Genomic DNA, 57,671 nt, shown 5'->3' with positions numbered 1-57,671 from the left:
GCGACGAAACTATGGCCGGAAGAGCTTGTCCCGGTACGAATCGTTGGGAAAATGACTCTGAACCGGAATACCGATAATTTCTTCGCAGAAACAGAACAAGTCGCATTTCATGTAGGCCATCTTGTGCCGGGCATCGATTTCACGAATGATCCATTGCTACAAGGAAGGCTATTCTCTTATACCGACACGCAGTTGCTTCGTCTCGGAGGTCCGAATTTTGCGGAAATTCCGATTAATCGTCCAATCGCGCCAGTACATAACAATCAACGAGACGGCATGCATCGGATGACAATCAACCAGGGGCAGACGAGCTATCATAAGAACAGCCTGGCAAACAATGATCCTGCGCCAGTACCTCCGAGTGAAGGCGGTTATCGCCATTACGAGGAGAAGGTGGAAGGGAGGAAGATCAAGGCTAGAAGCAATAGCTTTGACGATCATTTCAGCCAAGCTTCGATGTTCTGGCATAGCATGTCTCCTATCGAGCAAAGTCAGATCGTGGACGCATTCCGGTTCGAGCTAACTAAAGTGACCTCTAAAGAAATTAGGCAGCGTGTGGTGGATGTATTCAGCCACGTGGCAGAGGATCTTGCGGAGCGGATAGCCGAAGGTATCGGAGTAACTCCAACCAGGGGCGTCGCTGCTACGCCGACAGCCATATCTCCTGCGCTCAGCATGATGACTAAGACGAAGACTGCTGCTACACGTAAGGTGGCGGTGATGCTCGGAACGGGCTATCACGCGGAAGAGGTACAAACATTGCTAAAAGAATTGACCGCATCGAAAGTCACTGCGGAGATTGTGAGTAAAACACTTGCTCCAGTAAAAGGAGCTGACGGTACGCTTATTGAGCCTCAGCAATCACTGCTATCGGCTGCATCCGTGTTGTATGATGCTGTCTATGTTACTGGCGGAGCGCAAGGTGTGGACGAGCTGCTCAGCGACGTTACATCAACTGGATTCGTTCGTGAAGCGTTCCAACATTATAAGACAATTGCGGCTGTAGGCGAGGGTGTGCGTCTCCTTACTGCTGCAGGCGCTATAAATCCTACGGGGGAGAAAGAGGCGCAGTCGATTGGCATTTTGATTGCCGAAGAAAACAGCACAAAAACTTCATTCTTTACGTCATTCATTGAATCGATCGCCCTGCATCGACATTGGGATCGGATACTACAGTAGCATTTGGAAAGTAGATAACATCTGAGCCAGCCCACATTGATATATAGGTGTGGGCTAATTTACGTTTCCAAATTGCTTTACACTTTCATATTGAGACAACATAAATATGCTTAAACAAGCTCCACGCAGACGCGGCAAGTGGTTGAAACTAAACTCGTAAAACAAGGTTTAACGGTTCCTAGTAAAAAATCGATGAAGATTTAAATGAGGGAGTCCTTTAAAAGAATCTTAATAATTATTTGATACTATTATCTTCGGACATAACAAATAGATATTAAAGGAGAGATACCATGAAAAAGAAACTGATATCTTTAGCTGTATCCCTGACAGCAGCCGTTGTCGTGCTAAGTGCATGTGGTTCTACCGCGAACCAAGGCAGTTCACCGAACCAAGTCAGTTCAGTGAACCAAAGCAGTTCAAAGAACCAGAGCACTGCTGAGAATCAGAGCACTGCAGTGAACCAGAGCAGTTCAGCCACGTCAACGTCTACGACTAAGCAGACATCAACAGCACCATCAAAGTCGGCATCTTTGACTTCTGCTGAACAAACCGTCGAGATCAAATTGATGGCAAAGGATTTCGAGTATGATCAAAAAGAAATTCATGTGAAAAAAGGCGACAAAGTAAAAATTACGCTGCAAAGTGATGACGGAGGTCATGGCTTTACCATTCCAGCTTATAAAGTGACCATTAACGGGAACGGAAGCGCTGTGTTTACTGCAGACAAAGCAGGCAAGTTCGAGTACCATTGTTCCGTATTTTGTGGGTCTGGTCATAAGAAGATGACAGGAACATTGATTGTTGTATAAAAGTAAAGACTGCCGCATGGAAGAATCAGGGACTGCGAGATGAGGATGGCGAACACGCCCTTTAAGTTGGTATGTGTAATTTTACAAATCCTGATTAATGGTGGATAATTTGAAAATAGTTAATTTGATACCAACAAAAATTAATACGGTTTTACCTGAGGAGCCTGCCAACAGCGGAGGCGCGAATAGTCAAATAGCTGATTGAAATCACAAAAGGCAGGTGGTCATAGAAAATGATCAGCTGCCTTTTGTGCGAATAAGTATTCATTAAGTGGAATGCTTATTCATAATGATCTCAAGTAAGTTCTTGTTGCAATGGGGAACTCGTGGGGAGGTTACATGATCTGTGCGAATTAAAATTAAGAAGTCCGCTAATTCTCATTTTTGGTATGCCGCTTATCTAGGGAGAGAGTATGAGGTAATCGGTTATGATTCCAGGAGGAAGTTCAGGAGCCATCTGCTAGCTGCTTAAAGCTTAATACTTGTATCAGCTTCATTTCATTAAATTAGCCTTCAACCTCTTAACAGTAGGCATATGGACTGGTTATTTCACCGGCCGATTCGCCCATTTGCGGAAATAAATTGTTCTTGCAACAAATAAACTTCCTTTCAACACATTCTCGTCGCTTTCTCTCCAGGTATGGCTCTGTTTATTTTTTCTTCTAATCCCTACGAAATTGTAAGGCGAAGTGGCGAACAGTTTATATCCAATAGCTCGGCATCGTCGCATAAAATTAACATCTTCTCCGAGCGTCAATCTAGCAAAACGAATACGTTTGTGTAATTGCCTCCTGAACAATAAGGTACCCCCTGCTACATATTTCACGAATTTATTTTTTTGAGAGGGTGTCGTAATGACAAGGAGGCGCCTTCCTTCGAAAAACTTCAAATGAGCTCCTTTCCCGACTATTCCGGCACCGGTACGGCGCAGAGCTCTTACCTGCTCGAGTAAATAATGAGGTGAATAGTAATCATCATCGTCAAACTTGGCTATGACTGGATATTTGGCTCTATTGATTCCGAAATTCAAACAACTGCCCAGCGTAAACTTTTCGGGCAATTTATAGACCTTGATATTTGGAAATCGAGAGACCCTCCGACGATATTCTGTCAGGTTCATGCTGCCTTTGTTTAAAACGATGATAAGCTCCTTTACATTGTAGCGTTGCCTTCTGAAATTATAGATTAGTTTATTGAAGAAAAGCGGACGATTCGTGCAAGTAATGACTGAGACCCCGCTTAGGCCGCTGGTTTGCATATTCATAATGAACTCCTTCCTAATATCGCACGACTTATTTCTTATCATCATAGAATGCGATGTGGAACTTAACCGTGCATACGGATGATTTCAAATGCTTCTGCAAATTCTACGTAAGTCTGATTACCACGAAATTTTGCTTTATGGAAGAGACTTTCAGGATGAACGGGGTGAATCATGGATCCGAGCTGAGTCTTGTAAGCTTCCAATGCTCTCATTTTGAGGTTCATTTCCTCTTTCGTAAGCGATATATAAAGACTCGGCTGAAATGTAAGTTCTCCGTCTGTCTCATAAACCAAGACGGCTCCGTTCCAGAAATAAGGTCGCACCGCCGCTATTGCCGCTTGATGAAGAGCTTCGTGGTCCTGATGTTTGGTGATGGATGGGATATACATTACAGTTGGACGAAATTCCTCTATATGGCGTTCGATATGCGCAACCAGCTCTGCTCGGGGGAGAAGGTCGAGTTTGCTGTCATATAACTGTTCGCCGGACTTGTCCGGGTAAAGAATATGATAGTCCGCCACCCCGAGCAGGCGCATCGCTTCTTTAAATTCCGATAATCTCTTCGTTCCACTATAGATGCCGTATCCACTTTGTTCCTTGCTGTAGCGATTGGAGTCATTTAATGTAATGGAGGCTATAACGGTTCGAACCGAACTGCCTTGACTTATATATTTCTGTATGACGCCGGCACAGCCTAGCGTTTCATCATCCGCGTGAGGGGCTAAAACAAGTGCACGTTGACCGGAGTAGAGAAAAATGCCCATTGATATGACACCTCCTTCAAATTTTATAGGGATACGACATACTCTATGAAAATAGAATTGAAAATTCCTATGCTGCGCCCTATTTCCTATCAAATTAGTCGCTTGTCCAGCGCCTGAATCGTCTGAAAGATCGTAGAGAAGGGAAGAAAGAGACCCGGAGATGCGGAGATTATGGACGCAGAAAAAAGCCTTCGAGCGTACTCGAAGGCTAATGATGGAGTTCATTGGCGCACCACGAATTTTTTGTAGGCCGTGCAGTTCTTTCGAACAATGCGAGTGTAAGGATGATTGATAAATTCCCGGTCGCTCACTTTCCAGGTATGTGAGTTATGCTGCTTCCGCCTCAATGCGCAGAAATTATATTTGTCCCCTGCGTAAAGTTTGAAGCCTCTGCGCCGGCAGTCCCGGCAAAACCTCACATCTTCTCCGAGCGAAAGGTTGGCGAATTTTACTTTGTTCCACACGCTTTTCTTATAGGAGATCGTTCCACCTGCCAGAATGGGGACAAACCGATTTTGCGCATAAAAGCGCTGCAGCAGCATTTTGCTGCCGCTTAAATGGATGAAATAAGCGCGTTTACCAACGAGAGCCGCCTTTGAATTGCGAAAAGAGCGCATAATGCCGGTCAGGTAATTAGGCGCATAATACTCATCGTCATCCATCCTGGTGATATAGGAATGCTTGGCTCGTGCGGAAGCAAAGTTTAAGCATTGTCCTAACGACCGGCGACTGGGCAGCTGAAACACGCGGATATTTTTGAATTTGGATGCCATGGCTTGAAATCGTTTAATATTGACGTTATCCATATTCAATACAATGATCCACTCTTTATTCGGCCAAACTTGTCTCCGGTAATTCCAAAACATATGCGTCAAAAATTGCGGTTTATTGGTGCTCGTGATTACGGTAATACCCGCAGCAGTCATTTGATTTTTCCTTAGTTTGGTCATGCCGGCACCTCGTTGATGGTTTATTGTCATTCGAAATACATTCTATGGCTAGGGGTTGACGGATTCCTATGCTGCAGCCTATTTTGCGGCATTTCTAGGTGCTTGTCCGAAACAACTTATCCCGATAGCGACTATATTGATGTTAAAAAGAATAAGGGGGTGTGAGATAGATGAAACCAATCGTCCGTATTCTCTTAACCGGTGCCGGGTCTCCCGCGGCCCCGGGTGTAATTCAATCGCTGAGGAATAGCGAGGAGTATAAGTTCCACATTGTCGGCGTTGATTGCAATCCGCTCTCGACCGGGTTCCACATGGCTGACTTGCATTATATAGGACCGAGGGCTTCGGACGAACAATTCATTCCCTTTATCGAACAAGTCTGCAGGAATGAAAGAATTGATGTGCTCTTCTCACTGGTCACGGACGAGCTAATCAAGCTTTCGGAGCATCGGGAAGTATTAAGTCAAATGGGTACGCACATGAACCTGTCTGCTGTCCCTGTATTACGAAACGTGATTAATAAAGGAATGCTATACAACGAACTGCAGAAGATGGGAATCGCCGTCCCCGCGTTTCAAGTAACCTCATCGGCCGAGCAGTTTGAAAAGGCTCTAACGGCGCTTGGGTATCCAGAACAACCGGTCTGTTTTAAGCCAACGATCTCTGACGGAAGCCGAGGATTCCACATCTTGGATGACCATATTGACCGCTTTGAGCTGCTGTTTCGACACAAGCCAACGTCTGTTTATGTCAGCCATTCCGAGCTCCTTCGCGTTATTCAAGGTAGAAAGGAATTTCCGGAAGTGCTCGTAATGGAATATTTGCCTCATGAGGAGTACAGCGTGGATGTGTTAGCGGAAAATGGGAAAGCCATGATTGCTGTCCCCCGTCTTCGAGAAGCGACCATAGGCGGGATTTCGACCAAAAGTCTTATTCGTAAAGATCAAGATATTATCGACTATGCAGTCGAGGTGGTAGAGCGTCTGGGGTTACAGGGTAATATTGGAATTCAAATTAGAAGAGACCGGTCTCGTCAGCCTAAAATCGTGGAGATCAACCCTAGAATGCAGGGCACGATTGTTCATTGTACGGCGGCGGGGATCAATCTGCCGGTTCTGGGGGTTAAGCAGGCCTTAGGAGTGCTGCCGATGCATTTGGAGTCGACAGTAATATGGGGAACCCGGATGGTTCGGCATTGGAAGGAGGTTTTCTATCATGCTGATGGATCTTCATACACACTCTAGCTATTCTGACGGGAAAAATACCCCTGAAGAAATGATTCAAACTGCTATCGAACTGGGGTACGAGGGAGTTGCGGTCACTGACCATGTTTGGAGGACAAGCGCTTGGGTCCCGGACTATGCAGAACATCTGGAACAGCTAAAGACCAACTTCCGCGGTTTAATCCGAGTCTATTCAGGCATCGAAGCCAAAGTGTTAACCTTGGACGGGGATATCGACGCCAACGTGTCATTCCTCCCGCTCGTGGATCTTGTCCTCGGTTCATTTCACCGCATACCGAGGCCCCAAGGATTTTACTCCAAAACCAACGATGCCCACATTTCCAGAAACGTGATTGTGGAGCATTGGTTCGAATCCTTCTGCCGAATGCTGGATAACCCGCAGGTAGACATCATAGCCCATCCCTTATCTGAACTCAAAGAATTCGGCATTGAGAGCCGTCAGCTCCCGATTAAAGAACTCGTTGATCTTATCGGAGTCTCTGGCAAAATCCTTGAGATAAACGTTCGGTACAATTCTCTCGACGAGCCGATCATTCGAGTAGCAGCGGAGCAGGGTATTCCAACGCTTGTCTCTTCCGACAGCCACTCAGTCGCAGACATGGTCAAAAATAGTGTGTTCGTTAAGGAACTTTCCAACCGGGGGTTTCAAACGATAGACATCGAGCGGTATATTCGTAATAAAAAAGCATCTCAAAAATGAGTAATCCAAAAAAAAGACCGCCATCGGCTTGGGACTGACCCCCTACCGAATACTGCGAAAAAGTTTGGCTTGACAGAAGGCGTTACTCCGGTTGGATGCAATCAAATCAAATCAGTTCAGTTCTTTGCATTCATCCCGGAAAATAAGAAAAGTGAGTCCCCATATTAAACCACCTGCAATAATTCGCAGAAGAAGGGAAGCTTATCGAAGTAAAATAAGAAAAAAAAGGACGCTCCCGGTGGCTAAGAGGACTTTGTTTTTTAGGTAGATTGATGTAATGTAGTTGAGTTGGAACAGGGAGTAGAGGCTCTCCAGATAAGGGGAAATCCACAAACATTTTCGCAATGTGGGGGTCGAATTGTTTTCCTGCGTTCTTTAATATTTCTTCCGCCGCCTCTTGCTTATCTTTCGCATTCCGATATACACGATGGGAGGTCATTGCATCGAAACAATCTGCCACCGCTACGATCCTGCCAGCTAAAGAGATATCTTCGCCTCTTAGACTGACTACTGTGATCCAGCAAATCCGCAAGCGTATATGCGTAATTTGCGACGTTTACCGAGTGTGTCCATGTATAGGGATCTGAATCCTCAATAACCCTTAACAGGGGATGGATTTTATTTAGCGTCTCATGACTAAAGAGACCCCCATAATGCGAAGAGTCTCCATATCGAATACCTGACGCTTTATTCTCCAAATCCATTGAACGATCAGGTAGCGTCAAGAAGTTTGTGTAAAGAGGAAGACCTTCATCAGGAGGAAGAGCTGGTTTAGTTAGTTTCAGAATGTTCAGACTTAGTGGAGCAGGGGCGGGACGCCCCTGCTCCACTAAGTCTGAACAAGGAAAGTTAATCCATCACTTTAATTTCGGGTCCTTGAGGATACTTTTCTTGTTAGGCTGTTCATCGGCTTTAGTCGTTTCCGAATCTCTTTGTTCATTCGCTCGATGGGATTGGACGTGTAAATAGCACCTTTTATTGCAGCAGGATACTTGTAGAACGTTAGCAATGTCGATAGCTGCTCTTCCCAAGACTTAATTTCTTTTGGGTACAGTTTCGTCCACTTGGCTTTCATTGCATCGAATGCAGCAAGCGCTAAGTCATGGTCGACTGCATTGTAGACGGTCTTCAAGCCATCCAGAAAAAAAAACGGCTGAAGCCATTTCAGCCGGTTTATTTTTGCCCTCGTGACGATGGGGCTTAAAGAACGTCGAGCGACCGATCCACGTAAGGCTTATAATCCACGGTCCGAATGATCAAGGCGCCTTTAGAAGCGAGCAGCCGCTGCTCGGTTACCTGCCATGTGTGTGATTTACGGTTCGCCCGGCGGTATGCAGCGAAGTTGTAGGAAGAGGTTGTCATTAGTTCTATCGTTCCGGGGATTGTTTGATATGCCCCTCGCAAAAGCACGAAGCATTCGGATTAGTCAATGTTGAAGCGATGGCGAGCGGAATCCCCGTCATTGCTTCCCGTATTGGAGGAATACCGGAAATTGTTCAGCATGGGCGTAACGGGCTATTGGTTCAAGAATACGGTAATCCTGCCGCATTCGCCGCACATATTGTCAATCTCGCGAGAGATCCCGAACTGTACAGACGGCTTTCAAGACAAGCCAGAGAGGATGTGAAAAATCAGTTCAGTTGGAAGATTACCGCTATGAATCTGATGGAGACCTATAAAAAAAATCTAAAGTATGAAAAGGATGACGATAAGGAAGAGATACAATGCTTGTAATGGGATGGGTGGGCAATTATTGTCGGACGACAAGAACATATATACAACGAAAGTCGCATAAAGTGCGGCTTTTTTATTTATTGTATAGAAGTTCTTGTCGCACGATTGTGAAGGAAAGTTAACAGTCCCCAGTTATTAATTGAAAACTGTCGGGTGACAAGAACATTATCTCATTAATGGCCGCGAAAATCCCGGCTTTTTGTATTTATGGGATCAAGTTTTTGTCAAAACCAAATGACAAGAACTTGATCCCATTACCGAAATTGACAAGAACTTGATCTCATTCCCGACAGAATGCAGGGAAGTGGGGAATCACTGGGGCATGTCAGCACGATCATCTGGCCTCAACACCAAATCGACGTAGGCTTGAAAATTTCACAGAGTGGCTGAGTGGAAGTAAGTTTTTTCCCCGGGACGCGGGTGAACTCCCTTACAACTGAGAAACTAGCTACTACAAAAGATTGCGGGGAGATTTAAGGCACATAAGTGAAGTATTCGGATAAGTGAACGCTTGATTAGGTACACTCAATATACAACCTTTAAAATGCCTATTCTTTACTAAGTTTCACAAAGGAGTACTCCTATGACCTCAATAAACATCGCAGGTACTGGCTTTAAAAGCGAACTGCGCAAAGTATTTTGGGCTGCCGGTTTCGGATGGATGTTCGATGCCATGGACGTCGGCCTCCTGTCCTTCATCTTAGTTGCGCTTCGAAAAGAATGGGGGCTGACTGCACAGGAGGCGGGCTTGCTTGGAACGGTAAATTTGGTAGGTATGGCCATCGGAGCGGTATTGGGCGGATATCTCGCCGACCGCTTCGGTCGACGTCCAGTTTTTTTGTTCACATTGGTTGCGTTCGGTGCTTTTAGCTTCATCAGCTCCTTCGCAACTGGATTCAGCCTCATGCTGCTGATCCGGTTTTTAATGGGGGGTGGACTTGGGGCAGAACTGCCAGTAGCCTCTACCCTCGTTAGCGAATATGCTGCACCCGAAACTAAAGGTCGGATGGTCGTCCTACTGGAAAGTTTCTGGGCCTTCGGCTGGCTTTTGGCCGCCTTCCTTGCCTATTTTGTAATTCCGTCGTACGGTTGGCGCATCGCTGTTGCCGTTGGCGTGCTGCCGATCCTGCTCGCTCTTTTGATTCGCCGTGAGGTGAAGGAGTCGCCCCAGTTCCGGATGAAGCAGCAGAGGCGCATCCGAATCCGCGAGCTGTTCACATCCTATAAACGGGAAACGATAGCTCTTTGGGCAGTCTGGTTCGCCATTGCATTCTCATATTATGGTATGTTCCTGTGGTTGCCTTCCGTATTGGTCGACAAGGGTTTTACGATGATTCAAAGCTTCCGCTACGTACTGCTAATGACGCTAGCCCAACTGCCCGGTTATTTCACCGCCTCCTATCTCGTGGAGAAATGGGGCCGTAAGGCAACGCTCTCCACGTTCTTATTTCTTTCCGGCGCGATGACGCTAGGATTCGGGTTTAGCCAAAGCACGGGGACTTTACTGCTCACGGGTGCGCTGCTCTCCTTTTCGAATTTAGGCGCATGGGGTGCGCTGTACGCGTACACCCCCGAAAATTATCCGACAGCAATCCGGGCTGCGGGATCCGGTTTTGCGGCTGGCTTCGGCCGGCTCGGCAGCGTAGCCGCTCCGTACCTCGTCGGTGTCCTGGTTCAGGCGAAGATCGGCTATGCTTCGATATTCGGTGTATTCGCTGCGGTATTTTTAATCGGTACAATCACGTTTCTTGCATATGGTATCGAGACCAAGACTCGGCGAGTAGGCTGAAGGCGTAATTTCACTTCGAAATTGATTTATTTTGAAGGGTGACCGACAGAAAGAGGATAAAATTATGAGCAACAAGGATGGGGGAGCGGCGTCGGGTATTACGTGCTTGGACATGCGGACATGGAGGCGCGCGAGCGTAACTTCAAAGCGATATTCGAAGATCCGGAATTCAAGGCGCTTCTGGAAAAAACGGAGCCCAATGGCCCGCTGCACGAGAGCATTGATGTCTCGTATATGCGAGGCGTGGATTTCTTCCCGCGCGCGTAACGCGCTTTGCCGGTAATTGAATATGTGAATATGCGATTCGACAAAATAACCGTCGTTCCTGCTAAAGGGCAGCGGTTATTTTCGCGTTAAGAAACCCGGCTAGGCGGTTATTCGAGCTACAGCTGTCGCATGGCAGCATCATCCCACGAAAAGCTTGGAGAGGAATTCTAAAGAAATAACAATTGTCGGGTGACAAGAACGTTCAGCCTGACAGTTTCCGGAATTGCCGAGATAGGGTAGATAATAATGTGATTCGTCGAACTCCTGACCGACCGACGAAAACTGTCGGGTGACAAGAACATTATCTCATTAATAGCCGCGGAAATCGCATTAATGAAGTATCAAGCCAGGCTGCCGGCATGTGACTCCGGCAGGGGTGTTCTGAACTAAGGCTTAAGCTCAGCTATGACCGCCAAGTTCGGTGGTTTGGCACTGAATTCCCAAAGGCATCAATACCAATGGACTGTAGCTTCTAAAAAATTCTCCAGCGAAAACACAGGGAATGGTTTTGCTGCGATGGCAACTTTAGCTGCTGACGGCGGTTCAACCGGGAAGTTCCGCACGCCGAAGCATATCCGCGAACTGATGGTTCGACTGCTGGCGCCGACGCCGAACGACCTGATCTGCGATATATCATTAAGAGATTGATACAATTTATTGATTACCACAGGTCGCTGCCGCATGCAGGGTAAGTGACACTCTTGCGGGGAAGCACGCCGTGATCTCCTGGTTGTTTTTTGCCTTCTTTTTATCGGGACTAATATGGTCCCATTATGCAAAAAAGTGGTATACTTATGGTTTATAATACTTTCATCAAACCTACGGAGGTGTTATTCGATGAAAACATATAATTACGAAATGCAATCTGCTCAAGAGAACGAAATCGTGTTGCATGAGCATGAGGAGATCATTTCTTTCGGCGAGGAAATTTTTGCCCATTTTATAAAGAACAAAAGAAAGTTGGAAAATAACAGTAAAGGCAAGCCCGGATTGTCTACAAAGGAATTAGCTGGCCGTGTTGGGGTTCCACCAGAAATGTTCCGTAAGATAATAAATAAGCAGAAGCCCAATCAATCAAGAGACTGCATTATTGCCATATGTGCGGCTTTACAATTAGATGTTGAAGATACCAATGAGGCTCTCCGAATTTATCAGTTTATGCCCAAACTGGATGAAGATAGCCCGCGAGACAAATTGATAATTCAGGTTTTAAACAGTGATTTTGATATAGAGATTAGTGTGAGCGCCATGAATGATAGGCTGCAACGATATGGTTTTCAGTCTCTTGATATAGTTAAATCCAGAGCTCGGAAAGGAAAAGAAACTTGCTTGGTATATCAAAAGGCTTTCCCGTATGAAGTAAAAAAGAAAAATGTTAGAACTTCAGTCAACGATATGTTTTATGGAGACCCATACGAATCACTTTCAACAGCATATGATTTTCACAGATATAGATGTATCGCCACAATGTGGTTAGATGATACCCAAAATAAAAAACAGTACAAACTCACTGCTGAGCCGGATGGAAATTATTTTCTTGAAATTTTGCCTTGGCCTGATGCACCTGAAACGCCGTTTCGCTCGTTTAAGTCGATTGACGAGACCGATGTGTTTAGGGATTGCTTTTTGGAACTGCAAAGCATGGCAAAAAGCGAACAGCGTCATATGGAAGAATATCTCAACGATACTCGCAACTATTATGAAAGAATCAATGCTGACATTTTGCATGACTCGATCCATGTATATTTCGAGAAATACAATTATACTATACCGGAGAGAAATGAGTACTATTTAATGGAATACATTGATGGCATATATCGGCTTTCGGTTTCTCATAATAGCCAATTTATGAGTAAATACCTGACTTCGGGAGAATACAGAGAACACTACGGAAATGCCGAGTCGATGCTTATTAAAACATATGACTCCATAGAAGAAATCGAAGCATTATATTATAGCCCTGACCTGCCTCAAGAAAGCAAAGAGGTCTTAATGCTTCGGAAAATTGCATACAAGAAGATGCAGCTCGTTATAGATAAATATCTTGAACAATTGAGAGCCCGGACTGTATTCGTACGTAACCTTGAGCGCATTTGGGATGACCAGGATAGAGTGTGTGCTTATTATGGGCTGGAAAAGGAATTTCAGTGCAAACTCGATGATGAGTGTGGAGATTTCATGACAGCTGAATTAGAGTCCGCCGACATAATAGATTCTGACGGCCAGAAAGTTACTGTTACTCTTTCGGATTTAAGACGTGCTTTTGAACTGGGGTATAAGGATACAGCTGAGATATGTTGTGTATTAAGAAAAAAAGGCAGCATTGAAGCCGTATTACAATAAATATCATAATTTCTAAACGGGACTACTATAGTCCCGTTTTTGTGTTTGTAAATTTTTGAAGGAGTATAATACGAGTGTAAACAAAACACAAGAGTTACCGAAAATACACTGGTACGTGTTTAACATTAGAGAGGGGTATAATCATGAGAAAGACTAACGAAGAAAAAGGGTTACTTGCAAAGCTAGCTGGCGGAATTCTGGACGGCATGGTCGGAGAAGAAAAAGTCTACCGCGGCTATAAGAATGTTTACTGTGGCAAGTACATCAAAGACGGTGAGCCAGTCTCCTACAGGGAGGGCGAATCAAGCCGTTTCTTCAATGGGAAGGAAAACGAGCGTGTACCGGGAAAACGAATTGAGGATCACTATGATACCGACGAGCGCAAACTCGAATTTTTCCAGAGATTTGGTTGGCTGATTGACGATGAGGATGCCAAGGCATATAGTGCCAAGTTCAAACCGAAAAAGTAATTTGTTGTCATCTCTTATTGATATTAATAGCTCCTCATTACCGGAACCTATCCAGGAATAGCAGTTATATTAGGCGGTTGATAATGCAAAGACAAAGACCTAAGCCTTCTTCTGAATTAAGTGTTAATCACGCTAGGTACAGTTTGGCGGCTTAACGGAACGGATTTACATTGAAGCACCATCGAATGTACCGCCGGAGCCACCAACACTGTTAAGCTTCGAAGAAATATGCGGCAACATCTTTGCGGCTATCTGGTTTTCCTCGTTCATTCTGCTTTATTTAGCGATTGCGCTTTGGCCTATAACGATAGTCAGCATATTAGTGTATGCGATATGGTTTTCTACATAACCACTTGGGGGATGATGGTAATACCAAACCAATGGGGCGGTGAAACGCAAGAAGAATACCGTAGCCGCGTACAGCGTAACCGATCCGCTCAACTTTGGATTAACAGCATTGGATGCTTCATAATGGCGATTCCACTTGTAATTATCGTAGTCGGGATCGTATTAGTAATAATCGACCACTTTGGAGGATGATAAAGAATTAAGAAGAAGGAACACACAACGATTGAGGTTTGCTTGTCTGTTACACACCGATGGTGATCATTATTGCCGCGATCGTAGCGATAATTAGAGGAGAGTAATAGGAATGTGGAAGATCAATAACTCAACTTTCGCAGCTCAAATTACCGAATAACCCCTTGATGTACAAGGGCAAATCGGCCATCCATTCGCGGAGTTGACACAAAACCGTTTGTTTCTTTCTTTTGTTCTTTGCACGAGCCAAATCCAAGAATAGCGACATGAGTTGTTGAAGAGCAGTCTGATAGTCCAAGTCACGAACTTCATCCGCATATAAGAAAAATATCCCACCGAGCGTACGCGTATCTCCTGCTTGTCGTCGCTCAAATTCCATGACGAGATAACGGCTAAACACGACGGTCGTATGGCTAATCAGCATGTCAAAGGAACGACCTTGAAATTCAGTTCCCAGTTTCAGATAACTTTTGGTCACCTTAAGAACGTCTCAATGCTCCATCGCATGCCATAAATACGTACGACCTCGCTCGGTTCTAACGCTAGATCCGTGCAAAGAATCGTGAGCCATTCGCGGCGTTTGTTACGGTTCTGAACAAAGACGAGTTGAACTGGAATGCCGCATGATGTGCTGACGTGGACAGCACTCCGGATGGAAGATTGCTTGTTTCTAGGCAGGACTCTATACAGCTCACTCAGCGTCAGACGCTGTCCCTGGTACAGGTAGCGCTGCTTCATTTCCTTTACCATCCCAATCGTGTTTAGTCCTTCAGCCAAGAGTCCACGAATAAGCGGCATTTGCGTAAACCAGCTGTCCATGAGTACGTAATCCGCATGGAAGCCTGCTCGCAGAGCGCGCTGAATCAAGCTGAGGGCGGCCTCTGGCTTACGAGTAAGCGCCTCAATGCGTCGCTTGTACCCATGACAACGCTTTGTAATCGTTGTGGTTATTTCCGTTAGCCGGTTCACGAGTTTAGCTGACGAAAGCATAACAAAATCGATCGGGGCAAAGCTGAATCCGTCCGACCAGCCAAGTGTTAGCATCGTGTAGCCCTTGGCAAATCGGCCTGTCGTATGGTCAAAAACTTTGGCAAGCAGCTCTGCCTTTTTACTGCGATTGCGCTGGAGGGTAGAGTCGTCCAGAATAAAGACCTTCACGCGCTTGGCTGATGTCAGCGATGAAAACTGCCGAACCACCGTCAAACTGAGCGAATGAAGAAAGGTCCGCCACGCAAAGCCAGGATGATTCAAAAAGCGGTGGAGCACATCCTTGCCTGGCAGTGAACCGCCGCGGTTGCTCTGCAGCAAGCGAAACCAGTTCTTCCCTTCAAAAACAAGCGAGAACAGTAACTGGAAACAGCCAGTGCAGGAAGCCCAAAAGACTTACGAATTCCGGCTTCACGAAGGAGCTTACCGATTTTTAGGCAAGTAAATACAGATGAAAAACGAGACTGGTCAGATAGGGAACGATGGTGTAGCATAAGTTACACACCTCTCTTTGTTTGCATGGTTGCTCGACACATCCATGATACCAAACAAAGAAGGTGTTTTTTTGTCAGGAGAAGTAGAAAGATTCGTTTAATTCTTACAGCCGCAAGGAGTTCACGTTAATTCTTAGCTGCGAAAGTCGAGTTATTTATTTTAATTTTATTGTTTTCTCGAAGTGTTACCGATCAAATTGGAAAAGTAAATCAGATGTCCACATTTTTGGCGAAAGGCGATTTAACGCATGAGATAAAAATCTCAAATAAAGACGAATTCGGGCAAATGATGAATAACCTTAATCACACATCGTCGTTGCTCCGAGCAATGCTGACAAAGGTGAAGGAACATGCGCAAACCGCGTCATTAACATCCGAATACTTTTTGGCAAGCGCGAAGCAATCCAGTCAAGCATCCGATGAGATTTCTTCGATGATTCAAGGAGTTGCAGTGGGGGCTGAAACACAAACGGTAAGCTCCAAGGAGTAGGCGCGAACCATGGAAGAACTGTCATCAGGAATCCAGAAAGTTGCAGAATCGTGTACGAATGCCTGGGACGTGTCGCAACAAACCTCTAATAAAGCCGAACATGGAAATGAAGTCATCCAGCAAGCTGTTTCGGAAATGGCAGAAGTAAATCAAGTGGTACTGGAAACGGTAGAGGTAGTAGAGAAACTGAGCCAACGCACGTCTGAAATTGGCAGAATTATTACCATCATTCAGGAGATCAGCAACCAAACAAACCTGTTATCCTTGAACGCAGCCATAGAAGCAGCAAGAGCAGGGGAACACGGTCGCGGTTTTTCCGTAGTGTCGCAAGAGATTCGCAAATTGGCGGAACATAGCAGAACCTCGGCGGATGAAATTCATAGTTTAATTAAGGAGATTCTGGATCTAACCGGGATGGCTGTCAGGTCTATGCAGGCAGGATCAGAAACGGTTCACAAAGGGACAACGTATGTTAATCTGGCTGGTGAAAACTTTGTATCGATATTGAATGATATTCAGTCGATGGTTGTTCAGATTCAAGATATATCTTCATCAACAGAACAAATGTCTGCAGGGTCTGAAGAAGTCACAGCTACCGTTGAACAATTCTCGAGCATTGCCGAAGAAGCATCAGGGAATTCTCAGAACGTAGCGGCGGCAAGTCAGCAACAGCAAGCCTCCATGATCGAAATTGCTGCTTCTGCACAGCAATTAAGTGAAACAATGCAAGAGCTTCAACAGCTTACTTCCCAATTCAAGGTTTCGTAAACATAAAGGACTGAGACCAATTGATCATGTTGAATAATCAGTTATTGGTCGACCTCGTTTCTTTGCTAGAAAAAAGGGACTCCTATACTGCGGGGCATAGCGAACGAGTCGCGAAATATGCTGTAAGTATTGCTCAAGAGCTTGGTCCCCCCCCCCTCGGGACTTGCAATTAATCCACCTTGGGGGACTGCTTCATGATATTGGCAAACTGGGCATCCCAGATTACATCTTAAGTAAGGATGGCGCATTGACCGAAATAGAATTTTGCCTTATGAAGCAGCACCCTGTTATTGGTGAGGCATTACTTGAAGGGGTATACCAGTATCTCCCGCTGGCTAATGATAATGAGAAAGAAAAAGTTTTTGAGATTGTGTTGTACCATCATGAACGACCTGATGGAAAGGGCTATCCGAGAGGTCTTTCGGTAGCACAAATCCCGACTTGGGCAATGATTATGTCGGTTGCGGATGCATTCGACGCGATGACAACTAATCGTTCTTATAGGCAGGCCATGTCCCAGAAACAAGCAATGAATATTTTAGTTAGAGAGGTTGGGGCACAATTCTGGGGGCCAGCAGTCAGCGCTTTTGTTAGTTTGATGTGTTGAAACGAACTAACATTTTGAGCATGTTAGGCAATACGCTACCAGAACAGATTTGACTCAATCACCGGCTCGAACGGACTGCTGACCGTCACATTGAGCAGTCCGTTTAAGTACGTGGTAGACCAGCTTAACAGGTTTGATGAAACGTTCAGAATGAAGGTATCCTCGGTGTAATCCTCCATGCTGCGTTCTTCACACTTTGCGAGTTGATGATAGTAGCAGCAGTGTTGCCACTATTCATGCGGAGCAGGACGGGCATGTTAATGACTCAAACTTGAATTAACGAACGGTTGTGTCGCTGAAATTTCTTATGGATGCTTTATACGTTCATCCTGCCCTTAGCAGAGCGGAACTTTGACACTCTAGCTTGAAATGGTTTAGTAAGCGATACATGTTATGTTGTTAGAACACGGTAAGAGCCTCCCCCTATAATGGAACTCCAACAGGGATTGTTTTCCTCGCTTATGCCGATCCCGGGTGTTACGGTCCTTGCGATGCAAATCGTACCATGCGAAAAGCAGTATTTCTGACGTGCGAATATCCGAAATTTACAGCACTCAAGGAAGATTGATCAGAGAAACTAATACTTAATTCAGGGAGAACGAGATGCTTAATGAATATGACGTAATATCAAAGGTTGGACAGAATGTATTATCTGGGTACCTTGGATTGAATGTTGAGACTCTGGAGTTGCAGCAAGGGGCTAATAGCATCGAGAGTAGTGGTGTTGGAGTAGCTCTCCAAATTATTGGGCAGATGGAAGGACAGTATATTTGCACGATGAGTACAACCTCTGTTAAGGAATTGGTTAGTCGTATGATGGGGGGCTATGAAATCCAACAACTTGATGAAATGTGTTGGAGTGCATTTCAAGAGTTTGGAAACTGGTTTGTTAGTGGAATTGCTACTGAATTAGCATCACACGGAATTCAAGTTAACATTACTCACCCTCTTATTCATGAGGGGGACGTTACGTATCATTCCAATAACAATTACACGGTTGTTACAATGACAACAGAGATAGGCAAAATTCATGTATACATGCAGTTAAATGAAGTGGAAACAACCTAATAAAACAGAAAGGGAAGTGTCTTGAATGGCAAAAATTATGGTTGTTGATGACGCGGCCTTTATGAGGAAGATGATAAAAGAAATTTTAACGGAGGGAGGACATGAAGTGATAGGTGAAGCAGCTGATGGAGTAGAAGCTATCTCCGTTTATAAATCTTGCAATCCTGATCTCGTTACAATGGATATTACGATGCCGGAGATGGATGGAATAGCAGCAGTCAAGGCCTTAAAGCAATTGAACTCAGAGATTAAAGTGATTATGTGCTCAGCTATGGGGCAGCAAGCTATGGTTTTGGATGCAATTACAGCAGGGGCGTTGGACTTTGTTGTGAAGCCCTTTCAAAAAGATCGGGTGTTAGAAGCTGTCAGAAAGTTGCTCTTGGTTTAAAGAAAATTATCCCAGGTAGAGCCAGCTATATATTTGAGCATTTTGCAGTAATCTAAACCCTTGATTTGCAAGGCGTTTTTAGGCATAAAAAAGGACTTCACCCCAACTTGGAGAAGTTTTCAAGTGACCAAACCAGAAAACCCCAAGGGAGGGAAGTCACTATGTATATTCTCCAAGAATGTCTGTTTTCCTTTGAGGAACTGCAAAAAATTGAATCTAAAGAGCGTTTGCCCCTCTTTTTCAGTGCATTGGATTTACGTCCCTATGCCAAAGAGTTAAGAAGTGGCTCACCCCGAGGCGCCGAGGGTCACTCCCGAGAAGGGATTCTTCGTGCCCTGAAGACTGGAAGTGACGATCTGGGACGCATAGCCGCGAAATTCAATCTCATGGTGAATCGCATGAACGATACGATGAGAAAAGTACAAGAAGCATCTCAGGTACTGACGATGTCAGCGAAAAACCTGAATCAGGTCTCCGAACAAAATAACGCACAAGCGGATCGGATTACGTCCAGCATCAACGAAAATAACTGAAAATATAGTGACTCAGGAGCAAGCCACGAACGGCGGCGCAAGGGCCATGTCGGAAATGGCTGTTGTTATCAACAATATCGCCGAGAACTCCTCGAAGGTGGCCCAGGAAGCTGCTGCTATGGAGCGTATGTCGATTCAAGGCAACGATGTAGTGGAGAAGGTCACCTTTCAAATGGACAATATTTCGCAATTTGTCACTCAAACCAACAGCATCGTCAAGCTCCTAGAGAGACGTTCGCAGGAGATCGAGAGTATTATCTCCTTAATCATCGGCATTTCCAAACAAGCCAATCTACTTGCACTTAATGCTTCAATTGAAGCTGCAAGAGTAGGAGAGCACGGTAAAGGCTTCGCTGTTGTGGCCAGTGAAGTCAGAAAGCTGGCTGAGCAGTCCAGCCAGTCAGCTGCTCAGATCACAGGTTTGATTAAAGAAATTCAAGGTGAGATTGTCGACGCTGTACATGCCATGGACAGAGGTGTGAACGAAGTTCGGATGGGAATCGATGTTGCCAACGAGATGGAGAAGATATTCGGGAAGATTTTGAACACGACACGTACTGTAACCAGCCAGATTCATGAAGTATCAAGTGCCACCGAACAAATGTCCGCCGGCACGCAGGAGCTTGCGGCCACTTCGGAAGAATTGTCGGCGAGTGCCGGGCTAACATCCATAAGCAGCTCGAAGATTGCAGGCTCAATCGAGGAACAGAAAGCATCTCTTGAAACGCTCTCGGAATCTACTGCTCATCTATATGCCATGTCCGGGGAATTACAACAGCTGGTTGACGTGTTCAGAGTCCGACGGTAGATAAATTTAACGTTGAAGGAGAGATTCGGATGAGAGCGAAGATTTTTTATTCAAACACACCACAAACCGATTCCGAACATGACAAATGGAGCCGTCCTGTTGTTGCCTCTTGGCTTTCCCGATACACGAACACGCGCTCTTGTATACTGAGAGTGAATATACGCTGGGGGAGGACATGAGCCTCACTCTCTCAGGTCTGGCAAGGCGAGATAAGGATTATGAATCGTTGCTTGCTGCCGTTTATTATGCTGTATTTATAGGTTACTCGGAGAGAAGGCTATAGCGGTGAATCTTGTTCTAAAGCATGGAAACGATTCTGTTGTTCATGTCAGTTTGGAAGCAGGCGCATCCATTCAATCGATTCGGAACTCGGTCGCCCGGACAGTATTGAAAGCTGACATTTTCACCAATAAGGGCTTTGAAACCAGGTCTAGCTCACATGATGCATTTCCTGCGGAAAGTGAGCAACTGAACTTCCAGTTGAATGAAGTAAATGGTATCTGGACATTTAAAGTGGAATTGATGCTTCGCTATTTAAGGAAACAACGATCGTCAGATATGTTTCTTATTATACCAAGTTGCTTGATGTGGTTTTATCTGATTCCGAAGCTTGTATCGCTGCGTTGATGATTGAGCGAATAGTCGAGTTTTACCCGGACAAAACTGCGCTATTCTCCTTCGAAGGGGAACTCGCCTATCGCCACTAAACGAGCCCGTTGATCCTGCACCCGGAGGAGCGGAACCGCTATATTGTGGAAGATACGTGGTCCGCGTTCTTTCTTACAAAAGACAGGCTTCTGAGCAGAGTTTGTGGATTGTGCGAAACAATCGCAACGGTCAAGGAAGTCATTGCAGTCGATTCCAACTTCGAGCACTTCGATAGGACTACGAATCCGAATCGGTATCTTGGTGTTCAATCTGACGATCTCGCCTACATCATCTACACATCCGGCTCAACGGGACGTCCGACAGGAGCGCTAATCCAACACGGAGGTGTTGTGAATCTGGGCGCTTCTGCGCTCCTAACTTCATTCTGACGGGCAGTTTCAAAGCTATGCACTTGATTCGGATTATGAGCTCGCAGTATGTAGACGCTTGCCCCATTTCAATTTCTCATCCTCTTCAAAGGGTTCCGGACAACTAGTCGTTTTGATCCACTGTACATACCTTCGATTAAAATCTGTCTCAGCAATAGCGGAATTCGATGAACAGTCGTAACAAGAAGCTATTCGCTTATTATACTAGAATCCATTTATACTTCGCTGACCTCATCATCATAAGTGTCGATCTATCAATGCTTCAGCATCCCAACTTTGAATTCTCGGAAAGAAATCATACATCGGGTGGTAATATTAAATGAGCAAGTTACTTGAAAAAAACAACGTTCAGGCGCAACAACAGGACAATAATCAGGAAATGAATAGAATCCACACCTTGGTTAAAAATTTCAAAGAAGGAAAAGAGGATGCCTTTAACAGCATTCTAGAAATAAACCTTTGCCATATCAAATTCATTGCGAAACAATATTTCGCCCCTAGCTTGACCCGGTGCGATTTGATCCAAGAGGGGGCTCTCGGGTTGTACAAAGCCGTAACTCTTTACGACTTTGAGCGAGAAGTCCCTTTTATTGTTTACGCTAAGCGGCATGTGAAAAGTGCAATAATCAACGCCGTGAAACGGGAAACCCGAAAGAAGCAGCTAATTCTGTCGACATGCAACTCCCTAGATAAACCATATCCTAACTCCTGTTTCTACACGTCGCATTATGATGTAACCTCATCTAATTCTAAAACTCCTGAAGAGATCATGCTCCAGGCAATAGAGCATCAAGAGGTACGAGTTCAGTTTCAAGCTTTCTTCCGTCGATTAACTTCTCTTGAAAAGGGAGTATTGCGGGGATTGTGGAGTGAAAAACTATCATATAAAGATATCGCTCTCCAATTGGAAATTTCACCAAGAGCAGTCGATAACGCAAGAACTCGTATCAAGAAAAAGATGGCGGTTCTATTGTAATCATTTAATTATCACTTACCATTAATCCCTTTTATTTTCTCAGGGCTAAACAAGCATAGAGATAGAATTTTGCAACTTCCGATTTATTAAAGAGAAGAGGATGAACGGTGGCAGTAAAGGACTCCAATTATTTCAGGCGTATCGTAGTGAAGTTGGGAATCATTCTATCGTTAATCGGATTAGTAGCCTTTTCGCTCATCTTTTATGTGGTTGGAAACAATTATGATCAAACGCTTGAGGATGAAACTTACTCAGCTACCAATCTCATAACATCCGCAATAGAGGCGACGGATCAAGCAGCGGAGACTTATGAAAGACTCGTGGATTGGCGTATGTATTCCGTCTCCAAGGCGATTGCTGTACAATTAAAAGGCAGAAGCCTGAAAAGCATTACCGAAAATGAACTTGCTGCGCTTAGGGATGAATGGTCATTATCCGATGTTTCACTCTTTGTTCGTAAAGGCGACGACATTGTTGTAGCGAAGTCGTCGGACAAGAAGGAAGTAGGGTTAAGCAGCAAAGATTGGGGATATTGGTTTACCGCTTATCAGCAATTATTCGAATTGCGGCCTGTCCAAGTGGAAGAGGGCTTCTCTAAGAAGTACTTTTGGGCAGGCCCGTTAATTAAATCGGTTCTGTACAGCAAACAATTTCTTTATGCCTACTATTATGATGGCACAACCGATTATATCATTAACCCCTATATTTCGGCTAACGATGTCCAACATTTCATAGATGCATATGGTCCAAATTGGATTATCGACAAGATATTGAAAGATTCTCCTCATATTGCAGGTATTGAGGTGCTGAATATAAGGCCATTTTTAGACAATGATCAATCGGAAGTGGTGGAGCCGAAGAAGGATTCTCCCGTTCTATACGGTAAGCAAAGTTTTCCGTTGCCTGGGGACAGGGCTGTCTTGAGAAAGGGTAAGGAAGATTCTGTTTACTTCCAACATCAGGGGATCAAATACAAGAAAATTTACGTCCCGCTCGCAAATAAGAGAGAGATGATAATTGTCATGGACATCTCAAAACGCGACCGGACCATGTATCATATTCTTGAAATGATGGTGATTATTTATGTTGTGGCATTCGGAATAATATATGCAATTATTAGATGGGCGAACGCCCGATCGGTATATCTGCTGGAAGTGATTCGAAAAATGGCCTATTACGATGAACTTACAGGAATCCCTAATCGTAATTACTTTCAAGAATATTTAAAAACTATGTTTGATGACAGAAGGGATCATTGTTTTGCATTATTCATGATCGATCTAGATAACTTTAAAACAATTAACGACTCATTGGGACACGCGGCCGGTGACCAATTGCTGGTTAATGCCTCGCATCGGTTTAGCGAACAACTGAACGGCAACGGGTTTCTTGCCCGAATTGGCGGGGATGAGTTTACTCTGGTACTGCCGATCGACGCGCCACAGGATGCAGAAAATGTGGCTGAAGGATTGTTATCCTCCTTTCGCGAGCCATTTCTTTTGGATGGCCATGAATTTGCCGTATCCATGAGTATCGGGATAAGTCTCTACCCCCATCATGGACGAGATACGGATTCCCTACTTAAGTGCGCCGATATTGCTTTATATTGCGAGAAGTATAAAGCGAAAAACAATTTTTCGATATTCGAGTTTAGTATGAGCGAGTATAAGAATGAAGATGGAGCCTAAATTAAACAATCTCATTTATTAAATGAGAGCTGCAAACGAAACTGCTGACAGTTACGGTAATAAATGTTTTCTAAAGCTAAACAGTCATATTTTCTTGGTGTCACCTCCTCATGTTAAACAGTGAAAAGAGAGTTCATGTTCAATGAACTCAACTGTTGACATGAGTTTTTTCTTTTGGCTATGTTAAATAATGTCGTTGATATTTACGAGCGTTAGTTCTGTATTTGGGGTAACATCAGTAGTTCGGAGATGATTTTCCCATGGATTTGAAGGAACTTAAAAGGCTTGCCGATGCCTTGGACGAAAACACGTACTGGAGAGGTCAAACGTCAACTCTATCGTTGCAAGTCCTGCCATCAAACGTTTAAGGACCTCACGAATACCCCTCTCCAACGCACGAAGACCTCATCTTTGGGGTCGATTCATTGAATGTATGATTAAGGGTTTTTCTCTTCGTAAATGTGCTGAAATATTGCACAAAGAAGTTACGCATGTGACTTTATTCTACTGGCGACATAAAATCCTTGCCGCGTTGAAGCAAATTTCAACCGAAGATTTTAAGGGTATCGTCGAAATGGATGAGACTTATTTCTTGTTCTCTGAAAAAGGTAAACGGAACATAGCTGACCGCAAACCTCGTAAACGTGGCGGTAAAGCCAAATATCGTGGCATCAGCAACGACCAAGTGTGCGTACTGGTTGCACGTGATCGTCAGAAGATGACTTAATCTGGTGTTCTTGGACGTGGGCGTATTCGGACAATGAAATTGGATGAGGCGATTGGTGGTCCTCTATCTGATTCAAACGTTCTTTGCACCGATTCATGGAGAGCATTCAGCTCGTATGCGAATACGAAAGGAGTAGCTCATTGGGAAACAGCGTGTAAAAAGGCGTGTATTATATCCAAAACGTGAACAGTTATCATGTACGCTTGAAGAAATGGATGAACCGCTTTAATGGTGTTGACACCAAGTATCTACAACTTTATCTTGCTTGGTTCCGCTATTTAGACAGCAAGGAATATGAGAATACGACATCGAACAAGAAAAACAAAGGAAACGAATATAGGGCTTCGAAATACATCTTTTGATTGCTAAGGTATTGGTGTTACAGCTAAAGCATAATGTCCGCCAGTTGACGGCGTAAGTTGTCCTGCTGGTGACGGACAAGTTGTCCGTGCTAAGTAAAAAGAAAGGGAGAATCAAGATAATTCTCCCTGGATGACGCGCTTGATCATATGATCGTCGATGATCCGATGTTTGTTCTGTGAGCCATAGATGAGAGCATGCGTGCAGACCTTGTTGATTAATCGAGCCGAGCCGCTTGAGAACCGAAAGATGTCGTCAATTGCGCTGTCGGTGAAGATGTCGTGCTCCGCTCCGGCAAACGTCATGTGGCGACGAATGTAATCGCCGGTCTGAGCACGATCGTAATGCGGGAGCTTACACTGCAGGTCGATTCGCTGCCGGATGGCTGCATACGCCTGAAGATTCAGGCGATCCCACAGTTCACTTTGCCCGACCAGGATGAGTGCCATGGGACTCTGCGCATCCATCTTGAAATTCAGCAGGAAACGGACTTCCTCCAACATTTCGCGATCCAGCAGATGCGCTTCGTCCACGACGACCACCGGTTGTAACCGATGAATGCCCCGCATGAGTTCAATCTCACGATGCAGCTGACGCTTCGCGTCCCCGCGATAGAATTTCGACTCACAGCCGAGCTGCTCGAGCAGTCCTTTGTAGAAATGCCGCGGTGTTAACTTGGAGTCCGACAAATAGAGCACCTTATACTTGGCGGGGTCGAGCACCTCAGTGAAACGGCGAATGGTCGTCGTCTTGCCTGTACCGCAGTCTCCGGTGACGACCGCGAACCACTGACGCTGGGCAGCGTACTCAAGTCGCCCGAGCGTTTCTTCCAGAATGATCGACTCGTATAGTTCACTCGTCGGCACGTCTCGCGAGAAAGGCGAACGGCCAAGGCTGTAGAAGGACTCAAACATGGCCATCCTCCTTGCTTACCCTGCGGTAGACCACGGCGGGCGCCTGCTGCGCCTTGCGCTCTCGGTTCTGCTCTTCTGCTCCCGCTAGGAGTCTTGATGCATCTGCGGGCACTGGACCTAGATGCTCAGGCAGCGGCGGCCGCTTGCCTGCACGTTCGCCGATCACGAGTTCCCGCACTCGCCATGGCGTATGCCCCTCATACTCAATGGATAGCTCCGAGATATCCGCCGGGTCGAACACGACATCGACCGTACAGCCGATGAACGGCAGGCCAACCTCGTATTTACGGTCCATAAAGCTGATGCAACCAGACTTGTCGACCTTCCGCGTCTCACAGTGCAGAAAGGCATTCGCTAGTTCGTCCGGGTCTACGAACCGCAGGGCTTTCTTGTCGCTACGGTAGACTGTTTCCGGACTGCGCTTATTCTCGAGCGCAGAATGCGGCTTGTTCTGATAGCACTCCGACAGCCACACCTGAAACAGTTCATTAAGCCGCTCAAGCGTCTTTGGCTTTTCTAGTGCTGCCTCACTCAGGAATGCGTCAACTACGCGGTTGAAGCGTTCGACCTTACCGGTAGCCTCCGGCGAATACGGCTTCGCAAACAGCAGCCAAATACCTAGTTTCGAGCAGGCGCGCGTCATCCATTTGGTTCGGTATGGCTTGCCATTGTCGAAGTAAACCGATTCCGGCACGCCAAACTTCTGTATGGCATGGCGGAAGCAGTCCTCGACGATGGTCTTGTCCATGACCGGGTAGAACGCGCCGTGCAGCACAAACCGCGTCGCATCGTCGATGAACGTCACAAGGAACACTTGCTTCATGGTGCCATTCGGACCAATGGGCAGGTAAGGACCGTACTTGAGATCCGAGTGCCATAGACGATTACGATGGCGCTGCTGGAAGCGTCTGGCGGCAACACCGGATTCAGCGTACATGCGCATATGGCGCGTGCTGTAGCCGCGCTGAGCCAGCTTCTCTTGCAGGGTGCTGCGCTTGATTTCGCCTGGCTGTATGCGGCCTTCCCATTCAAGAATCTGAATAAGCTGCGCAACGCTCCGGCTCGGGACTTCGCGGCGAAGTAAAATGGCCTGCTCCAGTACGTCCTGTGGAATGGTGGCTTCAGAGGGTTGGCGTCCCTTGCCTTTAGGCTTTAATCCGCCGAATCCCTCCTCACGGTACTTCGCTAGGTACCGGCGTAGTGTTCGCTCGGACAGTCCGGTCTGCTCGCAGATTCGCTGTTTGATCTCTCGGGCCTTGGATGGGTCGATCCCTTCTGCGAGCAGTGGCGACAACAACTGTACACGTTCAGAGGCGATGGACTCCGCTTTCTTCTGATCTTTCATCTGTTCTGCACCTCACTTGGTAGACTTCGAGATGAGTCTACCGCAGCACCTAGCCGGACAAGAATGCAAAACGGGTATGTACCCACAAATTTGTATTGACGACCGAGCGGACAATTCGCGCCAGCCAGCCGGGGGCATCCCCAACGTAGTGTCCGAACGCTTGATGTGTAGACTGCGAAGGAACGGACAACTTCTCCACAGGGTTCAGATGAAAGCGGAAGGCAATGGATCTAAGAGCACCAAGCAAGTACGTGGACTGTTCTTGAAACCAGTCCTTCCAACGACGCAGGGTCGCGTCGTCTGCAGCTACCGTGGATGCCGTCTCCGATTGCGTAACGACTTGCTCCAAGCATTCGGATTCGTACCGCTTGTAAGGTACGATGCAATCCGGTAACTCGTGATGAATCTTCCGGCACTGGTTGCACCGCATTCGGCGAATGAGCAGAAGGCGATGATCTCCGCCCCCACCTACGATCTTCCGCTTCCTGCTGCCGATGACATGCATCTCTACTCCACAGCAAGGGGAGAGAACCGCCTCCACACATCTAACTGAAAACGCCGGGTGACTTCTCAACCAACGTATATTCTGATACAATGACCATGTTGATTTGGGGGATGCATCCTGTACGCCTGTTGCAGCAGACGTACGTAAAAGGGAGGCATCCTTTTCCTTTTCTATGATATGGTCATTATATTCAGCAATTCCTGGACAGGCAATCCAGCCAGCTATTGGACGTTATCTTCTAGCGGCAACAGTATTGGGCAGGAATTCTAAAGTTTGACCCTGGCCCGAATAGATAGACACATAGAAAACCTCTTTCTTTTAGACAATTACTATAACTCTAGTATTGCCATATAGATAGTTTCTAAAACTATCATTTTAATGGGAGCCGTACGTATTCTTATATACTCAACTTTCGCACCTAAAAAATCATTGCAAGAGCTTACCTAGCTTGGGCTTGAGGCATATTGGAAATCAAGCTTGTTAAAATAGAAATACACCGCTTCGTTTGGTAAAGTGAGAGTGTCCAGCAATCACTACCATCCAGAAGAGGTGCCTCTCCATGATAGAGCAAAAGCAATCCCTTGATCAACTGCCAAAAGAAATCAAGCCGGCCTTCAAAGAGTTGAACGTCATCAAACACTTGAACGGCGCGGGTTTTAAGAAAAAGTTCGGCTTCACTTGCGCTTACTTATTTCGCCTGGTTTTCGTGCTTTTGTTTCATCAGAAAAATTGGTTTCGCTTATTGGAGAGCAACAAAAGTGAGTTCTTTCCAGGCAAAGATGCGATTTATCGATTTCTCAATCATAGCGGATACTCGTGGCGGCGATTCTTATTGTCGCTTAGCAGCGAAACCGTTCGGCGTGTGGAGCAATTGACTTCCGATAAGCGAGAAACGGCGTTCATCATCGACGATTCGATGTTTGAACGAAATCGGACATGTACGATATTAGTCAGATTCAAGAAGCACATCATATATTTTTGCATTTACTGCAGCACAAAGTGGTCAAGAAGGGGGACACAGCCTTAGAAAAGTACTTTCATGATATGAATATTCAACAGCTCGTCAAACGGTTTGCTGATACATCAAGCACGCAGGTGCTTGTGGGCAACATGAATGTACACCTGGTGACAAAGCCGAAAGGGTCTATATTCGCAACAAACTTTACGCAAATGAGAGATCAAATGAAAGAGCGTAAAAACGATGGCAGAGTGGAAACCAGGCTTGAGCTCTATATGATTCATCTGGTCATCATGGTCTATTTAAGTGAAGTAGACGGGGAGAGCGTAAGAGGATCACACATCGATTTATATGGTGGCATTCGTTATCTTGAATTAACGACTCGTGTATCAGAAGTGATTGAATATTGGAATAAGCTGCTAGAGAATGATCCCGAGTTTTCCCTTGGGGTTATAGAGGACTGATTCCAAACAAAAAATTGAAGCCTTATAAATTAAATCCGCGCTCACGAAAGTTTAATGAATCTAGAAAAACGGGAGAGTTTGGTTTACTACTGGAGAAGCATCCAGAAATAAGTGATGAAATCGAAAACTTATTCTTTGGGAGGAAGAAACTATCCGAACCCGTTATGCGGCCAAAATACATTCATAAAAAATTTGTAGACAAGTGTAAGGAGTTGGGAATTCCGCGAAGTGAATACCCGTTTAACACTGAACATCTGGGCTACAGAGCTTTATGTCGTCACTTAGAGCATCTAAGAGATAAACATTTTGGTAAAGCGTCTTCACGATATGGTCATGATGCTGAACAAAAAGCGAAGAACTCGGGGATAGGTCAACAAAATTATCCTCGAACCATTACACCATATCAAGATGTGGAATTTGATGGTCACAGGTTTGATGGAATATGGGTTATTACCATCAAAACGTTGGAGGGTGATGATGCTGTACTTACACTGGATAGACTTTGGGTCCTAAGCTTCATTGATCGTGCGACTGATAACATTATCGGGAGACCACACATCTCTCTCAACAAAGAATATAACGCAACTGATGTGATGATCGCCGCGAAGAAGGCAGTAATACCCGTTCAGAAAATGAATCTGACTATTCACGGACTTTCATACCAACCAACAGGAGGTTACCCATCAGAGCGCTTTAAAGACATTGAGTGGGCAGTGTGGGATGTTATCCATTTTGATAACGCAAAATCACACCTTGCTGAAATGGTTCGGGAAAGACTTCGGAACTTAATTGGATGTGCAACTTGTCTAGGTGCCGTTGATAAACCAATGCGACGTCCTCATATTGAGCGGTTTCATCAAACACTGACCTCGAGCAGCATGCAACGTATGGTTAATACAACCGGCAGCCATCCAGGGGATCCCCGTAGGAAGGAACCAGAAAAAATGGCTATGCGCTACGAGATGACCTTTGAACATCTTGAAGAGATTCTCGATGTTGTTGTTGCCAACTATAATGGTACTCCACACGGTTCATTGTTTTACAATTCGCCACTTGAAGCATTAGAACAAAGACTTAATAAGGGGATGATACCTAGATTGTTAAGTGAAACTAAGCGTACAGAGTTTGTATTCACACAAGTTGAGCAGCCCAGAACCGTACGTGGAAGTCATGAATCAGGCAAAAGACCGTACATCGAGTACATGGGTGTTGAATATCGGAACGATCTTTTGGCGAATTCAGCTCATCTGCTTAACACGAAATTGTCATTACATGTTAATGTGGATGATCTTCGTACGATTAGAGCGTATCTGCCAGATGGAAGTGAGTTTGGATTACTTGTTGCTGCAGGAAAGTGGTGCCTAACTCCTCATTCATTACAAATGAGGAAAGCAATAAACATATTAAAAAGAAAAAAATTAATACATTTCACGCAATGGGATGACCCCATCTTTGTTTACCACGAGTATTTGTTGACACAAGCAAAGACCAAGAAAAAAAGGGTAGCTAACCATATTGCGAAAACAAAACAGGTCATGAAGAAAAGGGAAGCGGAGAAGATCTCAGAGCTCGACGAATCCCTTGTAGCAGAACAAGCGAGTATTAGCGCATTAGAAAAAGCAAGGGAGCAACAAGCTAAGCTTCAAATTGCGAAAACTAATACTCCGACTTCTCATCGTCGATTTAAAACAATAACTCGCTGGTAGGTGAAAATGCTGAATGCTAATTAGGCCAATGATTCCAGTAGGCACACATCCAATAGAACAAGGGCAGTATATTTTGCCCACACTTCAAATTAATCGACTAATGGATAAGCTTGTCCAAGTTATCACAGACGGCGCTCCAGGATTAATGGTCTATGGTCGACCAAGATTAGGGAAAACAAAAGCTACAACATTTGCTGTTGAATACTTACCGGAATTGCTGAATATGCCTATTCCTGTATTTATTGCAGACAGTAAAAGCTACAAAGTACCTTCGGCTGAAAAGTTTTATCGAGACATGCTCACTGACTTTAAATTTAAATTTTAAGGGAAGAAGGATGAATTAACACTTCGGAATCAGATTGTAAACTTATTGCATGAAAGCGCGGAACATACTCCTGGCCGAAGAGCCGTGGTTATCATGGACGAAGGTCAAAAGCTTACGGAGTGGCAGTATGATTGTTTAATCGATATATACAATCAGCTGATCCGAAGAAATATTCGTATGATTACAATAACGATCGGCCAGGACCAGCTGGTTAATCGCAGATCATTCTTTCTTGCTAACTCTAAATCACATATTGTCGGGAGATTTATGCCATCAGAATATAAGTTTCGTGGTGTAACAAATATGGAGGAGATGGGGTACGTATTACAGAGCTATGACGAAGCGGAATATCCGTTACATAGTGGCTGGTACTATACCCGGTTCTACTTTCCGAAAACATTTGATACTGGCGGTAGGCTTGCCCATTTTGCCAGCAACTTGTTTCAATTGTTTCTAGATGTAAGAATGGAGTTCGGTCTTGCCGGTAGTAACCTCGAGATACCTATGGAGTACGTTGCTTTCACAGTCGAAAATGCATTCAAGCTAAATGGTGCCAACGGAAGGTGTTGTGAATGGCTTACGATGGAGCAATGGAGAGAAGCCATCGAACGATCCGGGTATATTGAATCTGAAATTTACATGGCTATAGCGAAATAGGTGAATGCGATGATAATTTGGAACAGTAACTGGATCAATCTAATGGAAACTCCTTGGTCGATTTTTGAAAAAGTATGTTTTGCTAATCTGGTGACACGGAAAGAAGTCTGCGCTTATTCGGCTCAGTAGAGGTGAAAAAGATAAGAGGCACAACGATCGGAGACAGTAGGAGGGAACTTTTCCGGTTGAGAGGATTTGATCCAGTTGCACTGAAACAAAATCTTTTTGTAGATATTGTAAGGCAAAATGAGATAGCGATAACAAAATTGTTAATGCCCATTGGATACTATAATAATGATGAAGAAACTTGGTTCCCTAAATCATTACGATGGTGTAGTCAATGCATGAGTGTTGGGTACCACAGTTGGCTACACTAGTTTTCACTTATTAAACGCTGCCCCATACATATGACTGAACTGATCACACAGTGCCCAACATGTAATAAAAGTATTCCTTTCTTAATTAGTGATAAGAGTCTGGGAAACCCTTTTACGTGTAAATGTGGAAATAAACTGGCGGACTTTGCTGGATCTCAATGGTCTACCTGGAAATACACATTTCAAATTACGGATGAATGTGTTAAAGACTGGATTGAAAGGGGCGATACGAAATGGGGAATCAACGACCGTTTACTCTTTAATCCTAATTCTGCAGAAATAAGTACTTTCTACAGAAAGTGTAGTTTCACATCTCGAGTTCATCAGCACAAAACTTCAGAACTGACTTCGGAGATACAACTAACCAAAGATCTGTACGAGGAAAATAAACAATGCTTTAAATCAATTGACAAGTATATAAGAAATAACCTGTTATGTAAGCATCATAATTGCATAAGAGTGCTGCAAGAATTGCGTAAACTAGAGGAAGGGGAGTTTCAACCTATTTGCCCATACGCTTATGCTTATATTTTTTGGAGGCAGACAATACTTAATGCTCAGCATTTTTATATCACATCGAAGAAAGAGCAACAATTTCCAGCAAGCAAATCTGGAACTAGAAACTTCGTTACACAGCTTATAGAAGAAACGCTTGTGGACCTAAGAGATAGGTTATCGACTCAAATTAACTTGAAGGTTAGTGATACCCCTGGTTTACTAAGTCAGGTGTTAAACCGTTACACAACAGAATTTTGCTTGAATTACTTTTATCAATGGTTGTCGATAGCAAAGGAAAATGCTGCAGCTATACGCGTGCCAAGCTGGACTGTTGTTAATAAAATGATGGAGCATAGTCAACCAATAATCGTCTTTAAACATCGTTACGAAATTGAAAATAAGCAAGAAGTAGAAATAGCAATGTCATATGGTTTAAATCAACGAGTATTCGAAAAGGACCTTGTCGGGTGACAAGAACATTATCTCATTAATGGCCGCGAAAATCGCGGCTTTTTGTATTTATGGGATCAAGTTCTTGTCAAAACCAAATGACAAGAACTTGATCCCATTACCGAAATTGACAAGAACTTGATCTCATTACCACGAAAAGCTTGGATTGCTGCAAGCGAAAAAGCGTTGGATGTACAGTCAGCTCAGGCAATTGTACAAAAACAATCAGGGAGCGGCGTGACTATTGAAGCGAACGGTACTCAATTCATTCGTTTCTACAAATTTATGGCATCCAATGAGAATGTTACTTATGAATATCAATATTTGGTCAATAAATACACCGGCGAGTTATTCACCTACTACTCGGATGGAACTATGCATAGCTTGATTAAGCAATAAGCTCGAAAGTTATTCGGGGTTTAACGCTGGCAACAGCTGCCGACGATCGGCAGCTGTTGCGCTAGGAATTCATTCAAGGTATAGGCGGTGACGGCGTCGGCTCAAATTGGAACAAGAAATGGAACGTCGCATCGATTCCTTCGCTGTCATCTTTGATTCTAGATCTAAAATTCATTGCAAATGGGCTTTGAGCATTTTGCGGTTCAATAGAGTAGGAGAATTGATGCGATGGACATCATAAAGGCTTGTCAACCTGCTGGAGAATAATGTGTTTCCCATCCGTGTTGGTAGTTTGTTATGATATAGAAGGTTGTAAAATGGTAGTAGGGATGTGAGAGCGTAATCATGTTGAATCCAATAGCAATTTCTTTAGGTCCGATCCAGGTGCATTGGTATGGGATTATTCTTGGTTGTGGTGCATTACTTGGACTGTTGCTTGCAATACGGGAAGGAAAAAGGTTCGGAATTTCTCCTGATTTCTTTATGGACTTACTTTTAATCGGAGTTCCTTCAGCTCTAATTGGGGCAAGAGCTTATTATGTCGCATTTGAATGGAATAATTATAAAACTAATCCGGGCGAGATTATCGCAATATGGCACGGTGGCATTGCCATTTATGGTGCTTTGATTGGCGCCATTGTAGCAGCTGTTATTTATACGAGGCGGAAAGGATATGACTTCTGGCGAATTGCTGATTTCTGCGCGCCGGGTTTAATAACCGGACAGATGATCGGACGCTGGGGGAATTTTATGAACCAAGAAGCGCATGGAGGTCCAGTAACGGAGAGCTTTTTGCGAAATACGTTGCAACTTCCAAGTTTCATCGTAAATCAAATGTTCATTGACGGACAGTATTACCATCCGACATTTTTATATGAATCCTTATGGAGCTTTACCGGACTTCTGGTGCTGTTATGGATTCGCAGAAGATCATTTCTGCGGTCAGGCGAGCTTTTTATGAGTTACTTCATTTGGTATTCACTTGGTCGGTTTTATGTAGAAGGCGTGCGTACAGACAGCCTTGTCTTTGCTGGTCCTCAATGGTTGGCATCATTCCTTAAAACCGTATGGAGCCCAATGAGCTTCTTCGGGTGGGGAGCGAAAGAACCAGGTAGCAATATTCGTATATCTCAATTGCTTGCGGTATTCATTATTATTGCGGCTGTTTCGTTTATTATTATTCGCCGTAAACAAAGAAGATCTGTACCCTATAGTTCCCCCATTGAAACAAAAAACTCGATTGGTCCAGCAGTTCAAGCTCAGCAGCCAATAAAGAGTTGATACCCAATTGTTACTCCTGCCATATTTGTGGCAGGAGTTTATTTTGTTATCCAAAAACGCAAATACTAAGACTACAAATGAAGAAGGGTTGTATCTTTAGATGGAACAACGAAAATCCGACTTTAAATATGTACAGCAGCACTTAGCGAATGAGCGTACTTATCTTGCATGGATACGAACAGCTATTACGATTATCGGATTGGGCTTTTTGGCGGCGGGGGTGGTTTTTCGTACTACAACTTACGAACATATTGGTCACACGGTTGCTGCCACTGTTGGAATCGGAGCAGTTTTAATGGGGAGTGCAATTATTTTCATGGCGACCATGGACTATAGGAGAAAGCAAGAGGGAATTAATGATGAACAATTTGTATCTCCAACAGTAATTATTTGGTTCGTAGCGATTGGACTTGCTATGATAGCCATTTTTCTAATTGTTCTTGTCATCCTCCTTTTACTTTTTTAAATGTGTTATGAATTGAGCATGGTTAGTGCATATCATGCGAAAGAATGGAGAATATAAGCAACAAATGAACGCAACAATTCGAACTATTCTGGAGGAGAAGCAATGAAATCGTCAAACAAAACAACAGCTTATTGGGTAACTGCATCAATCGTGGTTTTAGGACTAATATTGCTTGTTATCCTTTTTAATCTTATTTTCTGATGCAGCAGAAGTATCGTTACGCCATAATACAAAACAATGGGGGTTGACGAAGTGACATAAGTTTTATATAGTAATCACATACCCCAACGGGTATATGTATACTCGCGAAAAGAAGGAGGTTGCGATAAAAAGATCTGACGGATTTGTTTTAGTAATCCATTTTGTTTTTTTTTGCAATAAATAATACCCCATAGGGTATATTTTGAAATTGTAGAGCATACTTAATACTTTTTAACTTTTTATTAGAGAGGAGAAGCCCTATGGATTTGGCATGGATCATGACCATTTTCGCGCTTGGCTTCTTGGGCTCATTCATCTCCGGAATGGTGGGAATCGGCGGTTCGATCATTAACTATCCGATGTTGCTTTTTATCCCGCCGGCTCTAGGATTTGCAGCTTTTACCGCGCAGGAAGTATCAGCAATCAGTGCTATTCAAGTATTCTTTGCGAGTTTAATGGGGATGCTGGTTTTTCGAAAAGGCGGACTTGTTAATAAGACACTAGTTCTCTACATGGGCGTCTCCATTATTACGGGGAGCTTTTTGGGCAGCTTTGTTTCAAACTCGTTACCGAGTTCAATGATTAATATTGTTTATGCCGTTTTAGCGCTGATTGCAGCCGTTATGATGTTTCTGCCGAAAAAGGGGAATGAAGCACAAGATTTAAGCAAAATAACATTCAATAAAATTTTAGCTGTTATATTGGCTTTAATTATCGGTACTGTTTCTGGGATTGTTGGAGCAGCTGGCGCTTTTATAACTGTACCGGTTATGCTCGTGATTCTTAAAATTCCAACAAGAGTTGCAATTGCATCTTCACTTGCAATTACGTTTATCTCCTCGATTGGATCAACGACGGGGAAGTTAATGGGTGGGCATATGCTATTGCTTCCATCCATTGTGCTGGTTATTGCCAGCACCATTGCTTCACCAATCGGTGCCAAACTAAGTAAAAAAATCAACACAAAGCTGCTTCAACAAATCTTGGCTGGATTAATTACAGCAACAGTCTTTAAGATTTGGATTTCGATTTTATTTTAGGAGTGGATCTAAGATGAGCAAAGCTTATAAGGAACAGCTTCCAAGAGAAGTTCTTGACCGCCTCAAAAGAAATGAAAAAGTGTACATTCTTGATGTTCGCGAGCCAGAGGAGTGGGAGTCCGGTCACATTCCCGGCGCCAAACATATTCCTCTAGGTCAGATCAATAGAGCACTGAATGAAATCGATCAAAAGCAAGAAACCGTTGTTGTATGCCGCAGCGGAAATCGCAGTGGAAAGGCATGCGAGTATTTGTCCGGTCTGGGATATAACGTCGTTAACATGCCTGGGGGCATGACGGAATGGGCTGGAGACATGGAGTATGGTAAATAACACGAGGAGGTTTTTGTTATGACAAATTTGCTAGTGAACCGAACATTGGAATGTGAAGGTTTAGCATGTCCGCTTCCGGTAGTCCGTACCAAAAAAACGGTTGAGGAGATGCAAACGGGTGAGGTGTTAGAAGTACGTGCAACCGATAAAGGTTCCGTAGCGGATCTTCAAAGCTGGGCAAAACGCACCGGTCATCAATATATCGGCTTAAAGGAAGATAACGGCGTCTTCCGTCATTATATCCGTAAATCGGATCCAACAGAAATCAAGGAAGAAAGAAAATTTCCACATCTGATAGCTCATGAAGAAATTCAGAAAAAACTTTCCGCTGGCGAGAAAATGAACATCGTTGATGTCCGCGAACCTGCTGAATATGCTTTCGGTCGGATTCCTGGAGCCGTTTCAATTCCATTAGGAGAGCTTGAAGGACGGATGCGCGAGCTTGATCCGGAACAGGAATATTATTTGATTTGCCGTAGCGGTAATCGAAGCGATATCGCTTGTCAAACATTAGCTGAGAATGATTTTAAATATGTGAAAAATGCTGTTCAAGGCATGACCGAATGGACAGGCGAAGTTGAGAAAGATTAATTACAAAAACGGAGGAATTAATTATGGCTAATAAGGTAGCGATTATTGCAAGCAACGGCGGATTATTCGACGCTTATAAAGTATTTAACATTGCAACTGCAGCAGCAGCAACGGACTCGCAAGTAGCTATTTTCTTTACTTTCGAAGGTTTGAATCTCATTCATAAGCAGGCGTATGAGCAGCTTCCAATGCCTGCAGGCAAAGAACATTTTCAAGAAGGATTTAAAGCGGCTAACGTTCCGTCTATCCCTGATCTTGTGAGCATGGCTCAGGAATTGGGCGTGAAAATCATTGCATGCCAAATGACGATGGATGTGATGAATTTGCAGAAAGAGGACTTTATTGATGGCATAGATGTAGGCGGAGCAGTGACTTTCCTTGACTTTGCGCAAGATGCAAATGTCACACTAACATTCTAATATAGGAGGATGAAAAAAATAATGATGACGATCCAAAAAATGACCGCTAAAGAAGTCACGAAAATGGTCCTTAATAACGAAGAACTGTTTATCCTGGATGTACGGAATGAATCTGATTTCAATGATTGGAGAATTGAAGGTAACAGCGTTGAAATCATTAATATCCCTTACTTTGATTTATTGGATGACTTTAACCCAGCTCTTGAAAGTATTCCGGATGGCAAAAGTGTTTTAGTGGTTTGTGCTAAAGAAGGTTCGTCCATATTTGTCGCAGAACAAATAGCTGAAGCCGGAAGAAGCCATGTTTCTTATCTTGAAGGCGGCATGAAATCGTGGAGCGAGTACCTTGAGCCTGTTAAAGTAGCCGATCTATCCGGTGGCGGAGAGCTTTACCAATTTGTTCGCATTGGCAAAGGCTGCCTGTCCTATATGGTGCTCTCTAATGGTGAAGCCGCAATTATCGATACAAGCCGCATGATCGATCAATATGAGCAATTTATGCAAGAGAAAGGTGCTAAGCTGCTTCATACAATCGACACGCACCTTCACGCCGATCACATTTCCGGTGGCAGAGCATTGGCTCAGAAATACGGTGCGACGTATTACTTGCCCCCAAAAGATGCGACTGAAGTAACCTTCGACTATGAAAAACTCGAAGAAGGTAAAGACATTTACGTTGGTAATGAAACGATTAAAGTGCAGCCTATTTATTCACCGGGGCACACAATTGGATCGACCTCCTTCATTATCGATAGTAAATACCTGTTGACTGGAGATATTCTCTTCGTTGAATCGATTGGTCGTCCCGATTTGGCAGGACTCGCGGAAGATTGGGTAGGTGATCTTCGTGAGACGCTCTACAGCCGCTATAGGGATTTAGCCGAAGAGTTGATTGTTCTTCCTGCCCATTTCGGTAAAGTAACTGAACTTGGCGAAAGAGGTCTTGTATCCGGTCGCTTAGGCGCTCTGTACAAAGAAAATCCGGGATTGAATATTCAAGATGAAGGCGAGTTCCGCAAGACAGTCACCGAAAACTTGCCGCCGCAACCCAACTCCTATCAAGAAATTCGCCAAACCAATATGGGTAAAATAACGCCAAATGAAGAAGAGCAGCGTGAAATGGAAATCGGTCCGAACCGCTGTGCAGTTCATGATAAATAAGGAGGAAAAACAATGAACAGCGATAAAATTTTGGATGCTAAAGGGCTGGCTTGTCCGATGCCTATTGTAAGAACAAAGAAATCCATTGCAGAACTTGAATCAGGTCAAGTATTAGAAGTGCATGCGACTGATAAAGGTGCTAAAAACGATCTTGCGGCTTGGGCAAAAAGTACAGGGAATGAGTTGCTAAGCCACGCAGAGGAAAATGGCGTATATAAATTTTGGATTAAAAAAGCCTAATAAATCTGAAGGGGGAACAACAGGCTTGTCGTCGTTCTCCTTTTATAATGGTTTTCCATATCGTCCAGTTTTATTTTTTTGCGAAAATACCTCATGGGGTATAGTATTCTGATATACCCCATGAGGTATTTAGTTTTAAATCAGAACATTATTTTTTTAATAATATTGAATACCCATACTTGTATATGTAAAATTGAGAGAGGATGAAACAATCATGACAATGAATAACGAGAAAACAACAATCGTTCTTTTCAGCGGAGAATTAGACAAAGCTATTGCGGCATTTATTATTGCAAACGGGGCGGCTGCATATGACCATGATGTGACGATTTTCTTTACATTTTGGGGGCTTAACGCGCTTCGTAAAGATGAAAAAGTATTTGTTAAAAAGGGATTCCTAGAAAAAATGTTTGCTAAAATGATGCCTCGAGGAGCAAATAAGCTTGGACTATCCAAAATGCATTTTGGCGGAATGGGTCCTAAAATGATCAAACACGTTATGAAGAAGCATAATGCTCTGTCTCTCCCGGAGCTCATTGAATTGGCTCAAGAGCAGGGGGTCAAATTAGTGGCGTGTACAATGACAATGGACTTGCTCGGTTTGCAAAAAGAAGAACTGCTGGATGGCATTGAATACGCAGGTGTTGCTGCTTATTTAGGTGATGCAGCAGATGCGAAAGTGAATCTATTTATTTAATGGAGGGATTCGAATGCAATACGATGATGATGTAAAAAGAAGATTAAAACGCGTTGAGGGACAAATTCGCGGAGTTTTGAAAATGATGGAAGAAGAACAGCCGTGCAAGGATGTCGTAGCACAGCTATCCGCTGTCAGAAGCGCAGCAGATAAAGCAATTGCTTACATCGTTGCGGTAAACCTTGAACAATGTATCTTTGAGGAAAAAGAAGCTGGCGGAGATACAAGCAAATTAGTCAAGCAAGCGGTAGAATTGTTGGTCAAAAGCCGCTAATCCACTTAGAAATGAGAGAAGCCATGGATTTTAAATGGATGTTAGAGATCTTGATTATTGCTGCCTTAATTTGGTTTGTATATAAACGCTTTGCTGGAGTAAAAGATCTTAAAAATCTTATGCCCGATCAGTTTCAAAATGAATTGAAGAGCAATCAAAAAAAGATCTTAATAGATGTTCGTGAACCAATGGAATTGCAACAAGGTTACATCCCAGGCGCGATAAACATTCCGTTGTCGCAGATGAAAAAGAGACTGTCCGAAATACCAAAAGATAGAAAAATATTTCTCTATTGTCGCAGCGGGATGAGAAGCATGCAAGCTGCACGAATTCTGCGAAAAGATGGATATCGCGATTTGGCACATCTGCACGGTGGCATTGTGTCTTGGAAAAGAAAATTAGCCAAATGAATAAAAAATCATTAGCGCACAAGAGCTAATGATTTTTTTCATTTTTTTTCATTACATATGTTTTTGCGATATACACATAATTATTTTGATGCAGCCTTGAAGTGTTCGATATATCCCTCTAATGCAGGAATGAACTCTTTTTCGTAATGTTCATTCCTGCATGATTTTACAATATGAGAAAAAAGCCAATTCGATTTGTCGGTATCAATGGTAAGTATCTCGTTGCAAATAGGGCATTTCTCTTGAGTAAAATGATTTGTACATCTCAACGTTAAATCCCCTCAATTCCTACTGATATACTTTGAATTATATCCAATTACCGATGAATTGTAAATAAAAATCTATTTTGAGGAGGACTGTAATACGGCATGAAATGTAACGTGGGAAAAACAGAACAAGTGATAAGGATTTCAATTGGAACCATAATTGTTTTAGTTGGTATTTATTATAAAAGCTGGTGGGGGTTAATTGGCATAGCACCAATAATAACCGGCACGATCAGATATTGCCCGGTTAGCGCTGTACTTGGCGTTTCCACTTGTAAGCAAACGACAAGGAGCTAATATGTCGCATACCGTGCAAAATTACGGGAAAAATAAAGTAACTGTTGATAGGAGGGACTTTATTAAATGTTTAACTTGGTAGTTGTATTGATTGTCGCGATATGCTTGTTTGCATTAATTAGTTCAATTTACTTTATACGTAAACAGCAAAATAAAGCTTTAGATAAAAGTGCCAGCATGGCTGCAGTTAGACATCCGGTAATTGCTAATCCAATTGTGATTGCATACTTTGTGTTTCCGGTTGTTGTGATTATTGGCGCGATTCTATGGGCTATCTTTATAAGATAGCGGTAAAGGAGATCCCACCGCATGGAAAAGAGAAAATATTACGTCTCGGTTCAATCAAAGTGTATTATGTTTAATCAAGGCGATGCTGCTTATGAATTGGAAATTTATGCTACAGAAGATGAAGTCGAGAAGTTAAGGGGTTTATTTAATGATTGGGAACGAGCGGAAGAGCATACGTTTTTCCGTACGCATTATCCTGGTATTCCTTATCACCATGACATGGAAAATGACGAATATGATTTCGTGTTAAAGGAAATTTATCAAACGATTAGCGATATAGGCACCGAAGAAACGAAGAACTTTATTGCTTCAATGGATTTACAAATGGGGGCACCTAAAGAGTTCTAGGAACAAAATGAAGGCACCACAAGATAAGTTCTTAGCTTGTTTCGCATATATTGTAAAAGTTAAAGGATGGCGATGCCATCCTTTTCGTTTGTAATCCAAAATCAGTTTTCTATTTGACCACTTTTTAGACTCTTGCCCAATGCACATTGACATACCTTTAAGTAGGCGACTGCATAGGATATATGGTGAAAAACAATGCCCTACTTGGCGCCGATTTATTGGAGAGATTGGGTCGATCTCTTCGTCCGAGGGCCGTTACACGCTATGCGCAATCGTCCTGAAGCATTGCGTCCTTTAAACAAGTATCGTATGAGCCGAAGGAGTAAATGAACCCATGCAAGCTATATCGCTGTTTCGAAAAACCTCACATCAAGAAAGCGGTTTTTACGCGCTCTTCCTCACCAATAGGATTCAAATGCTTTATTACATGATTGTCATGCCCTCAGCCCTGGTTCAAGGACGTAAGCCCGTTCAGATGGGCTAACATACCGATAAGTCCAAGCAAGATACTGGGAACGCCTAAATAGGACGCGAGAATCAAGAACATGAATTGAAGCAGTAAACTGGATTTGGTGACCAGATAGTTTGGAACGAGAAAAGTAGAAATCGCCGAAATACCTGCCCCACCCGGTACCTAGGCAAAAGCGCGCCAATAGAAAGGGGCCAGGGAAAGGAAGCCTTCTTCTAATCAGCAAGATGTTTTGTTCCAGCTGCTCGCTGAAACTGTCTTTCGGGCCGAACATTATGGTTTCCGTCTCTGAGGTTTCAATGGACCGGCTTAGCGAGTTGGGAAGCATAATAGCGTTCCATCAACCGCTGGATGAGTCGTGAACGAGCACTGAACCCTTCATGAGATACTGGAGGGCTTGCTCCAAATTGGATAAGCGCGTAATTCTGGCGGTGGTTAGGCTTTTTTTCACCGAACTTTGGAATGATCGAACGAGGGGCTCAAGAATCGATTCGTTAAGACGCTCCTGATCGATTAAGGTTCCAAGATAAACAAATGTTAAACGAAGTCCGTCTGTAGTCTCTCGATCAATTATCTCCGCGTCCTCCATCAGGGCGAGGCGCTGCTTTATAGCTTCTAAAGAGATTGCTGTCATTTTTCATCCCCTGAATCAGCGCGCTGAGTTTTCCTTTATTATGCTTTTCTGGATCGAGTTTTAAACAAACGATTGGAAATCTTTGAATCGAAAGAATGTAATTCACTCAGACTACAGATAAGAGGGTAGCTGCAATCAAGATTATAAGTGCGGTCCGCTGATAACAGTTATAACATAGACAAGTGGACTCAATTTCTAAAACAGTATAATGAAATAACACCAGCTCAAGATCGCATAACCAAGGACACCATGGAGGGAGGCTTCATTATAGAAGAATTATATGTATGAAGGTGAACGGATTCATTATTGTTTTGACAATACAAGAGATAACTGGGGGGCCGATCCCGATATTTACACCTGTTAAGCGCTGAACAGTAAATTCCAAAGGAGGCCATACCGCTATTAATTTGTTATACTTAGGGATGACAAAGTAACAATGAAAGGAGAGATATATCATACTTAATCCGTTTGCTTTTTCAATTGGCTCGCTTTCCGTTCATTGTATGGCATCCTTATTGGATGAGGAGCTATGTTCGGAATATGGCTTGTAATTAGAGAAGAGAAACGTGTTAACCTTCCAATGGATTTTTTTTATGGATCTCGTCTTAATTGATATCCCATCAGCTTTGGTTGGTGCAAGACTTTATTAAGTCGCATTTGAATGGCGGTAATCTTATCGAGCTTACCAGCTGGAGATGTTGCAATCTGGCATGGCAGTATCGCAATCTATGGTGTAATCATCGCAGAAGTCATCTATACAAGACGAAAAGAGTACAACTTCTAGCGGATCGCGGACATTCGTGCTGTGGACCCAAATGAATTTTATTGGTTGGGGAGTGATGGGGGCAGATAAAAATATTCGCCTGTCACAATAGCTTGCTAATGCGATAATCGCTGCCGCCTTATTGCTGATTGCATATCGTAGAGCACGCTTGAAGGTTCCGAAAAAATATTCGGATCCCATCCTAATGAGTCTGCCGCACGCATCTGTGAAGTTGACTGACCACCACTATGTAAAATAATGGACTGTTTGAGCTTTGTGGTTTAATCCTGTTGGACAAAGGAGGAATCGACCATGCTCCAGCCTTCTCATTTAATGAACTATGGGCCGCCAGAAAGTATTGCTGCCCGTAAAGGATATCATTGGTTTGTTGTAGCAACTGTATGCATCGGGGCCTTTATGGCTGCTCTTGATGCGAGTATTATCAATCTGGCTCTACCTTCGCTTGTCTCGCAGCTCCATGTCTCCATGGCTAAAGTGGAATGGATCAGCCTGGTGTATCTTCTTACCCTAGCATCACTGGTTATTCCGTTTGGCAGGCTGGCGGATATGCTAGGACGCAGATGGATGTATGCTTCAGGATTTATGGTTTTTTTGATTAGTTCTTTGTTTTGCGGAATGGCACCGACATTCAGCGTCTTATTGGCGGCACGTATCGTCCAAGCGGTTGGCGCAGCAATGCTGCAGGCCAATAGCGTGGCCATTATCACAAGTTGTACACCGGCTCATCATCGCGGAAAAGCGATAGGCATTCAAGCCAGTGCGCAGGGGATTGGCTTAAGTTTAGGACCGGTTATTGGCGGTGCGCTTCTGACGATGGGTGACTGGCGATGGCTCTTTTACATCAATATTCCCATTGGTGTTGTCGGCACGATACTTGGATTTCTTCTGCTGCCGCGCGATTCCGTCAAGAAAAAAGAATCATTTGATCTTTGGGGTATGCTTTTCTTGCTTCCTTTTTTGATCTTTCTGCTCTATATCCTGAATGATGGGGTTGAACTTGGTTGGTCTTCACCGATTATCTTGCTCGGTTCCTTTACATGCTTGCTTGCACTGACTTCTTTTATTCGTGAAGAGCATCATGCAAAGATGCCTCTTATGGATCTCTCTCTTTTCCGAAATAAGGTCTTTATTCGCGGAAATATAACCAGCTTTCTATCTTTTGCTGTCATGTATGGCGTCTTGCTACTTAGCCCGTTTTTGATGGAGAATGTATTCCACCTGAAAGCGACGACAGCAGGGGTGTATCTGTCATTTGTTCCTATAGGCATGACCTTGCTGACTCCAATTGCCGGATATTTGTCAGATCGCTTAGGGCCACGCCTTCCGGTTGTAATCGGCATGATAACGGTCTTTGCCGGCTGCAGTTTACTCGCCTCCATTCACAGCGAGCACGCAAATCTGCAATTGATGTTTGGGCTTGGGTTGGTAGGCAGCGGCATGGGGCTTTTTACGCCGCCAAATAACAGCAACGTCATGGGCAGTACGCCTTCCAATCGACTGGGTATTGCAGGCGCAACATTGAATATGAGCCGCACGATCGGGATGGGAATGGGGATTACGCTTGGAGGGGCGCTGTACCAGATGGCTCTTCAGTTTATGCCTGGGTCAGTCAATTTTACAGCGTTTCGCGTTTCCTTCGTGTTTCTAAGCTTAATTGCTCTAGTTGGTTTAGTCATTGCGTGCATTCGTCAACCAAACCCCATTAAGTATGATGAGTCCTTCATTGAATATTACATTTGATAAATAAGATTTAAAGATCTTAAATGGACCACTAATAAAAAGTGACTACGGTCGCTTTTTTTATTTTCGCTTTGTTCTGAGTTCAGCTTTTTTTGCCGCTAGATATTGCAACTGCATTATTTGCTATTCGACACATGGCCGACAAGTATTGTTGACAGAGCTTGTTAATAAATAATATCAGGCTTATGGAATCATGGCTATTTCGTGACCATTTCCGTGAATTGGAGGAACAACTTAAACAACCGAGAACTTACATATTACTAAACAGTACAAAGGAGCACTGATATGCAACCGAAAGAGGATTCCAGCAATAATAAACTGCATCGTAACCGTGACAGATTTTCACTGCGATTAAATATTTTTTTCGGCGTTACCTTCCTCATGTTCAGCATCCTAATCGTCCGACTAGCCATTTTGCAATTTGTCGAAGGGCCTTCGCTGCAGAAGCAGTTCGACCGAAATAGTACCACTCAGGTGAAAATCCCCCCGATTCGGGGCAATATACTCGATTCCCATGGCGTACCGCTTGCATATTCGACTTCTACGCAATCGTTGTATTACACGATACAGCCGAATTTGAATGAGAAGGAAGCAGATGCACTGGCGAAGCGGTTTTTAAAGGTTTTTACAGAGTACGGTAACCCGGTGCAAGCAATCACACTTGAAGAAATCAAGAAACGGATGGATCTCAAGCATATCCAAAATACGTATTCGGTTCCGCGGCGGATCAAGATGGGGCTGTCCGATAATGAGATTGCATATTTCACACAAAATCGTGACCTGTTCCATGGCGTTGATATTGTGGAAGAGAGCGTCAGAAACTACGATAAGGACGGCATTGCGGTGCAGCTGATCGGCTATCTCAAGAAATATCGCGGCGTTCGGGAATCGATGAGCAAGTATAAAAACGTTTCGGACCAGGAAGACGCCAAGCTGCAATATTTGGATGATGAGGATGTCGGAGTCGACGGGCTTGAATACATGTACCAAGACGTGCTTCGCGGCCAGAACGGGCTGAAAGAATATCCCATCAACGCAAAGGGGACGATTATCGGACCGCCTAAGGTTGCGGTCCCCGTCAAAGGAGATAATCTCGTCCTGACGATTGACAATCGCGTGCAAAAACTGACCCAGCAAGCGATAACGGACCATCTCTCATTTATGAAGACTGCTCCAGGCTTCTATAGGGATGGCGCTGATGCGACTACGGGCTATGCCGTCGCCATGGAAGTGAAGACGGGGAAGGTCGTCGCCATGGCCAGCATGCCGGATTACGATCCGAACGTTTGGGCGGGCGGCTCGATCAGTCCGGAGGATTGGTTGAAGACGACGTATTTCCAAACGAACGGTACGATTCGCCAAGCGTATCCGCCGTATGACGACGAGAAGGAACGCAACCGTCATCCATCGTCGATGGTGCCCCTCGGCTCCACGCAGAAGCCGCTTTCCGTGCTTCTTGGCTTGAACGAGCATTTGTTCACGACGCATGACGTGTTCAATGACACCGGAGTGTTCTACTTCGGAAAATCAAACCCGCCGGTCGCTATTCACGACTCGCAAGGCCATGCGTACGGTATGATCGATGCTGCAGGGGCCATAGCCCATTCGTCCAATACGTTCATGGCCGCAGAGGTCGGTAACAAACTGTACCAGAAATACAAAGGCATCAAAGGCGTAGACGTCTGGGATAGTTACGCCAAGCAGTTCGGCCTGGGGGTATCCACTGAAAGCGGACTTCCCGGTGAAAGCAAAGGCGTTATTGATTATTATCATGAAGCCGAAACCGCGAGCTCGCAGTCCGCGCTTATCCGGGCTTCCTTCGGGCAGCAGGCTAAGTATACGACGTTGCAGTTGGCGCAGTACGCAGTTATGCTGGGCAATAAGGGCAAACGGATGCAACCACAGTTCGTCAACAAAATCGTGGATCAGAACGGTAACACCGTGCAGAGTTTAATGCCAAAAGTACTGAATACCGTATCGTTCCCGAAAGAATATTGGGATGAAATTTACAATGGCATGAGCAGAGTTTCCGTGCAGGGCTTTGATGGTTTCAAATACAACTTCCTTCGCAAAACGGGGACATCCGAGCAGGATGTCGGTGATCGGAAAAAGGTCGAGAACTCTGTGTTTATTGCCCTAGCACCTGCTGAAGATCCCGTGCTGGCCGTGGCGGTCGTCGTACCAGACGGCGGCTTTGGCGCTTTCGGTGCAGCTCCGATCGCACGGAAGATCTTCGATGCTTATGACCGCTATATCGGGCTGGACGGTAAACCGCATCCATAACATCCTGCAACAAAGAAGGCTATAGGCTATATCGACCAGAGAAGAGCTTATTGAATTAATGGATATCGTTAAGGCTTTTCAGCATGCTGGAGAATAAAGGGTTTCCCAACCAGGTTGGTAGTTTGTTATGATGTAGAAGATCGCAAAAAAAAGTTGTAGGGATGTGAGAGAGTAATCATGTTAAATCCAATAGCAATTTCATTAGGTCCTATTCAGGTGCATTGGTATGGGATTATTATTGGTTTAGGTGCTTTACTTGGATTAATGTTGGCAATAAGGGAAGGAAAACGGTTCGGTATCTCACCTGATTTTTTTATGGACTTACTTTTAATTGGTGTACCTTCTGCATTAATTGGCGCAAGAGCATACTACGTAGCGTTTGAATGGAGCAATTATAAAAATCACCCCAGTGAAATTATTGCAATTTGGCATGGTGGTATAGCCATTTACGGTGCATTAATTGGTGCTATTATAGCTGCTGTTATTTATACAAGAAGGAAAGGGTACGACTTTTGGCGAATTGCCGATTTTTGCGCGCCTGGTCTCATAACCGGCCAGATGATTGGGCGCTGGGGAAATTTCATGAACCAAGAAGCCCATGGAGGGTCGGTTTCGGAGAGCTTTTTGAGAGATACGTTACATCTCCCAAACTTCATCGTAAACCAAATGTTCATTGACGGTCAGTATTACCACCCGACATTCTTATATGAATCCTTATGGAGCTTCACTGGCCTCTTAGTGCTTCTATGGATTCGCCGGAGATCATTCCTTCGGACTGGGGAGCTTTTTATGAGTTATTTCATATGGTACTCGCTTGGTCGGTTTTATGTAGAAGGCGTGCGCACAGACAGTCTTGTATTTGAAGGTCCTCCGTGGTTAGCATCGTTACTGAAGGGGTTATGGAGTCCCATGAGTTCCTTCGGTTGGGGAGCGATGGAGGCAGGCAAGAATATTCGGATTTCTCAGTTGCTTGCGATAATGATTATTTTAGCGGCAGTTGCATTCATAATTGTTCGTAGAAAACAAAAAAAATCCATACCGTATAGTTCTCCTGTTGAGACCAAAAACTCGGTTGGTACTGCACTTCGAGGGCAGCATCCGCAAGAAAATTAATATTAACTCCTGTCATATCTTTTGGCAGGAGTTTTCTTTTCTTTTTCTTAGGTTAGTGGATATTTAGGCTGCGGCCTAGAAGTACTGAGTTACTCCCTCTGTTCAAAGCATAATCGAATTCATAAGCTTAACTTTGACATGCACGTCAATTCATGGATCTCGTCGACGGCAAGATCTTTGCGATACCAGACTTTGTTCAAGTAGTAAATATCAACACATCGTTTCTTGGCCACCTTAAGGCTTTTCGTAATTTCGTCAAATAAGCTTTTCACGAGCAGCTTATCCATTTCTTTCCGTTCAAATGGCTTTTTTACTCACGGAGTAAACGGCGTCCAAGCTGATATTTAAAATGAAAATACGTTCTCCGATTATGGGGAGAAAACCACGCCGTCCCCTCTAACCATTCCACGCCAGCCCGGACCTCGAATAGAAGATGCATACCAACAATTGGAAGGTGAGCATTGAGGAAGCTGGTCCTCTTATTTGGCCCAATGGCAGTCGGCAAAATGACCGTAGGACACCAGCTGGAGCGTTCACAGAACTGAAGCTGTTCCATAATCATATGACAATCGAGCTTCTGTGCTCGCTACTGTAGAGAAACACCGGCTGAACTCAAGTCGATGGCGAGCTTGTGCATGAGCGCTACTTGAATATTAACAACACCGACTCACGTCGAAGGAAGTCGCGACTCAGATTAAGGCCCATTTTCAGCCTAGAGCATGAGTCATCAAACCAAACTTCATATCTTTGCATGTTCGCGGGTGTTAGTCGTAGTGGGTATTATCGGTGGCTTAGCGCAGAGGAGACACGTCAAGAGCGGGAGCTTTCCGATCAGCAAGATCTGGAACTGCTACGCAAACACTTTCATGCGCTAAATCGAAAAGCTGACGCTCTTGTGCTCAAGATGCATTTCAAACACGAAGATCATGTAATTATGAACCATAAGAAGATAAGGCGACTGATGAAGAAAGGCCAGTTGGTAGCAGAGATCCGGCAAGCGGACCCCTATCGAAAAGCGGCAAAGGCTACGCAGGAACATCGAACCTGTCCGAACCTGCTTAAGCGTCAAACAAATTCTTGTTCCGCAACAAAGTTTACAAACCGCGTTAACCTCAAAAAACGTTTAATGAAGTGAGTCCGGCTCAATAGCCGGGCTCTTCTTTTTTCAAAATTTTCTTGATTTAATGTTTTATTTCATGCATCTAACGCTGCTGGGAAGGCGATTGCCAGATTGTTTTAGAAAATTAGCAGCATTGCATATTGGAAGAGCAGGCAGCAAGCAGAGATACCAACAATACCAACAAAATAGTACAAGAAGCAATGGTCAAAAGCCGATAATCCGTCTTTTCTCCTTTACAATAACTTAACCTGGTTAAAACACCTGAATAATATTAAGCAAGTAGACTAAATAAGTCCGAAAAACAGGTGGGATAGGGAAGGGGAAATTAAAAAATGAAGAAAAGCGTGGTTTTACTGATGACTCTACTTGTTGCTTTTAGCCTGGCAGCTTGCGGGAAAAGCAACAACCAAGGGAACGAGTCGTCCACAAACAACTCGACTTCCAACAGTACAGCAGCAACAGCGAATTCATCGAATACCGGGGATCTAACAGGCACATTATTGGCATCAGGTTCTACAGCTCTTCAACCATTGGTAGATCAAGTATCGAAAAAATTTCTTGAGAAAAATCCAGCTGTATCCCTTCAAGTTCAAGGTGGCGGTAGCGGTACTGGTTTAACACAAGTATCCGAAGGGCAGTCCCAAATCGGCAACTCCGATGTTTTTGCTGAAGAAAAGCTGGAGGCAGATAAAGCGAAGGAACTCGTCGATCATCAAGTAGCAGTCGTTGCAATGGCCACAGTCGTGAATCCAAAAATAAACGTAGATAACCTGACCAAACAGCAATTGGTCGATATTTTCTCGGGTAAGATTACGAACTGGAAAGATCTTGGAGCTGATGATCAAGCGATTACCATCGTTAATCGTCCTTCAAGCTCCGGAACACGCGCCACATTCGAAAAGTATGCGCTTGGTACAAAAGTCGAGGACATCAGAGGATCCATCCAAGAAGATTCATCGGGTACTGTCAAGAAACTCATTTCAGAAACACCTGGAGCAATTGGATATCTTGCACTTTCTTATTTGGATGATTCCATTAAGACAGTCAAATACGAAGGTGTCGAAGCAAAGGAAGACAACATCGTGGATGGAAGTTATCCAGTATGGGCTTATGAGCATATGTATACCAAAGGTGAGCCAGATGCAGCTGGAAAAGCTTTTTTGGACTACATGATGAGTGATGAAGTTCAAAACGGCGACGTTGTCGACTTAGGCTATATCCCGGCTAATAAAATGAAGGTAAAACGTGATGCTGCAGGAAATATCTCGAAATAATAATTCTGGAGAGGCGATGTTCGTCTCTCTTTTTTTGATGCCGTACAAGGTATCCTTATAGATACCGGAGCCCAAACCAGATCTTTCTATATCTCTCAACCGCGGCTAATTCACCATCGAACGCTTGCTGCAAGGCATCCATGTACGAGTTCACGATAGGATTTTCTTCGTTCATTGACCCTGTGACTTCATGACCGGTTAGGTCCTTGTACATTTACCTAATCATACGATTATGACTCCGTTCATCGTCTCGTATAGAGGCGATGATGGCAGCTTGCTGTGCCAAGCGTTGAAGGCACATACCAAGCTGCCGCTTCATTATCTGCGGTATTAAACGCAACGCCATAAAACGTTTTCAACGTTATTACGGGCAGCAGCGACTGAATTCCGGGGCGGATAGATAGAGAAGTGTTTAACCTTCAGTACGATTTGAGATGGATCGCTTATTTCACAATTTACTGATAGACAATTGATGACAATTAATTGGACAGCTGTAAATGAAAACCCGTGACTCCAAAGAATCACGGGTTTTCATTTGAGGGACATCATCTGCACAGAAAATGGGCAAAATTGGGCGCAATCTCCCAACATACTTCTAGACACACAGTGCGGGCTTGAACATCTGGTTCTTAAAGACAAGAAGATGCACATTCTTCGCAAGCTTGCATGCATCCTAAGCATGCGTCTATGCAAAGCCCGGCGATCTGCTAACGTCGGGCTTATATTATTTGGATTATGGATCTCTGAGTGAGGACAAATAATAAAACAAAACCTGATGCCCTCATTAATTTTTTTCTGAGTACTAATTTCTTACGACCACGTTCTAGGATAGAGCCTAGTGTTCATATTGCGCAAAAGCAGATTGTTATACTTAGCAGCATGCTTCTGTTCATCCAAGATGATGCCGTACAAGGTATCCTTATAGATACCGTTCGGAAGCCCAAACCAGATCTTTCTATATTTCTCAACCGCCGCCAATTCGCCATCGAACGCTTTCTGCAAGCCTTCCATGTACGAGTTCACAATAGGATTTTCTTCGTTCAATGTCCCAGTGACTTCATAGCCGGTTAAGTCCTTGTACATTTGCCTAAACATGCGATTATGCCCTCGTTCATCGTCTCTTATCGAGGCGATGATGGCTGCTTGCTGTGCATTCGGAGCCATCTTGATCAACTGATCATAAAACAGTTCGTCACTTCGTTCTCCTTGTACAGACTCCTTAATCAGTTCAGTTGCTTGCTGGGGGGTGGTGAGCCAGACGGGAACAAGAGAAGGAGCTCTCCAATAAGGATTCACATAATTCATAACTTTCCTCCAAGGTCAGCAGATAGTAGGCACATGCCATCATATTCACTACACCTCAAAAGGTGAGAATAATCGAATAGTTAATGAGCAAAATATGGCTACACTGTTTACGGAGGGATCATCCGATGTCAGAGCATATTCTAATCTTGATTCGAAGTATTGCCGCTTTTGTGCTTCTATTGATTATTACAAGACTAATCGGAAAACAAACATTGTCGAATATGAATATTCATGAATTCGTTACCGCTATCATTCTAGGCGCCATATCTGCGAACTTGGCCTTTAATGATAAGATAAATACATCCCATCTACTGATCTCCTTATGCGTGTTTACGGTTACCTCCTGGCTTATTTCATTTGTAACCTTAAAGAGCCGTAAGAGCGAACGGTGGTTATTTGGCAAACCATGCGTACTGATTGAAGATGGGAAGCTGCTAGAGGAGAATATGAAGAAGAACAAGTACACGTTGGATTCTCTAAATGAGATGCTTCGTGAAAAAGATATTTTCGATATCGCCGAAGTCCAATACGCACTCCTTGAGGTTAACGGCAAACTCTCGGTGCAAAAGAAGAAAGAGTATCGGAATTTCACTTTGAAGGATTTTCAGTCACTATCCAAAATTGAACAGAAAACGCAACCCAAAAAGCCATCAGAAACATCACCTGCGATGAAATCAAAGTATCCGATTGAACTCATTATGGAGGGCAAGCTGATTCCCGAAAATTTGCGCATAGCCGAAATGGAGCCACATGCAATTGAGGAGGTCGTCTGTAACACTGGTTATACAATAAGTGATGTCTTTTACGCTGTGAGAGGTACGGATGGCAAGTTTTATTTTGATTTCTATGAGGATCGATTAAGTAAACCGATGGATCTGTAGAATAGATCATAAACTGCTGAGCATCAATTGAAACAATGAAGCGTGACGCTGTTCGTCATGCATAGCGTGAGTAAAATGCATTTCAATCGGGCGATCGGTTGCTCTATATGCAACATCTTGGTAGAACGCTGCCGTTTCTAATTCATGGTTAATTGCGGTTCTGACACCATCTCGGAATGATATTGGCAACTCACCGGCTGGGATCTGCGGTTGTTGTCCGCCTAGGTTGCTTAAAATCGTGCTAAACCAACGATAATGCTTGGCTTCGTCCCTTTGAATACGTAAAATCGTCTGCCGGTCCTGTTCATTAGGCGCTAATTCAGCTAACCTTTGATAAAACTGATAGGCATGAACTTCGCCGATAATGGCTCTGGAAATATCAGGGATAAGAAACATATTGGTGAATGCCATCCCGCCTTGCATACCCATTTGTCCCCCCATTGCCCTTAATCCTACTTGATAACCCATTTGATACACCAACCTCTCCTCCAAATAGTTAAGTACACCTTAGCGTATGACGTGCCGTAGTTTTTTGAGCCTGGAAGGGATTTCCCTTTACCCAAAATTCTTCTCAAGATAACCGAAATTGGGATCGTAAATTGAACACGCACTAGGGAATGTAGATCTAAGCAGCCCACACTTTGATGTTTAGGAGGTGTGGGCTGCTTAGCGTTTTCGGATTTCTATTCAAGTTCATATTGAGACATAAGTATGCAAAAATAAGCTCCACACAGACACATAGGCTTACAGGAGGGAGCAGCGGCAAAGCGGTTGAAATTAAACTCGTAAATCGTGGTTTAATGGTCCCTAGTAAACAATCGATAAAGATTATAAGAAGGAGGATTTTAAAAGAATCTTAATAATTATTTGATACTCTTATCTTCGCATTACAAATAGATATTAAAGGAGAGAAACCATGAGAAAGAAACTTATATTTTTAGTTACATCCCTGGTAGCAACCGTTGTCGTGCTAAGTGCATGTGGTTCTACCGCGAACCAGAGCAATTCAGTGAACCAAAGCAGTTCAAAGAACCAGAGTACCGCAGAGAATCAGAGCACTGCAGTGAACCAGAGCAGTTCAGTGAACCAGAGCAGTTCAGCTACGTCTACGACTAAGCAGACATCAACAGCACCATCAAAGTCGGCATCTTCGACTTCTGCTGGACAAACCGTCGAAATCAAATTGATGGCAAAGGATTTCGAGTATGATCAAAAAGAAATTCACGTAAAAAAAGGCGACAAAGTAAAAATTACACTGAAAAGTGATGACGGAGGTCATGGCTTTACCATTCCGGCTTATAAAGTGACCATTAACGGGAATGGTAGCGCCGTATTTACTGCAGACAAAGCGGGCAAGTTCGAGTACCATTGTTCCGTATTTTGTGGGTCCGGTCATCAGAAGATGGCAGGAACATTGATTGTAGTATAAAATGTAAGCTGCTGCATAAGCAAAGCCGTAGTTCCGTATTATTAGATCAACAAGAATGTAATGTTTTTAATCCTTTTAATAAAATTAATGTTCAGTTTTTAGTCCTTAGACAACTGTCGGAGGAACAGAATATAGATACATGAAAATCCGTGATTTTTCGCGGATTTTTTATTTTATATTACCGGGTCCAATATTAAATTTTCAGAATCCTCCAAATGATGAGAAGATGATACATTTGACGTAAAAATAGAAATCAATTATATTCACAATATACCCATACAGGTATATGTATTTTACTTTAGGAATCTTTTTAAAAAGTCAACCAGCAACAAAACGCTGACTGTTGCGGAATTGTCGGATGCATGTCTTCATGAGATTGCAAGAAAATAAAGTAACTGAAATGATGAGAGAACTTAATTGTATAGCCTTTTTCGCTAAGGAAGAGAATAGGAGGTTAAAGTGAGTGGCATTGATTGAGGTGACAGACCGGGATTTTGTAGAGAAGGTAATGCGTACTAAAGTACTTGTTCTTGTTGGTTTTTATACGGATTGTTGTTGCGGGATGACCGATTCGGTGCTGCGGGAGCTTAACAGGAACTTGGGAGACAATGTCATGATTGCGAAGCTTAATGTGGACGAAAATCCTGAAACGGTGTCTAACCAAGAAGTCATTAGCGTTCCGACTATGAAGCTATTCAAAGAGGGTAGCTTAGTTGCGATGATGATCGGGCTGCATGCTAAGAATGATTTAGAAAAAATCATAAAAGAATATATGTAACTTATCTTTAGGGAGGGCGTTCCCCAGCTAGTTGTCCAATCATACCTTCATGATCATCATAGAATACAATATGTCCGCTTTTTATAGTATAGGGGGGGAATTAATGCCTAATTTCGCGTATATAGCGCAATCGAATAGCAAAATTGCCATCGTGGATGTAGATACCCATGTTGTTGTTTCTACGATTGTTATTGGATTTAACACCAATTGGATTGCACTTACTCCGGATGTTAAGATGGCATATCTGGCAAACCAAATGAACAGTACCGTCGCAGTGCTTGATTTAACGAGCGAAATGATAGTCGAAGTTATTTATCTTGGGATAACGGATAACCAATCAAACCAACCCAAACAGATTATCGTTCACCCTACCAACGGGCTCGCTTATGTAGCGAACACCAGTGGTACGATTTCTATCATTGATACGGCTGTACAGACATTACTTTCAACCGTAAAAGTAGCTTCAACTTTATCCGTCATGGTGCTGTCTCCGGATACGAATTACCTTTACATTGACACTGGACCGGAAGTTGCCGTTTTCAGTACGATCATGAATACGGTAATAGACACGATACTTCTTCCGTCGCCATTGCAAGCCGGAGATCTTGCGCTGACTCCGGATGGCAGTTTGGTCTTTGCTGCTTCTCCTGGAACGATCCCTACACCCGATAATAGAGTTGTATTCCTCAGCACGATTACGCGTGCCGCAATTGCGACGGTTACAGTGGGTACTAGACCTGTAAAGGTCGACGTGAACTCTCTAGGTACTCAAGTGTATGTCGTGAATCAAGACAGTCACAATGTATCCGTAATTGATATCGCATCCAATACCGTAGTGATTACGATTCCAATCTCCGGCACTTTAGCTGCTGTCCAAGCCCTTACACCGGATGGAAGTCGAGACTATGTTTCAAGTCCTTCTCTCGGACGTCTGATTGCAATAGACACAACAACATCTTCTCCCTCTGATGTATTTATCGGCGGTGCACCAACAAGACTTGCGGTTACATCAGATGGCTCTAAATTACTTGCAACGGTTGCCGGTACGTTCATCGCAGTCATCAATACACAAACAAACACCCTCATCACGCAAATCGGCTTGGATGCAAGCGCAACCTTCATTACCCTCGCTCCGCAGATCTCTCCGGTACAACAACGGGTTCAAACGACCGGCATCATCATGAATATGGAAGATGACGTGTGTATGGCTAAGTCCGTTTCTGTTAACGTGTTGAATGAAAGTTATTTAAACAACGCCATTATCGAAATTATTGGATTTGCTATTCCGAGCACGGCGGGACCCAAAATCACAATCGCGCATTATCTGTATTTATTGCCTCCGAATACAGCAGATATGAAGAAGGTGACTGTATTGGATGCAGGTGCTTACGAAATCCAAATTAAAGTATCCACGCTATATCTTGAAGATGTTGTTCTTTCACTAAACGGGCTTGATAGTGAAGGGAACGTCATACCGGAACAAAAAGAGCTTCAAGCGGATCTTACTGTAATACGCGGGTTATCGTACTCTCCTTAAGAGACTGCAGAACAGCAAAAAACAATGTGGTGTCGGAGAATTGAAAAAATATTAAGACCAGGATTTAACATCAAGAAACGGCAGCCAGCATTGGCCAATGTCATTAAGTTAACTCAATGACATTGACCGAGAATAGAAATGGAATCCAAAATGGCATGAGGGAAACCCCTGTGCCGTTTGTTTTTTTGGTGCAGTCTGAAAAAAGTGTACAGCAAACAAGCGGATAGACAATCCGCTTAAAAAATGTTCATTCGAACCGATTTATGCTACTCTGTAGACGAAGCTTACAGATGATTTATAGCGTGTTTTGCGCGTATTCTGCTGCCCTGGTCGAATCGGGCGAATCGGCAAAACGTTTCTTCGAATCAGTGCTTCAACATCAGACGGGGGTTCATCGTCTCTTGAGCGCAGGAAATGTCTACAAACATGAAC

The 57,671-nt window shown here is 43.9% G+C and carries 59 protein-coding genes and 8 pseudogenes (1 of these 67 running past the window's edge); 51 read left to right on the top strand and 16 right to left on the bottom strand.

The genetic code is table 11. The features are described from left to right. Positions 1–1,179 carry the 3' portion of a catalase gene (locus A8990_RS04870; protein ID WP_116187901.1) on the top strand. It extends 897 nt beyond the left edge of the window, so 1,179 of the gene's 2,076 nt are visible here — the last part of the coding sequence; the start codon falls outside the window, past its left edge; its stop codon occupies positions 1,177–1,179. Positions 1,180–1,469: 290 nt separating this feature from the next. Then, positions 1,470–1,988, top strand: coding sequence for a cupredoxin domain-containing protein (locus tag A8990_RS04865; protein WP_116187900.1), 519 nt, complete (start codon positions 1,470–1,472; stop codon positions 1,986–1,988). Positions 1,989–2,532: 544 nt separating this feature from the next. Here A8990_RS04865 and A8990_RS04860 read toward each other — a convergent pair. From A8990_RS04860 to A8990_RS04850, 3 genes are all read right to left on the bottom strand, one after another. After that, positions 2,533–3,252: a glycosyltransferase family 2 protein gene (locus tag A8990_RS04860; protein WP_116187899.1), complete on the bottom strand. Its 720-nt coding sequence runs from the start codon at positions 3,250–3,252 to the stop codon at positions 2,533–2,535. 62 nt (positions 3,253–3,314) lie between these two features. Beyond that, entirely contained in the window at positions 3,315–4,016 is a 702-nt protein-coding gene (locus A8990_RS04855; RefSeq protein WP_181909402.1) for a PIG-L deacetylase family protein, read from the bottom strand. A 221-nt stretch (positions 4,017–4,237) separates the two neighbouring features. After that, complete coding sequence (locus A8990_RS04850; RefSeq protein ID WP_181909401.1) at positions 4,238–4,966, bottom strand: glycosyltransferase family 2 protein; 729 nt, start codon at positions 4,964–4,966, stop codon at positions 4,238–4,240. A 170-nt stretch (positions 4,967–5,136) separates the two neighbouring features. On the opposite strand from A8990_RS04850, the gene A8990_RS04845 reads away from it, so the two are divergent. Together A8990_RS04845 and A8990_RS04840 are read left to right on the top strand one after the other, a co-directional pair. Continuing rightward, positions 5,137–6,210: an ATP-grasp domain-containing protein gene (locus tag A8990_RS04845; protein WP_116187896.1), complete on the top strand. Its 1,074-nt coding sequence runs from the start codon at positions 5,137–5,139 to the stop codon at positions 6,208–6,210. Next, positions 6,182–6,910: a PHP domain-containing protein gene (locus A8990_RS04840; RefSeq protein ID WP_116187895.1), complete on the top strand. Its 729-nt coding sequence runs from the start codon at positions 6,182–6,184 to the stop codon at positions 6,908–6,910. Before A8990_RS04845 ends, A8990_RS04840 begins: the two co-directional genes overlap by 29 nt. Positions 6,911–7,040: 130 nt before the next feature. Here A8990_RS04840 and A8990_RS32665 read toward each other — a convergent pair whose 3' ends face one another. The 3 genes and pseudogenes from A8990_RS32665 to A8990_RS31390 form a co-directional block, all read right to left on the bottom strand. Then, positions 7,041–7,442, bottom strand: a complete 402-nt coding sequence (locus A8990_RS32665) for an HD-GYP domain-containing protein (RefSeq protein WP_425463879.1) — start codon at positions 7,440–7,442, stop codon at positions 7,041–7,043. 360 nt (positions 7,443–7,802) lie between these two features. Continuing rightward, positions 7,803–8,054: pseudogene (locus tag A8990_RS04835) on the bottom strand (transposase); the annotation flags it as partial. A gap of 56 nt (positions 8,055–8,110) precedes the next feature. Next, positions 8,111–8,272 carry a hypothetical protein gene (locus A8990_RS31390; RefSeq protein WP_181909400.1) on the bottom strand — a complete coding sequence of 54 codons (162 nt, stop codon included), beginning with the start codon at positions 8,270–8,272 and terminating at the stop codon, positions 8,111–8,113. 15 nt (positions 8,273–8,287) lie between these two features. On the opposite strand from A8990_RS31390, the pseudogene A8990_RS04830 reads away from it, so the two are divergent. The 6 genes and pseudogenes from A8990_RS04830 to A8990_RS04810 all read left to right on the top strand — a co-directional run. Further along, positions 8,288–8,644: pseudogene (locus tag A8990_RS04830) on the top strand (glycosyltransferase family 4 protein); the annotation flags it as partial. A 583-nt stretch (positions 8,645–9,227) separates the two neighbouring features. Then, positions 9,228–10,433: an MFS transporter gene (locus tag A8990_RS04825; RefSeq protein ID WP_116187893.1), complete on the top strand. Its 1,206-nt coding sequence runs from the start codon at positions 9,228–9,230 to the stop codon at positions 10,431–10,433. 102 nt (positions 10,434–10,535) lie between these two features. Next, positions 10,536–10,700 carry a hypothetical protein gene (locus tag A8990_RS31385; RefSeq protein ID WP_181909399.1) on the top strand — a complete coding sequence of 55 codons (165 nt, stop codon included), beginning with the start codon at positions 10,536–10,538 and terminating at the stop codon, positions 10,698–10,700. A gap of 516 nt (positions 10,701–11,216) precedes the next feature. After that, positions 11,217–11,348: an N-6 DNA methylase gene (locus A8990_RS32435; protein WP_281272480.1), complete on the top strand. Its 132-nt coding sequence runs from the start codon at positions 11,217–11,219 to the stop codon at positions 11,346–11,348. Between the two features lie 189 nt (positions 11,349–11,537). Beyond that, a complete protein-coding gene (locus A8990_RS04815; protein WP_116187892.1) occupies positions 11,538–13,043 on the top strand; it encodes a helix-turn-helix domain-containing protein in 1,506 nt (501 codons plus the stop codon). Between the two features lie 143 nt (positions 13,044–13,186). Continuing rightward, entirely contained in the window at positions 13,187–13,513 is a 327-nt protein-coding gene (locus A8990_RS04810; protein WP_116187891.1) for a hypothetical protein, read from the top strand. A gap of 670 nt (positions 13,514–14,183) precedes the next feature. Here the strand turns inward: A8990_RS04810 and A8990_RS04805 are convergent. Next, positions 14,184–15,534 (bottom strand): annotated as a pseudogene (locus A8990_RS04805) (IS4 family transposase). A gap of 169 nt (positions 15,535–15,703) precedes the next feature. Here A8990_RS04805 and A8990_RS04800 point away from each other — a divergent pair. The 3 genes from A8990_RS04800 to A8990_RS04790 all read left to right on the top strand — a co-directional run bounded on the left by A8990_RS04800 (position 15,704) and on the right by A8990_RS04790 (position 17,399). Continuing rightward, positions 15,704–16,024: a HAMP domain-containing protein gene (locus tag A8990_RS04800; RefSeq protein ID WP_181909398.1), complete on the top strand. Its 321-nt coding sequence runs from the start codon at positions 15,704–15,706 to the stop codon at positions 16,022–16,024. A gap of 9 nt (positions 16,025–16,033) precedes the next feature. Further along, positions 16,034–16,792, top strand: a complete 759-nt coding sequence (locus A8990_RS04795) for a methyl-accepting chemotaxis protein (protein WP_116187889.1) — start codon at positions 16,034–16,036, stop codon at positions 16,790–16,792. Between the two features lie 115 nt (positions 16,793–16,907). Beyond that, complete coding sequence (locus tag A8990_RS04790; protein WP_116187888.1) at positions 16,908–17,399, top strand: HD domain-containing phosphohydrolase; 492 nt, start codon at positions 16,908–16,910, stop codon at positions 17,397–17,399. Positions 17,400–17,434: 35 nt separating this feature from the next. Here A8990_RS04790 and A8990_RS31380 read toward each other — a convergent pair whose 3' ends face one another. Continuing rightward, on the bottom strand, positions 17,435–17,578 hold the full coding sequence (locus A8990_RS31380) for a hypothetical protein (RefSeq protein WP_181909396.1): 144 nt from the start codon (positions 17,576–17,578) through the stop codon (positions 17,435–17,437). Between the two features lie 424 nt (positions 17,579–18,002). Here A8990_RS31380 and A8990_RS04785 point away from each other — a divergent pair, with 424 nt between their 5' ends. The 8 genes and pseudogenes from A8990_RS04785 to A8990_RS04745 form a co-directional block, all read left to right on the top strand. Continuing rightward, on the top strand, positions 18,003–18,467 hold the full coding sequence (locus A8990_RS04785) for a chemotaxis protein CheX (RefSeq protein ID WP_116187887.1): 465 nt from the start codon (positions 18,003–18,005) through the stop codon (positions 18,465–18,467). Positions 18,468–18,492: 25 nt separating this feature from the next. After that, on the top strand, positions 18,493–18,855 hold the full coding sequence (locus A8990_RS04780; RefSeq protein WP_116187886.1) for a response regulator: 363 nt from the start codon (positions 18,493–18,495) through the stop codon (positions 18,853–18,855). 161 nt (positions 18,856–19,016) lie between these two features. After that, positions 19,017–19,193 (top strand): annotated as a pseudogene (locus tag A8990_RS04775) (transposase); the annotation flags it as partial. A 241-nt stretch (positions 19,194–19,434) separates the two neighbouring features. Beyond that, positions 19,435–20,196 carry a methyl-accepting chemotaxis protein gene (locus tag A8990_RS04770; protein ID WP_116187885.1) on the top strand — a complete coding sequence of 254 codons (762 nt, stop codon included), beginning with the start codon at positions 19,435–19,437 and terminating at the stop codon, positions 20,194–20,196. Positions 20,197–20,948: 752 nt separating this feature from the next. Further along, positions 20,949–21,233, top strand: a complete 285-nt coding sequence (locus tag A8990_RS04760) for an AMP-binding protein (protein WP_181909395.1) — start codon at positions 20,949–20,951, stop codon at positions 21,231–21,233. Between the two features lie 319 nt (positions 21,234–21,552). Then, the gene (locus A8990_RS04755; protein ID WP_116187882.1) at positions 21,553–22,209 is read left to right on the top strand and encodes a sigma-70 family RNA polymerase sigma factor; all 657 of its coding nucleotides are present in this window, start codon (positions 21,553–21,555) and stop codon (positions 22,207–22,209) included. Positions 22,210–22,316: 107 nt separating this feature from the next. After that, positions 22,317–23,897: a GGDEF domain-containing protein gene (locus A8990_RS04750; RefSeq protein ID WP_116187881.1), complete on the top strand. Its 1,581-nt coding sequence runs from the start codon at positions 22,317–22,319 to the stop codon at positions 23,895–23,897. Between the two features lie 318 nt (positions 23,898–24,215). Next, positions 24,216–24,986, top strand: a pseudogene (locus tag A8990_RS04745) (IS1595 family transposase); the annotation flags it as partial. 111 nt (positions 24,987–25,097) lie between these two features. Here the strand turns inward: A8990_RS04745 and A8990_RS04740 are convergent. From A8990_RS04740 to A8990_RS04730, 3 genes are read right to left on the bottom strand one after another with little or no spacing between them, the layout of a single operon-like run. Next, entirely contained in the window at positions 25,098–25,898 is an 801-nt protein-coding gene (locus tag A8990_RS04740) for an ExeA family protein (protein WP_116187880.1), read from the bottom strand. After that, positions 25,891–27,243, bottom strand: a complete 1,353-nt coding sequence (locus A8990_RS04735; protein ID WP_116187879.1) for a DDE-type integrase/transposase/recombinase — start codon at positions 27,241–27,243, stop codon at positions 25,891–25,893. The genes A8990_RS04740 and A8990_RS04735 overlap by 8 nt, the downstream gene beginning before the upstream one ends. A 49-nt stretch (positions 27,244–27,292) precedes the next feature. Continuing rightward, positions 27,293–27,784 carry a DUF6431 domain-containing protein gene (locus A8990_RS04730; protein ID WP_281272479.1) on the bottom strand — a complete coding sequence of 164 codons (492 nt, stop codon included), beginning with the start codon at positions 27,782–27,784 and terminating at the stop codon, positions 27,293–27,295. A 523-nt stretch (positions 27,785–28,307) separates the two neighbouring features. Here A8990_RS04730 and A8990_RS32660 point away from each other — a divergent pair. The 20 genes and pseudogenes from A8990_RS32660 to A8990_RS04625 form a co-directional block, all read left to right on the top strand. Further along, positions 28,308–28,715: pseudogene (locus tag A8990_RS32660) on the top strand (IS4 family transposase); the annotation flags it as partial. Further along, the gene (locus A8990_RS04720; RefSeq protein WP_181909394.1) at positions 28,685–29,170 is read left to right on the top strand and encodes a DUF6063 family protein; all 486 of its coding nucleotides are present in this window, start codon (positions 28,685–28,687) and stop codon (positions 29,168–29,170) included. The pseudogene A8990_RS32660 and the gene A8990_RS04720, both read left to right, overlap by 31 nt. A gap of 14 nt (positions 29,171–29,184) precedes the next feature. Further along, entirely contained in the window at positions 29,185–30,876 is a 1,692-nt protein-coding gene (locus tag A8990_RS04715; protein WP_147306771.1) for a hypothetical protein, read from the top strand. Between the two features lie 13 nt (positions 30,877–30,889). Then, positions 30,890–31,201, top strand: coding sequence for a hypothetical protein (locus A8990_RS04710; RefSeq protein ID WP_116187875.1), 312 nt, complete (start codon positions 30,890–30,892; stop codon positions 31,199–31,201). Positions 31,202–31,294: 93 nt separating this feature from the next. Continuing rightward, positions 31,295–31,858: a hypothetical protein gene (locus tag A8990_RS04705; RefSeq protein WP_116187874.1), complete on the top strand. Its 564-nt coding sequence runs from the start codon at positions 31,295–31,297 to the stop codon at positions 31,856–31,858. Positions 31,859–32,265: 407 nt separating this feature from the next. After that, positions 32,266–33,204 (top strand): hypothetical protein, encoded by a 939-nt coding sequence (locus tag A8990_RS31230; protein WP_147306770.1) that lies wholly within the window; start codon positions 32,266–32,268, stop codon positions 33,202–33,204. Between the two features lie 723 nt (positions 33,205–33,927). Then, complete coding sequence (lgt, locus tag A8990_RS04695; RefSeq protein WP_116187872.1) at positions 33,928–34,863, top strand: prolipoprotein diacylglyceryl transferase; 936 nt, start codon at positions 33,928–33,930, stop codon at positions 34,861–34,863. Between the two features lie 100 nt (positions 34,864–34,963). Next, positions 34,964–35,329 carry a YidH family protein gene (locus tag A8990_RS04690; RefSeq protein ID WP_116187871.1) on the top strand — a complete coding sequence of 122 codons (366 nt, stop codon included), beginning with the start codon at positions 34,964–34,966 and terminating at the stop codon, positions 35,327–35,329. A gap of 461 nt (positions 35,330–35,790) precedes the next feature. After that, a complete protein-coding gene (locus tag A8990_RS04685) occupies positions 35,791–36,570 on the top strand; it encodes a sulfite exporter TauE/SafE family protein (RefSeq protein ID WP_116187870.1) in 780 nt (259 codons plus the stop codon). A 13-nt stretch (positions 36,571–36,583) separates the two neighbouring features. Continuing rightward, entirely contained in the window at positions 36,584–36,901 is a 318-nt protein-coding gene (locus tag A8990_RS04680; RefSeq protein WP_116187869.1) for a rhodanese-like domain-containing protein, read from the top strand. An 18-nt stretch (positions 36,902–36,919) separates the two neighbouring features. After that, complete coding sequence (locus A8990_RS04675; RefSeq protein WP_116187868.1) at positions 36,920–37,492, top strand: sulfurtransferase TusA family protein; 573 nt, start codon at positions 36,920–36,922, stop codon at positions 37,490–37,492. Positions 37,493–37,515: 23 nt separating this feature from the next. Beyond that, complete coding sequence (locus tag A8990_RS04670) at positions 37,516–37,911, top strand: DsrE/DsrF/DrsH-like family protein (RefSeq protein WP_116187867.1); 396 nt, start codon at positions 37,516–37,518, stop codon at positions 37,909–37,911. Positions 37,912–37,935: 24 nt separating this feature from the next. Further along, positions 37,936–39,072: an MBL fold metallo-hydrolase gene (locus A8990_RS04665; RefSeq protein WP_116188056.1), complete on the top strand. Its 1,137-nt coding sequence runs from the start codon at positions 37,936–37,938 to the stop codon at positions 39,070–39,072. Between the two features lie 12 nt (positions 39,073–39,084). Then, positions 39,085–39,312 (top strand): sulfurtransferase TusA family protein, encoded by a 228-nt coding sequence (locus A8990_RS04660; protein ID WP_116187866.1) that lies wholly within the window; start codon positions 39,085–39,087, stop codon positions 39,310–39,312. Positions 39,313–39,526: 214 nt separating this feature from the next. Beyond that, positions 39,527–40,009: a DsrE/DsrF/DrsH-like family protein gene (locus A8990_RS04655; protein ID WP_181909393.1), complete on the top strand. Its 483-nt coding sequence runs from the start codon at positions 39,527–39,529 to the stop codon at positions 40,007–40,009. A 13-nt stretch (positions 40,010–40,022) separates the two neighbouring features. Continuing rightward, positions 40,023–40,283 carry a metal-sensitive transcriptional regulator gene (locus A8990_RS04650; RefSeq protein WP_112883761.1) on the top strand — a complete coding sequence of 87 codons (261 nt, stop codon included), beginning with the start codon at positions 40,023–40,025 and terminating at the stop codon, positions 40,281–40,283. A gap of 23 nt (positions 40,284–40,306) precedes the next feature. Beyond that, positions 40,307–40,693, top strand: coding sequence for a rhodanese-like domain-containing protein (locus tag A8990_RS04645; protein ID WP_116187865.1), 387 nt, complete (start codon positions 40,307–40,309; stop codon positions 40,691–40,693). Between the two features lie 368 nt (positions 40,694–41,061). Next, positions 41,062–41,256, top strand: a complete 195-nt coding sequence (locus A8990_RS04635; protein ID WP_116187863.1) for a YgaP family membrane protein — start codon at positions 41,062–41,064, stop codon at positions 41,254–41,256. A gap of 66 nt (positions 41,257–41,322) precedes the next feature. After that, entirely contained in the window at positions 41,323–41,544 is a 222-nt protein-coding gene (locus tag A8990_RS04630; RefSeq protein WP_116187862.1) for a hypothetical protein, read from the top strand. Between the two features lie 21 nt (positions 41,545–41,565). Continuing rightward, positions 41,566–41,892: a hypothetical protein gene (locus tag A8990_RS04625; RefSeq protein WP_116187861.1), complete on the top strand. Its 327-nt coding sequence runs from the start codon at positions 41,566–41,568 to the stop codon at positions 41,890–41,892. A gap of 442 nt (positions 41,893–42,334) precedes the next feature. Here the strand turns inward: A8990_RS04625 and A8990_RS32655 are convergent, their stop codons facing one another. The 3 genes and pseudogenes from A8990_RS32655 to A8990_RS32555 all read right to left on the bottom strand — a co-directional run bounded on the left by A8990_RS32655 (position 42,335) and on the right by A8990_RS32555 (position 42,995). Further along, entirely contained in the window at positions 42,335–42,499 is a 165-nt protein-coding gene (locus A8990_RS32655; RefSeq protein WP_425463882.1) for a spore germination protein, read from the bottom strand. 76 nt (positions 42,500–42,575) lie between these two features. Continuing rightward, positions 42,576–42,689, bottom strand: a pseudogene (locus A8990_RS32650) (spore germination protein); the annotation flags it as partial. 12 nt (positions 42,690–42,701) lie between these two features. Further along, positions 42,702–42,995: a spore germination protein gene (locus A8990_RS32555; RefSeq protein ID WP_116187859.1), complete on the bottom strand. Its 294-nt coding sequence runs from the start codon at positions 42,993–42,995 to the stop codon at positions 42,702–42,704. Positions 42,996–44,070: 1,075 nt separating this feature from the next. Here A8990_RS32555 and A8990_RS04610 point away from each other — a divergent pair. The 6 genes and pseudogenes from A8990_RS04610 (at position 44,071) to A8990_RS04590 (ending at position 51,309) form a co-directional block, all read left to right on the top strand. Beyond that, positions 44,071–45,519, top strand: coding sequence for an MFS transporter (locus A8990_RS04610; protein WP_116187858.1), 1,449 nt, complete (start codon positions 44,071–44,073; stop codon positions 45,517–45,519). Between the two features lie 285 nt (positions 45,520–45,804). Continuing rightward, the gene (locus A8990_RS04605; protein WP_116187857.1) at positions 45,805–47,802 is read left to right on the top strand and encodes a peptidoglycan D,D-transpeptidase FtsI family protein; all 1,998 of its coding nucleotides are present in this window, start codon (positions 45,805–45,807) and stop codon (positions 47,800–47,802) included. A gap of 177 nt (positions 47,803–47,979) precedes the next feature. Further along, positions 47,980–48,915, top strand: coding sequence for a prolipoprotein diacylglyceryl transferase (lgt, locus tag A8990_RS04600; RefSeq protein WP_116187856.1), 936 nt, complete (start codon positions 47,980–47,982; stop codon positions 48,913–48,915). 491 nt (positions 48,916–49,406) lie between these two features. Continuing rightward, a pseudogene (locus A8990_RS31945) lies at positions 49,407–49,495 on the top strand (shikimate kinase); the annotation flags it as partial. Positions 49,496–49,666: 171 nt separating this feature from the next. Continuing rightward, a complete protein-coding gene (locus A8990_RS04595) occupies positions 49,667–50,050 on the top strand; it encodes an IS3 family transposase (RefSeq protein WP_116187855.1) in 384 nt (127 codons plus the stop codon). 317 nt (positions 50,051–50,367) lie between these two features. Beyond that, positions 50,368–51,309: a phosphate ABC transporter substrate-binding protein gene (locus A8990_RS04590; protein ID WP_116187854.1), complete on the top strand. Its 942-nt coding sequence runs from the start codon at positions 50,368–50,370 to the stop codon at positions 51,307–51,309. 810 nt (positions 51,310–52,119) lie between these two features. On the opposite strand, the gene A8990_RS04585 is transcribed toward A8990_RS04590, so the two are convergent. After that, positions 52,120–52,614, bottom strand: a complete 495-nt coding sequence (locus A8990_RS04585; protein WP_116187853.1) for a ferritin family protein — start codon at positions 52,612–52,614, stop codon at positions 52,120–52,122. A gap of 125 nt (positions 52,615–52,739) precedes the next feature. On the opposite strand from A8990_RS04585, the gene A8990_RS04580 reads away from it, so the two are divergent. Next, positions 52,740–53,495: a DUF421 domain-containing protein gene (locus A8990_RS04580; protein WP_116187852.1), complete on the top strand. Its 756-nt coding sequence runs from the start codon at positions 52,740–52,742 to the stop codon at positions 53,493–53,495. 6 nt (positions 53,496–53,501) lie between these two features. Here A8990_RS04580 and A8990_RS04575 read toward each other — a convergent pair whose 3' ends face one another. After that, positions 53,502–53,963, bottom strand: a complete 462-nt coding sequence (locus tag A8990_RS04575; RefSeq protein WP_245995856.1) for a ferritin-like domain-containing protein — start codon at positions 53,961–53,963, stop codon at positions 53,502–53,504. 448 nt (positions 53,964–54,411) lie between these two features. On the opposite strand from A8990_RS04575, the gene A8990_RS04570 reads away from it, so the two are divergent. The 3 genes from A8990_RS04570 (at position 54,412) to A8990_RS04560 (ending at position 57,239) form a co-directional block, all read left to right on the top strand. After that, positions 54,412–54,924 (top strand): cupredoxin domain-containing protein, encoded by a 513-nt coding sequence (locus tag A8990_RS04570; protein ID WP_116187850.1) that lies wholly within the window; start codon positions 54,412–54,414, stop codon positions 54,922–54,924. A 463-nt stretch (positions 54,925–55,387) separates the two neighbouring features. Next, positions 55,388–55,702 carry a thioredoxin family protein gene (locus A8990_RS04565; protein ID WP_116187849.1) on the top strand — a complete coding sequence of 105 codons (315 nt, stop codon included), beginning with the start codon at positions 55,388–55,390 and terminating at the stop codon, positions 55,700–55,702. A 103-nt stretch (positions 55,703–55,805) separates the two neighbouring features. Next, positions 55,806–57,239: a beta-propeller fold lactonase family protein gene (locus tag A8990_RS04560; protein ID WP_147306768.1), complete on the top strand. Its 1,434-nt coding sequence runs from the start codon at positions 55,806–55,808 to the stop codon at positions 57,237–57,239. Positions 57,240–57,671 lie beyond the last annotated feature (432 nt).

The organism is Paenibacillus taihuensis (assembly GCF_003386535.1).
GTDB lineage: Bacteria > Bacillota > Bacilli > Paenibacillales > Paenibacillaceae > Paenibacillus_Z > Paenibacillus_Z taihuensis.
Note: the sequence above shows the minus strand (reverse complement) of the source record. Positions and strands in the feature narration are given on the sequence as shown.

Excerpts from the sequence above, each read along its gene's own strand:
- A8990_RS04585 (WP_116187853.1), bottom strand. The coding sequence starts at position 52,614 with ATGAATTATGTGAATCCTTATTGGAGAGCTCCTTCTCTTGTTCCCGTC.
- A8990_RS04570 (WP_116187850.1), top strand. The coding sequence starts at position 54,412 with ATGAGAAAGAAACTTATATTTTTAGTTACATCCCTGGTAGCAACCGTT.
- A8990_RS04645 (WP_116187865.1), top strand. The coding sequence starts at position 40,307 with ATGGATTTTAAATGGATGTTAGAGATCTTGATTATTGCTGCCTTAATT.
- A8990_RS04560 (WP_147306768.1), top strand. The coding sequence starts at position 55,806 with ATGCCTAATTTCGCGTATATAGCGCAATCGAATAGCAAAATTGCCATC.
- A8990_RS04770 (WP_116187885.1), top strand. The coding sequence starts at position 19,435 with ATGTCGGAAATGGCTGTTGTTATCAACAATATCGCCGAGAACTCCTCG.
- A8990_RS04580 (WP_116187852.1), top strand. The coding sequence starts at position 52,740 with ATGTCAGAGCATATTCTAATCTTGATTCGAAGTATTGCCGCTTTTGTG.
- A8990_RS04670 (WP_116187867.1), top strand. The coding sequence starts at position 37,516 with ATGGCTAATAAGGTAGCGATTATTGCAAGCAACGGCGGATTATTCGAC.
- A8990_RS04605 (WP_116187857.1), top strand. The coding sequence starts at position 45,805 with ATGCAACCGAAAGAGGATTCCAGCAATAATAAACTGCATCGTAACCGT.
- A8990_RS04665 (WP_116188056.1), top strand. The coding sequence starts at position 37,936 with ATGACGATCCAAAAAATGACCGCTAAAGAAGTCACGAAAATGGTCCTT.
- A8990_RS04680 (WP_116187869.1), top strand. The coding sequence starts at position 36,584 with ATGAGCAAAGCTTATAAGGAACAGCTTCCAAGAGAAGTTCTTGACCGC.
- A8990_RS32555 (WP_116187859.1), bottom strand. The coding sequence starts at position 42,995 with ATGACAGCAATCTCTTTAGAAGCTATAAAGCAGCGCCTCGCCCTGATG.
- A8990_RS31390 (WP_181909400.1), bottom strand. The coding sequence starts at position 8,272 with ATGACAACCTCTTCCTACAACTTCGCTGCATACCGCCGGGCGAACCGT.
- A8990_RS04785 (WP_116187887.1), top strand. The coding sequence starts at position 18,003 with ATGCTTAATGAATATGACGTAATATCAAAGGTTGGACAGAATGTATTA.
- A8990_RS04630 (WP_116187862.1), top strand. The coding sequence starts at position 41,323 with ATGTTTAACTTGGTAGTTGTATTGATTGTCGCGATATGCTTGTTTGCA.
- A8990_RS04710 (WP_116187875.1), top strand. The coding sequence starts at position 30,890 with ATGCTAATTAGGCCAATGATTCCAGTAGGCACACATCCAATAGAACAA.
- A8990_RS04720 (WP_181909394.1), top strand. The coding sequence starts at position 28,685 with ATGTACGATATTAGTCAGATTCAAGAAGCACATCATATATTTTTGCAT.
- lgt (WP_116187856.1), top strand. The coding sequence starts at position 47,980 with ATGTTAAATCCAATAGCAATTTCATTAGGTCCTATTCAGGTGCATTGG.
- A8990_RS31380 (WP_181909396.1), bottom strand. The coding sequence starts at position 17,578 with ATGGAGGATTACACCGAGGATACCTTCATTCTGAACGTTTCATCAAAC.
- A8990_RS04810 (WP_116187891.1), top strand. The coding sequence starts at position 13,187 with ATGAGAAAGACTAACGAAGAAAAAGGGTTACTTGCAAAGCTAGCTGGC.
- A8990_RS04595 (WP_116187855.1), top strand. The coding sequence starts at position 49,667 with ATGTTCGCGGGTGTTAGTCGTAGTGGGTATTATCGGTGGCTTAGCGCA.
- A8990_RS04780 (WP_116187886.1), top strand. The coding sequence starts at position 18,493 with ATGGCAAAAATTATGGTTGTTGATGACGCGGCCTTTATGAGGAAGATG.
- A8990_RS04675 (WP_116187868.1), top strand. The coding sequence starts at position 36,920 with ATGACAAATTTGCTAGTGAACCGAACATTGGAATGTGAAGGTTTAGCA.
- A8990_RS04865 (WP_116187900.1), top strand. The coding sequence starts at position 1,470 with ATGAAAAAGAAACTGATATCTTTAGCTGTATCCCTGACAGCAGCCGTT.
- A8990_RS04860 (WP_116187899.1), bottom strand. The coding sequence starts at position 3,252 with ATGAATATGCAAACCAGCGGCCTAAGCGGGGTCTCAGTCATTACTTGC.
- A8990_RS04635 (WP_116187863.1), top strand. The coding sequence starts at position 41,062 with ATGAAATGTAACGTGGGAAAAACAGAACAAGTGATAAGGATTTCAATT.
- lgt (WP_116187872.1), top strand. The coding sequence starts at position 33,928 with ATGTTGAATCCAATAGCAATTTCTTTAGGTCCGATCCAGGTGCATTGG.
- A8990_RS04625 (WP_116187861.1), top strand. The coding sequence starts at position 41,566 with ATGGAAAAGAGAAAATATTACGTCTCGGTTCAATCAAAGTGTATTATG.
- A8990_RS04850 (WP_181909401.1), bottom strand. The coding sequence starts at position 4,966 with ATGACCAAACTAAGGAAAAATCAAATGACTGCTGCGGGTATTACCGTA.
- A8990_RS04735 (WP_116187879.1), bottom strand. The coding sequence starts at position 27,243 with ATGAAAGATCAGAAGAAAGCGGAGTCCATCGCCTCTGAACGTGTACAG.
- A8990_RS31230 (WP_147306770.1), top strand. The coding sequence starts at position 32,266 with ATGACTGAACTGATCACACAGTGCCCAACATGTAATAAAAGTATTCCT.
- A8990_RS04855 (WP_181909402.1), bottom strand. The coding sequence starts at position 4,016 with ATGGGCATTTTTCTCTACTCCGGTCAACGTGCACTTGTTTTAGCCCCT.
- A8990_RS04650 (WP_112883761.1), top strand. The coding sequence starts at position 40,023 with ATGCAATACGATGATGATGTAAAAAGAAGATTAAAACGCGTTGAGGGA.
- A8990_RS04795 (WP_116187889.1), top strand. The coding sequence starts at position 16,034 with ATGGAAGAACTGTCATCAGGAATCCAGAAAGTTGCAGAATCGTGTACG.
- A8990_RS04655 (WP_181909393.1), top strand. The coding sequence starts at position 39,527 with ATGACAATGAATAACGAGAAAACAACAATCGTTCTTTTCAGCGGAGAA.
- A8990_RS04660 (WP_116187866.1), top strand. The coding sequence starts at position 39,085 with ATGAACAGCGATAAAATTTTGGATGCTAAAGGGCTGGCTTGTCCGATG.
- A8990_RS04705 (WP_116187874.1), top strand. The coding sequence starts at position 31,295 with ATGGACGAAGGTCAAAAGCTTACGGAGTGGCAGTATGATTGTTTAATC.
- A8990_RS04740 (WP_116187880.1), bottom strand. The coding sequence starts at position 25,898 with ATGTTTGAGTCCTTCTACAGCCTTGGCCGTTCGCCTTTCTCGCGAGAC.
- A8990_RS04610 (WP_116187858.1), top strand. The coding sequence starts at position 44,071 with ATGCTCCAGCCTTCTCATTTAATGAACTATGGGCCGCCAGAAAGTATT.
- A8990_RS04755 (WP_116187882.1), top strand. The coding sequence starts at position 21,553 with ATGAGCAAGTTACTTGAAAAAAACAACGTTCAGGCGCAACAACAGGAC.
- A8990_RS04685 (WP_116187870.1), top strand. The coding sequence starts at position 35,791 with ATGGATTTGGCATGGATCATGACCATTTTCGCGCTTGGCTTCTTGGGC.
- A8990_RS32435 (WP_281272480.1), top strand. The coding sequence starts at position 11,217 with ATGGCAACTTTAGCTGCTGACGGCGGTTCAACCGGGAAGTTCCGCACG.
- A8990_RS04825 (WP_116187893.1), top strand. The coding sequence starts at position 9,228 with ATGACCTCAATAAACATCGCAGGTACTGGCTTTAAAAGCGAACTGCGC.
- A8990_RS04590 (WP_116187854.1), top strand. The coding sequence starts at position 50,368 with ATGAAGAAAAGCGTGGTTTTACTGATGACTCTACTTGTTGCTTTTAGC.
- A8990_RS04690 (WP_116187871.1), top strand. The coding sequence starts at position 34,964 with ATGGAACAACGAAAATCCGACTTTAAATATGTACAGCAGCACTTAGCG.
- A8990_RS04845 (WP_116187896.1), top strand. The coding sequence starts at position 5,137 with ATGAAACCAATCGTCCGTATTCTCTTAACCGGTGCCGGGTCTCCCGCG.
- A8990_RS04840 (WP_116187895.1), top strand. The coding sequence starts at position 6,182 with ATGCTGATGGATCTTCATACACACTCTAGCTATTCTGACGGGAAAAAT.
- A8990_RS04575 (WP_245995856.1), bottom strand. The coding sequence starts at position 53,963 with ATGGGTTATCAAGTAGGATTAAGGGCAATGGGGGGACAAATGGGTATG.
- A8990_RS04815 (WP_116187892.1), top strand. The coding sequence starts at position 11,538 with ATGAAAACATATAATTACGAAATGCAATCTGCTCAAGAGAACGAAATC.